Here is a 57671-nt window from a genome sequence, read left to right as displayed (position 1 = left end):
GTTACGAAAATGCCTGAGACTGGTGGTCTGTTTAAAGTGGAAGTAGCTCTACTGAAAGACATGGTTACACTGACATTGGATACATCAGGGGTCGGTCTGCATAAGAGGGGTTATCGGATTGGACAGGGTGAAGCACCACTTAAAGAGACAATGGCCGCTGCGTTAGTATTGCTGACAAATTGGCAACCTGATGAACCATTTATCGATCCATTTTGCGGTTCGGGAACAATCCCTATTGAAGCAGCTTTAATCGGTCAGAATATTGCTCCCGGATTCAACAGGGAGTTTGCTTCAGAGGAATGGCCATGGATCAAGCGAAAACATTGGGATGAAGCATTGAACGAAGCAGAAGACCTGGCTAAATATGATCAGCCTCTTGATATTACAGGTTCCGATATTAGCCATAAACTGATTCAGATTGCTGGAGAAAATGCAATGGAAGCCGGTCTTAGTGATCTAATCACATGGAAACAGATGCAAGTGAGTGATTTAACCATTAAAAGCGAAAATGGTTATCTTGTAAGTAACCCGCCATATGGTGAACGGCTAAGCGAAAGAGAAGAGGTTATCCAAATGTATCAAGACCTCGGCCGTATTATGAACGAACACCCATCATGGAGTGTCTATATTATTACGGCATATGAAACGTTTGAAAAAGAATATGGTAAGCAGGCAACGAAAAAGCGAAAGCTATTTAACGGTTTTATTCAAACCAATTATTATCAATACTTTGGAAACAAAATAAAGTAAAGGGGTTATCGTATTGTCTGCATTAGAAAAAGAATTTTTGGCTTATTTACATGAAATCGATGCTTATCGTGAATTAATCACGTTAGCGCATTGGGATCTTCGTACAAAAGTTCCTAAAAAAGGTGTAGAGACTCGATCGCAAGCCATCGGTATACTTTCAGCAAAGGTTCATGAATTGCAAACCTCTGATAGGATGAAACACTTTATCGATGAGCTGAAAAGTACTGAAACCGATAAGATTACACAAAAGGCAATTGAGGAAAGTGAATTGATTTATGAGCGTAATCATAAAATTCCTCAAGACGAGTATAAGGCCTATGTTACCTTGCAAAGTCAATCCGAAGCTGCTTGGCAGGAAGCAAGGGAAAAGGCAGACTTCCAGTTATTTCAACCGTATTTAGAAAAGCTTGTTGACTATAATAAGAAATTTTCCAATTATTGGGGCTATAAAGATCATATTTATGATGCGTTATTAAACCAGTATGAACCAGGTGTTACAACTAAAATGTTGGATGATGTATTTCCAGCACTACGCAAGTCGCTTACAGATTTATTGCAAAAAGTGACTGAAAAAAGTACAGACACCAATTCTTCCGTAGTCTTAGGACATTTCCCTAAGAACAATCAGCGTGAATTTGCTGTACACGTATTAAAGCAAATGGGTTATGATTTTGAAGCAGGAAGACTGGATGATACGATTCACCCTTTTGAAATCACTCTGAATTTACAGGATGTAAGAATAACAACGAGATATGATGAAAACGACTTTCGTATGGCTGTGTTCGGTATTATCCATGAGGGTGGCCATGCCCTGTATGAACAAAATATTAATCCAGAGCTTGCCCGGACCCCATTAGCGTCTGGAACATCCATGGGAATCCACGAATCACAATCTTTATTTTGGGAAAATATGATTGGCAGGAGTAGGGATTTTTGGAGAACGAATTATGAAACGTTTAAACAATATGCTCCGGATTTCCTTCAAGCTTTAGAAACAGAACAATTTTATAAAGCAATAAACACGGTAAGTCCAAGCTTGATACGAATTGAAGCGGATGAAATGACTTATCCACTGCACATCATGATTCGATATGAATTGGAGAAAGCTTTAATAAGTGATGAGATCAAGGTGAAAGATTTACCAGAATTGTGGAATAAGAAAATGGTTGAGTATTTAGGGGTAGAGCCTGAAAATGATGGGGAAGGGGTGCTGCAAGATATCCATTGGTCAAGCGGGGATTTTGGTTATTTCCCTTCCTATGCATTAGGTTATATGTATGCCGCGCAGTTTAACCATACATTAAGGCAACAGTTAGATGTGGAAGCGATTGTGCAATCAGGAGATTTCACACCTATCACTACATGGTTAAAAGAACATATTCATCAATACGGTAAAATGAAAAAACCATTGGAACTCTTACAGGACATCACAAACGAATCATTAAACCCAGATTATTTAGTGCAATATTTAACAGAGAAATATAGTGAAATATATGGGTTTTAGTTAAATTAATAATACGAAATAAATTGACTTTGCCCAAAAAGTCTTTNAGGCTGATGAGCCTCCGACGCACAGAACGTGCTAGTGCAGACGTTGCTACAGGTCGTGGCGTTCTTAGTATGCCTCGGGCTATGGCCCTGTGGGGTCTCAACGATGCCTTTCTTCCCGCAGGAGTCTTCGGTGATCGGGGCTGCTCCGTGGAAAAACTAATAAATGGAACATTATCAGTAAAAGATCATAACTATTTAATAAATAACAAAAGGACAGAGATCCAATAAGTTCTCTGTCCTTTGAATTTTGTTAGCTTCCTATTGGCCAGTCGAATGGGGCTGATCCTGGGGGTGCATTTTGGATAACGTCCATAATAGGAACTGTATAAGCGAATAAAATTAATACTAAAGTTATCGCAATCCAAAGCTTCCAGTTTTCTGTCCATTTTGGTGTAGGTTCTGCATGATCTTCTTCCTGTGCGATTGGGAATTCCTGTTCACCTTTAGGCGAGAAGAATATCATCTTAATGAAAATAAAAATCATTAAAAGGATTGCAAAAAATAAAATTGTACCTCCAACAGCTTGAGCCATTTGATAAGCTCCCCATTCAGCTGCTTGTTCTGTTCCACCATAATCAGAGAAATTTGAACGTCGAGGTGCACCTGCTAATCCTTGAATATGCATAGCAGTTGACATGATGGTCATACCGACACCCCAAAGTATTGTCTGATAAATCCCTAGCCGGTTCACAGCATCTGTTAATTTACGCCCTGTTAAATGGGGGATAAGCCAGTAAGCAATACCAAAGAATGTTAACACTACAGTTGTAGCCGCTGTTAAATGGAAATGGCCTGGTACCCAGATAGTGTTATGAACCATAGTATTAATCTGGTAAGAAGCATTGATAATTCCTCCAGCTCCACCAGGAATGAATGCAAGCATACCAACAAATGGTGCTAGGAAACGAACATCTTTCCAAGGAAGATGCTTCAACCAACCAAATAGTCCACCATAGCCTTTCTTACGCCCAGTAATCTCAAAAGTTGCAAACATAGAGAATGCAGTCATCAAACTTGGTATAACAACCATGAAAGTTAAAATAACTTGAATAAACTTCCATGTTGAATCCAGTCCAGGTTCAGTCAGTTGGTGATGCAGTCCAACTGGGATAGAGAAGAACAAGAATAAGATAAATGAAAATCGTGCTAAACTGTCACTGAAGATCTTTCCACCGATGACCTTAGGAATAATTGCATACCATGCCATGTAGGCGGGTAATAGCCAGAAATAAACTAATGGGTGACCAAAATACCAGAATAAAGTACGACTTAACAGCACGTTAATTGTATTTTTATAACCTAAAGACCAAGGTATGATTTCAATTAACATAGAAGTTGCAACGCCAATGGTAGCAATACACCACATGAGCATATTGATAATTACCATGAATGCAAGCAATGGTGATTTCTCATTAGGATGAGCTTTCTTCCAGAGATAGAATTGCCGGAAGTTTACTGCAGCAGTTACCCAACTTCCTACCACAACGAGAGTAATACCAATGTAAAATAGCGGATGTGCTTTTAATGGTGCATAAAATGTATAAAGAACATTTGCTTTTCCAATCAAAATGGTAACAGCAGCAATAACTGTTCCAATCAACATGATCCAGAAACCAACCCACGCCCAATTTAATTGTTTTTTTGAAAATCCAATTGTTTTTCCCATAAGGGCATTTTGGAATCCAATGATAAAAAAGCTAGTCATAACAAGTGCTAAAATTACTCCGTGTACCGTAAGGATCGTATAGTAATTAATTCCCCAAGGTAACTCAAATTCACCAGAACGAGCAAGTACCTGTAATAACCCCATCAAACCACCGACGAGCAATGATATCATTGCTACGTACATATAAGACATAATTAGTCTACGTTCTCTCTTTGATAGGCTAAGTTCTACAGTTCCATAGTTATGGAATACTTTCGATGAAAACTTTTCTACTACATTTGCTGGTGTAGCCATTATTCAACCACCTCCAAAGATCCATACATTAAGTGATGTCCAACCCCACAGTATTCATTGCACACTAAGGTGTATTCTCCTGGATTGTTCAACTCTACTTCCATCGTACTCACATAACCAGGTTCAACCATCATATTAATATTTGTTCCTGCAAAATTCAGGCCGTGGATGACATCTGGTGTCGTTGCTTGGACGAGTACTTTTGATCCAGCTGGGATTTCAATATTTTTTATTGGTGCTCCGGATTCATCGGTACCCAAATCATAGTTAAATGCAGAAGCAACGATATTAAGTACATATCTACCTTCATCAACTTTTGTTAAACCCCGGTTCTCAGGTTTAAAAGCGTCATTTGCTTCAATGTTTTCGGGATCAATAATTTCTCCGTGGCTTTGAGGATGTGTGCCTAAATAAAAAGCACCGAATCCTAAAATAATTAAAAATACAATTAGTCCTACAATCCCTGCACCAAGCCAATATTTCTCATATTTGTGTAGATGCATCAATGATCACTCCTTAATTTTCATTATCTTAAAAGGAATAGCATAAGCGCTCCAATCCAAGTCACCAATAAGATTGCTCCCAAGATAGATACAGATATTAATGTACCTTTAAGGTTTGGTTCGCTTTCTGGATTGGTATTTACATGTTTCTGGTTCTTAGTAACCATTGGTTAATCCCTCCTAGAGATTTCTTTACTACTATTTTCATCATACACAAATTGAAAATGGAATTTATGGCTACACATCAGCTTTCACAATTTGTTCAATAGTTCTCAAACTCATTGAAATGATGATTTTACTAACTTTTTAGTTATAAAAGTATGTGAATTTTGTATGACAAACAAATATAAATGCTTACAAAAATCTTAAAGAGATGATAAAATGGAACTTTTTTTTAGAAAAGGGTAAGTATTATGGATTAAGTTATCCTGCTGGTGGAAGAACAGTTGATTAAAGGGTGAGGTAGTTCTTACAGGAGGATCTTATGAATATACAAACACAAAAAAAGCAGTATTCATTTAAGAATACTGCTCAAGTTTTTTTATAGTTTAGTTACGTTAGCCGCTTGTGGTCCTCGTTCGCCTTCAACAATTTCAAAGGAAACTTCTTGACCTTCTTCCAAAGATTTGAATCCTTCTTCTTGGATGGCTGAATAGTGAACGAATACATCGTTACCTTCTTCCAGCTGGATGAATCCAAAGCCTTTTTCTGCATTGAACCATTTTACTACACCGTTTTGCATGTAAACTCCTCCTAAAACCTTTCACGATAAAACGTGGTTATAATACAAAGAGAGGACACAAAAACATTAAAATAGACAGCATCTATTGAGAGTAGGATTACTAACACATCCACTTCAAAGAAGCTGTCTGGTATTTAATGAATCCGTACTTCTGCTTTGTTGAACCTATAATAACTTATTTAATTAGACTAGTCAAGAAATTCACTCAACTTTTTTCTGAAAGTTGTAAAATATGCAACCTAAATTGAATGTAGTATAATATCCATTATGCATATAGAAGCAAATAAAGTATGATAGAAGGAAGGGGGAAGGTCATGGACAGAAATAAACAGCTTGACGCCATTCGTTCGTACGCTCATCAGCTATTTCATAATGATCATACTGGTCATGACTACTACCACATGAAGCGGGTGGCTCACATGGCAAGAGAGCTTGCAATAGATGAGGAGGGCGATCTCTTCATATGTGAAGCTGCAGGATGGTTGCATGATGTAGGGGATCGAAAGCTGTTTAATGACCCTCTGAGAGTTCTAGAAAATATGAATGATTTTTTAAATTCGATTGGTCTCAATGAAGACAGTAAAAGGGAAATTAATCATGTGATATCAACCATTTCCTTCTCGGGAGGGAAAACTCCGACCACTTTAGCTGGGAAAATCGTTCAAGATGCAGACCGTTTGGATGCAATTGGAGCTATTGGAATTGCAAGGACTTTCCATTATGGTGGGGCGAATAACCAACTAATCTACAAGCCAGATGATCCCAACACCTCCATACAGCATTTTTATGATAAACTACTAAAGCTGAAAGAAGGTATCCATACAGCCTCTGCAAGAAAGATCGCAGAAGAACGCCATAACTGGCTGTTGGAGTTTTTGGATCAATTTCATAAAGAGTGGATATAAACTCTACGAAATTCAGATGGCAAACAATTCGTGAATACATAAGAAGAAATAGGAGGACGTCAAATGTTACAAGGAGAACAAGCATATCTAGATTTGTGTAAATTAATTCTAGAAGAAGGACATAAAAAAGAGGACCGGACCGGCACAGGTACATATTCCGTATTTGGTCATCAAATGCGGTTTGATTTAAACGAAGGTTTTCCTTTATTAACTACGAAAAAAGTGAATTTCAGGTTAATTGCTTCCGAGTTGCTTTGGTTTATCAAGGGAGATACGAATATCAAATACCTATTGGAAAACAATAATAATATCTGGAATGAATGGGCTTTTGAAAGATGGGTTGCAAGTGAAGATTATAATGGCCCAGATATGACTGACTTTGGCCTGAGAAGTCTACAAGATGAAGAATTTAACATGGAGTATAAAAAGCAGATGGATATTTTTAAGGAAAGAATCCTACATGATGATGCTTTTGCCAAAAAGTATGGAGATTTAGGATTTGTTTACGGAAAACAATGGAGAAAGTGGGAAACCAAGACAGGAGAGGCAATCGATCAGTTAAAAAATGTTATTGAATCCATTCGTACGAACCCAGACTCAAGAAGACATATTGTTTCTGCATGGAATCCCGAAGATATTCCTTTTATGGCACTTCCGCCTTGTCATACATTATTCCAGTTCTATGTAGCGGATGGCAAGCTTTCCTGCCAATTATATCAGCGGAGTGGAGATGTTTTCTTAGGAGTTCCATTTAATATTGCCAGCTATGCTTTATTAACTCATTTGATTGCACATGAATGTGGACTAGAAGTAGGTGAATTTGTACATACAATCGGAGACGCACATATCTACTCCAACCATGTCGAACAAGTCAAAACTCAGTTGAAGCGAGAAACTCGCCCACTACCGAAACTTAAGTTGAAATCAGACAAGCAGTCTGTATTTGACTTTGAGTTGTCGGACTTTGAACTTGTTGATTACAATCCACATCCAGCAATTAAAGCACCTATCGCCGTTTAAAAGGAGGACCAAGATGATATCATTACTTGTTGCAATGGACCGGAATCACGTGATTGGATCGCAAAATGATCTGCCATGGCATTTGCCGGATGATTTACGTTACTTTAAAGAAAAAACAACAGGAAATACGATGATTATGGGAAGAAAAACTTTTGATTCCATTGGCCGTGTATTACCAAACCGAAGAAATGTAGTAATTACTCGTAGCAACAACCCTGATTTACCGGATGGGGTGGAAGTTATCCATAATTTAGAGACCCTTAAAGAATGGAATGATAACAATTCTGCGGAGGAGTTTTTCGTAATTGGTGGCGGAGAAATTTTTAAGCAAGTTCTTCCTTTTGCCGATCGTATGTACATTACTTGGATTGACGAGGAGTTTGAAGGAGATACTTTCTTCCCAGAGTTTTCACTTCATGAGTGGGAATTAACTTCTAAAACGAAAGGAAAGAAAGACGAAAAAAATCCGTACGATTATTATTACCTGGTATATGATAGAAAAAAAGCGTGAGGAGTAGTACTTGTACACTTTGTTTTGTTGCTATATACTAGAATTAGCATCAAGACATAATAATGGAGTTGATAGATTTGCTTGCAAACATAGGTTTTCCCGGACTGATTCTGATTCTTATCGTTGCTCTTATTGTATTCGGGCCTAGTAAACTTCCTGAAATTGGTAGAGCAGCTGGAGATACATTACGTGAATTCAAGAAGTCAGCTAGAGATTTAACAAGTGATGTTACAAAAGAAGTAGATGAAGTCAAGTCACTCGTTAAGGAAGACAATACCAAATAAAACGGGGTGATGAAAGATGTTAAGTAATATTGGAATTCCAGGGTTGATATTGATTGTTATTGTTGCCCTCATCGTTTTTGGTCCAAATAAACTGCCGGAAATCGGTAAAGCATTTGGCCATTCTTTGAAAGAGTTCAAAAATGCAACTAAAGGCCTCACAAGTAATGAGGAAAAAACAAAATAAAATATTGTTTAAAGACAGGGGAAAATTCCTTGTTCTACCTTTCTTGATTTCGAGAGAAGGACATAATAAATAGAATAGATAAATGAAGATGTAAGTTTTATTTTATCTTACATCTTCTTTTGTGTTTTTTACATTAGAGGAGTGTCACTTATGGTGGAGAAGAATCAAAGTGAAGAAAAAGAGATGAATCTTGTCGATCATCTTGCTGAGCTCCGTAACCGATTGATTGTTACAGCTCTATTCTTTATTGCTTTCTTTATTGTTGGTTTCATTTATATTAAAGATATTTATTGGTTTTTTGTTAACGATATTGATTTGGAGCTGACTGCAATCAGCCCAACAGAAATAATTTGGATTTATTTTTCAATGGCAGGGATTGTAGCAATTGTCGGAACAATTCCCATTCTTACATATCAAATTTGGGCTTTTGTTAAGCCGGGCTTGCTGCCGCATGAGAGAAAAGCTACGATTGGGTACATACCTGCTATTTTCCTACTATTTATAGGTGGTTTAGTATTTGGTTATTATATATTTGTTGAACTGATCATGCCGTTTTTGCTATCTTTAAACGACGGGATGTTCAATATTATGTTCACGGTCGATCGCTACTTTAAGTTTCTATTACGGATTACGGTACCGATTGCTATACTTTTTGAACTTCCGATTATTGTTATGTTTTTAACCAGTCTTGGTATACTTACACCAGACTTTATGATTAAGAATAGGAAGTATGCCTATTTTGGACTTATCGTTGCTGGTGTCCTACTTACACCACCAGACTTTGTCTTGCAGCTTGTTGTCGCAGTACCACTTATTGTTCTATACGAAATCAGTCTGCAATTGGCAAAAATCGTCTATCGCAAGAAACTGAAAAAACATAAAGAGTTTATGGAAGAAGGATCCGCAACGTAAGCTTGAGTATTAACTGAGGTGTTACTATGAAGACGTTTTATCAACATTTAATGACTTTCCGCGGAAAAAGAGTTCCTGATGATAAATCTAGACTTGCTGATTGGGCATTCTTCGATCACGATTTTCCAAAGCATTCAAATGACTATGACGAACTGAGCAATTACTTGGAATGGAATAGCCCCTTTGCAAATGCATTACGGACTTTCGATGAGATCTGGGATTTATATCAAAACAAATAAAAAATAGACTGGGTAGATACTCTATCCCAGTCTATTTTTTATTTTCACATCTGTTATGAGATGTAAGGGGAGGTGGTAAGTATTTATATATTTGTTTCAGAGATGGGCACGCTTAGCGTGTCGTTTAATATTATGACCGTTCCAGTAATTTGCTAAAAATGTGATACATGGTAAATTGTCAGTTAAACTATAGATTGTTGATTAGGTACTTAATAAATTCTTCTTGTAACAGCAAAGAGGAGAGAGGATTAATAATTAAATCAAACGTTTGTTTGAAATTTGTTTGACAAATTTTTATCTGAACTAAAAGAGAATAGTGGGTAATTTGTAGATTTATGCGCTTACCCGGGAAATATTATATTGCCTACACTTTTTCACTAGTTGTAACGTACATTATTAGAGAGATTATTTCCTATATAAAGATTTTAAAGTGGAAGGCAGGGTGAAAAATGTTCCAACCGACTCATAGAAGACCTGAATACGGCATCAGGCAGCGATCAACATCAGGAGTAGATGGTTTTATGTTTGGTAATGCTCAGCCTCCTATACGGCGAAGTTCATTTGCAAAACAACAACTAAATCCATTAAACTTATTAAATAGTCCTCATATTAGTAAAGGAATTGATGGATTTTCGGGTATACTTGATAATGTACAACAGGTGTTGAAGATTGTGGATACAACTACCCCATTAATCAAAGAGTATGGACCAATGATCAAAAATTTGCCTGCGATGTATCGGATGGTCAAAGCTTTTAAAAAGGTAGATTCTATGGATGATGAAACGGAAAAGGATATAGATGTTTCTAAAGATAAGGATTCAGTTGTTCACGAAAATGAGAAAGATTCGATTGAGCAAAGTGAAAACGTGCCGAAAGAGACTGTTGGAGAGACAAGTCGCAAAAGTAATGGCGTATCAACTCCAAAGCTTTATATTTGAAAAATATGCAGTATACTTGCATTATAGGTGAAAAAACGGAAAAATAGATACTATCATGAGAGCAATGGAGGAATGATCATGTCTCAAACCTATGAGAAAGCAACATTTGCTGGCGGCTGCTTCTGGTGTATGGTCGAACCATTTGACAGCCGACCAGGTGTCGAAAGCATCATTTCCGGTTATACAGGTGGGGAATTAGAGAATCCCACTTATGAACAAGTATGTTCCAACACGACAGGTCATGTTGAAGCTGTACAGATAACCTTCGATCCGAATATCATGCCATATGAGCAATTGTTGGAGACTTTTTGGCAGCAAATAGATCCTACCGATCCAGGCGGTCAGTTTAATGATCGAGGGGAATCCTACCAAACAGCAATTTTTTATCATACTGAAGAGCAAAGAAAAACTGCAGAAGAATCCAAACAACAATTAGAAGCAAGTGGGAAATTTTCTAAGCCGATAGCAACGAAGATACTTCCAGCAAAGCCATTCTACCCAGCTGAAGAAGAACATCAGGATTATTATAAAAAACAGTCTTTCCATTATCGTCTATACAAAAAAGGATCGGGGAGAGAAGATTTCATCAACAAACATTGGAAGCAAAAATATGACAAAAAAGAATTAAAGAAAAAATTAACACCTATACAATATCATGTTACCCAAGAAAATGGTACCGAGCGGCCATTCCAAAACGAATATTGGAACCATTTTAAAGATGGAATTTATGTGGATATCATATCTGGAAAGCCATTATTTTCATCTAAAGATCAATATGATGCTGGCTGTGGTTGGCCAAGCTTTACAAGACCAATCGACCATTATGAAATTGATGAGAAAATGGATACAACTCATGGCATGATCCGGACGGAAGTAAGAAGTAAAACAGCAGATTCACACCTTGGCCATGTATTTGAAGATGGACCAGTAGAAGCTGGGGGTTTACGATATTGCATTAATTCAGCTGCTATGCGATTTGTACCTAAAGAGAAAATGAAAGAAGAAGGTTATGAAAAGTATTTATACCTATTTGAAGATTGAAGTTAACTATATCTTAATTATTTAAACTAAGGAGAGCGAAATGATTCATTTAAACTGGAAAAATAGACAAGTTATTAAACAAATAGAATGTGTCCATACAGACGCAAAGAAGTTTATCGTTAACAAAAAATTGACTCCCGGAAAGAAATATAATGTAATTAATGAAACGGATGAATTTTATTTCATCATCGATAACAGTGATCGTGTTGGTGGATTTCTAAAAGAATATTTTAAAGAAATCTAAGCTGTATCACGACAGTTGTTTTTTGTTTGATGCAAAAAATTCATGTATAATATATGAAGTATTTAAAATGGTAAATTTGCAGCAAGGGAGGCGTTTGATTTGGCATTTATTATTACTTCACCATGTAAAACGGAAAAAGCAGGTGAATGTGTAGAAGTTTGTCCGGTGGACTGTATTGAAGAAGGCGAAGATATGTTTTATATCGATCCCGATATTTGTATAGATTGTGGAGCGTGTGAAGCAGTTTGTCCTGTAGAAGCAATATTTATTGAGGATGAAGTTCCTGAATCAGAATATCAATACATTGAAATAAATCGTAAGTTCTTTGAGGACAGATAATTATTTGTAGTCGCATACTGGAATGTATGCGACTTTTTTTGTTTTTTTTGTTTTGTGAGGTATTTATTATTTGGTTAAAACTTCAATTTCATCTCACTATCTAGAGTAAACTTTATTAATGAGACAAAATTAGCTCTCTGGTACATAACTTCCTATAATATATATTATGTCTACTAGAAAATCCGAAAAATAAATTGCATAGTCTGTTAAACAGATTATGCAGTAATAAAGTATTCAAGCCCCTCTTCCTTATAAATACTTCACTAATCACAATTCTTTCTTTCGAGCTTCCGATTTTTAATAGCATTTTTATGAACTTTAATTCCTCTATCCTTTAATTGATCTAAAGGTAAAGTTTCCTTCTGAAAAGCTTCGTATTTTCTTCTGAGGTATAATCCTTTGTTTTGATACATCCAGTCGGAAAACAATTTTATAGTTTTTCGTCCACTTACATAAACACGATAATATGTGTCATGTTCTGTAAAATTAGTTTCAAATCCGTATTCATCAATTACATTTCTTAATGATTGCATAAATAACTTAGATCCTCCAACAAAACTGATAAAGTATTTTTCATACTTAACAAAACCGTCTCCATCAAAATATCCCCGTACAAAGTGACTCATATATTCCTTTGGTACATACGGAAATTTAATATTACTCGTTTTGTTTGGCCCAACACCGTGAATTTCTTTCAAATCTTTCTTCATTTCTTTGCTATTTATATTCAATAGATAAACGTCGGAGTTATTCTTGGTAATTTTGTGGTTGGAATCAAGTTCAGATCTGATATTTTCTAATATATATTTTTCTTTTTGTGAAAAACTAATCATTTGATGATTACTGGAAACCATACCATCCGCGATAAAAAAACCTAATATATATGCCATATTATTTGACCAGGTTTTGAAATAATCTTCATTTACCGTATATATTCTCCTCCAGCTCCCTCTCGGCCGCATCTCCACATTATTTTCTTTCAATAACATGCGAATATACCTCGGTGACACATTCGCAAGTTTTGCAATTGATGTGGTGCTCTTCCCATCTAGATATAATTTTATAATTTCATCAGTCTCCAAAATTCTCTTCCTTAATAGTTTATCCAATTCACTCTCCCCTTCTCATCAGAATATATGTTCGTATTTATGTATATCATAATCCATGAATCAGAAAACATCAACCAGAAGCTAAATTAGACTGTTAAATTCGTATAAATCGTCTAACTTTCAAAAAAATTGACCTTTTCATCTGAATTCTGATATATTCGATAAAACAATCGAATTCATGGATAAGGAGCTGGTTGTAATGCGAAATGAAGTATCCGTTTTTGTCATGTCCATAAGCAATTCATCAGCCGATATCGGTTATGAACTAAGCGAGTATTTAGAACAACTGCAAATCAGCACATCGTACTGGACACAATATATTGTCCCTACAAAAGTAACTCATCGCGGTGAAGAATTGATTGTTCTATGCAGTGGTTATGCAACTGCCTACGTTCTTTCTTTCTATATAAGTCGAATTTGGAATTTCGGTGATCGACCATATTTTGGTCTCAGTTTCGGTAATATAGAAGAAGGTTTTAACACAATAAATATCGAGTCTTGGATTCACCCTTTACTGAAACAAGCAAGAAAAGCAAACGAATCGGCAAAAAACGAAACTGACAAGATGCAGTTTCGATTTCAACTATCCCAGTCAACAGCTAGCCAAGGCTTTGAAGTTTATTACGAACAGTTTGAGACGTTGTTGAATATGAATCTATCCTTGCTGCAAGAACTAATGAATGAACAAACAGAGATACAGTCTCTTGTCACTTCACTTTATTTAATGCTTGGCCAGCAAAATAAAGTGAGTGAACATCTTGGAAGAACGACATCGACCATCTCGACACATATGAAAAATGGTAAAACGCCTATCATCTTATCTACATTTCAAAGTATTATATCTGTACTGAGCTCATTAGAAATGGAAAAAGTTGAGAATCAAACCGATGAACTGCAAAAGAATATTAGACAAAATATTACGCAGCGTCTGCACCACTACCTTCCTCAAAGATAGGAATTCACATATTGCTATCCTGAACTATATCGATTCTCCATTTCAATCTTAATTAACATAAATAGGCTGCAGTTCTTAAGTGAACTGCAGCTTAATGAAAGACTAATTATTGACGTTTTTTTGTCTTCTTATTATTTAACTTTTCGTTTGCAGTTAATGGTTCATTAGCAAACTCGTGATCAAAATTTTTGGTCAGCTTCTTTCTTACAGCTTGCTCATCACTAAAACCGCCATTACTTAACTTTTTCTTAGTCATTTCAACACCTCCATCTATATATTCTTCAATTGATGGAGATTTATGAGCGATTTATTATAATGTCGCTATGAATGATTTGTCTTTAACCTACTTATATTGCTTCAACAATGATTCAAGCTGTAATGCTTTGCCCATATCACCATTTATTTTGAGTTTTCCAGTCATAAAGGCAACTGTCCCTTTTAAATTTCCAGATAAGAATTTTTGAAAGCTTTCAGTATTCATTTTCAAATTGCAATCCGCCTTATTTTTATCGGCATCCTTCGATACTTCAGCAACCCCATTTTGGATACTTAGTAGATAGGTTCCATCGTCGATATCTGTGATATCGAATAGATAAATCGCTTTCATATTTTTAATCGGTTCCGGCCTTTCATTCAACATCATTTCAATGTGACTCATAACCTCATCTATTTCTAGAGTTTGCTTGGTCATTAGATTCTCCCCTTTGTATTAATTTCGATAAGATAGTTTTTCGCTAAACAGAATGCTGTTACAGAAAAAAGTTGCTGTAGTTCTCCTGTTTTGACTAGCTTTTCTACGTTTTCAAATGGTATCTTGAAAATATCGATAACTTCCCCAACATCTAAATCTTGCTCTTTTACCTTTACAGCATGAAGCATCAAGTAACTGATCACTTTATTATTTTGTGTTGCTGGATTGACAAAGAATTCACCTAAGTAAATTGGCGATGTGTTTGTTTGATAACCAGTTTCTTCCAAGACTTCTCGTTGAATTGCTTGCTCATATGATTCTCTATATTCGGTTTTTCCAGCTGGAATTTCATAAAAGAAGCCTTCAGCACCATGTCGGTATTGCTTTATCAGTACCATTTCCTCTTGATCTGTTAATACAACTGCATTTACCCAGTTTTCAAATTCATTCACATGGTAAGCATCGATTATGTGATTTTTATCTTCTATTAAACATTTGTCTTTTCTTAAATTACCATGTGGTGTTTTATAAAGATAAGACCGCTCTAATACTTTCCATTTCTGCACTGTTCTCCCCCATGTCTAACTTTAATTCTAGAAAGAATAATCAGAACTAATATTTTACAATGTACTATGTAATTATTAACCGAAGATGATACAAACATGAAAGATGGAGCGAAAGTTTTCGTAGTGGTGAATTTGAACACTCACCTCCTTTATCTTCATTTATATGTTTTATATATACTTACTCCCTTCTCTGACACTCAACTTAGAAAGCGGATGCTTTTCCATAAACTGTCTAACAGAATCTGGATTAGTTTTGGAATATTCTCTGAGTGCCCAACCTATTGCCTTTTGAATAAAAAATTCCTTGCTCTGTGAATGAGTTATTATATATCGATAGAGTAAATCTTCATTGGTCTGTTCCTTATACTTTAATTGAAAGAGGATGGCACTGCGTTGCAACCAAAGATGATCACTATCATTCCAAAACTCTATGTTCTCTTCTATTACACCAGGAAAGCTCCTTGATATCTTTCCCACTGCTTTTTGTGCAAGCATATCCACGGTATCCCACCATGATTTTGAAGTGATCAATTCTTCCATTAAACTTATATCGCTTTTATCTAACTTCTCCAATGAAACCCCAATATAGTCTAATGCTGCATACTGATATTCTCTTTCTTTTAGATTCCATAAAGAACGGACGAATGTACGTTGAAATTTCTCTTTTCTTATTCCACTTTCTTTTAGAAATTGCTGCATTAATTTTCTACGTAATGGAGTTTTTATGCCGAGAAAAGGAAATTTATTCCGCATATATTTTTCCATGTGGAATGCATTTTCCTTGTCTTCGTGTTCATTAAATAACTGTTGAATATATTCGATATAGTCCATGCCTTTCCCTCCCTATAAAAATAAAAATCCCAAGTATTCCTATTATAGGAACACTTGGGATTGATTTTCAACTTTACTTTTGTAATGCCATTTCACCAGAGTGAATTTTTTCAATGTGGTGACATGCTGCACGGTGGCCTTCCTTCATATGATCAAGATTGCGAAGTTCAGGTACCTTCGTACGACAAATCTCCGTAGCAAATGGACACCTAGTATGGAAACGACATCCTTGTGGCGGATTAATTGGTGAAGGAACGTCTCCTTTTAATACAATCCGCTCTTTCTTCTTCTCCGGATCCGGTATAGGTATAGCAGATAATAATGCTTTTGTATAAGGGTGTTGTGGATTTTCAAATAGTGATTTTTTATCAGCAATCTCCACAATTTTCCCTAAGTACATTACGATAATTCGGTCAGAAATATGACGAACAACACCGAGGTCATGAGCGATGAATAAATAAGTTAAATTAAACTCTCGTTGTAACCTCTTTAGAAGGTTTAGAACTTGAGCTTGGATCGACACATCTAGTGCAGAAACAGCTTCATCAGCAATAATTAATTTCGGGTCAACGGATAATGCTCTTGCGATTCCAATACGTTGACGTTGACCACCAGAGAACTCATGTGGATAGCGGTCAATTTGTTCAGCATTTAGTCCAACGATTTCCATTAATTCAATTGCTCGTTTACGCAATTCACTTCTTGGAGCAATTTTTTGAATTTGCATCGCTTCAGTCAGAATTTGTCCCACCGTATGTCTAGGGTTTAGTGAAGCGTAAGGATCTTGGAAAATAACTTGCAAATCTTTTCGTTTTTCCCTCATTTGGCTCTTGTTCAAAGCGAGAAGATCTTCACCTTCAAAGTAAACTTCTCCATCAGTTGGTTCTTCTAATCGAAGAATTGCACGACCTGTAGTCGATTTTCCGCAACCAGACTCACCAACGACACTTAAAGTTTCACCTTCGTAAATCTCAAAGGAAATATCATCAACAGCTTTTACATGGTTCACTGTTCTACCAAGGAAACCACCTTTTACTGGAAAGTATTGCTTTAAATTATTAACTTTAAGAAGTTCTTTCTTCATTTCTAACTTTCACCTCCGGATCTCCATCCCATTTGTCGCTGTAGATCCAGCAACGTACTTCAGAGCCATCTTCTTTTCTATCTAATTTCGGAAGCTCAGTTACACATAGTTCAGTTGCAAATGGGCATCTTGGTGCAAAACGGCAACCTTTTGGCATGTTCTTAATACTAGGAACATTACCTTTAATCGGTTCTAACTCATCCACGTCGACATCATGACGGGGCATGGAATTTAAAAGTCCAACAGTGTAAGGATGTTTTGGGTTTTTAAAGAGTTCCTTAACTTCCTGATATTCAACTACTTGTCCACCATACATTACCGCTACATAGTCACAAGTCTCTGCAACTACTCCTAAATCGTGGGTAATCATGATTACTGACATTCCTAATTCTTCCTGCAAACTGTTTATCAATTCAAGTATTTGCGCCTGAATCGTAACGTCCAATGCAGTTGTCGGCTCATCAGCAATTAATAGTTTTGGATTACAAGCAAGGGCCATGGCGATCATAACACGTTGACGCATACCACCTGACAGCTCGTGCGGATACTGTTTCATCCTTTGTTCAGGTGATGGAATCCCAACAAGCTCCAACAATTCAATGATACGTTTTTTTCCTTGTTCTTTATCCATTCCTTGGTGAATCTTTAAAGCCTCATAAATTTGTTTCCCTATTGTATATACAGGATTCAATGAAGTCATTGGTTCCTGGAAAATCATTGAAATATCGTTACCACGAATCGAACGGATATCTTTTTCACTTAACTTTGTGAGATCTCTATTATTGAAAAGAATCTCTCCACCAGCTATTTTACCGTTTTTGGCAATTAAGCGGAGTATGGAAAGAGCGGTAATACTTTTACCTGAACCAGACTCTCCAACAATTCCTAGAGTCTTACCTTTTGGCAATTCAAAAGAGACACCATCAACTGCTTTTATTTCAAAGCCTTCATCATCAAAGAATGAGGTTCTTAAATCTCTCACATCCAAAATGATTTCTTCTTTCATGTTTCCACCTCTTTCCTAAATCAATAGCCTAATCCATATCAATACGTTTATTTAAGAATTTATAGGATATATCTACAAGTAGATTGATAAATACAAAGACTACTGCAATAACTAGTATTCCTGCTTGAACAACAGGGAAATCTCTAGCTAGTATTCTATCAACAATCAGCTTACCCATCCCGTTGATTGCAAAAACTGATTCAGTAAGAACCGCACCTGCAAGTAAACCACCAAACTGTAGTCCAATTACGGTTACAATTGGGATCAATGCGTTTTTCAATGCATGTCGATATGTAATCACACGCTCTTTTAATCCTTTAGCACGTGCTGTACGGATATAATCTTGAGAAATGACATCCAACATACTTGAACGTGTCATTCTTGCGATAACTGCAGCACCAGAGGTTCCTAATGTAATAACCGGCAGTATAATTTGTTCAGGTGAACCCCAGCCAGTAGGCGGTAGCCAGCCTAAATTAATCGAAAACCACTGCATTAACATTAGTCCGAGCCAGAAGTTTGGCATGGATAGTCCAAATAGTGCGACAAGCATAACAGTAACGTCGGCCCAAGAGTATTGTCGGACAGCAGATATAATTCCAGCTGCCATACCTACTACGATACTAAAGATCATACTGTAAACCGCTAACTCAAAGGTTACCCAAAATCTCGGCCATAATTCTGTAGTCACTGGTAGACTAGTTCTCCATGAGTTACCAAAATCAAGCATCACAGCATCTTTCACAAAATGATAAAACTGAACCGGTATAGGTTCATCCAATCCTAATCTTTTCTCAATTTGAGCTACAGTTTCCGGTGGCGCATTCTCTCCAGCTATAATATGTGCCGGATTACCTGGCGTTAAATGCATGAGAGAGAACACAATAATGGTTACTCCAAGTAATACAGGTATTAATTGTAATAATCTACGTATTATAAATTTAAGCATTCGTAACTAACCTCCCTTACCTCATTTTCGGATCAAGCGCATCACGTAAACCGTCTCCAAACACGTTGAACGCTAGTACTATTAACATAATCACGAGTCCTGGGAAGAAAGCAATATGACCAGCATCCCAGATGAAATCACGTCCATCACTTAGTAGTGCCCCTAGTTCTGGAGAAGGTGGTTGCTCACCTAAGCCAAGGAAGGATAGCCCACTCGCTGATAGTACAGCACTTGCAATGAAGATACTACCTTGTACAATGATTGGTGATAAGATATTAGGTAGTATATGAAGAAAGATAATTCTAAAATCGGATGCTCCTAAGGCTTTCATTGCATCAATATACTCGAGGTTTCTAACTGAAAGTGTGGAACCTCTTACTATCCTCGCAAACGTTGGCACTGCAAACAGTGCTATAGCAATGATTACGTTTTGTCGGCTTGCACCAAGTATACTGATTAGTGCCAATGCCAAAAGAATACCTGGGAAAGCTAATAAAATATCCATTAGCCTCATAATAACCGTGTCCAGCTTACCGCCGTAATATCCAGAGACAATACCGAGAATAATCCCAACAACTCCACCTAAAATAGTAGAAAGAACCCCGATTGTCATTGTTATTCCTATACCATGGATAACTCTTGTAAAGATGTCCCTACCATGATGGTCAGTACCAAACCAATGTTCCGCTGATGGTCCTGCCAATTTCACGGCATAATCTGGCTCATTTGGATCATGGACAGTAAATAAAGGTCCAAATATGGCAACGAGAATGAGGAAAAGAATAAGATAACCTCCGATTAACGCTGCTTTGTTTCTTGATAATCGTCTGTAGAAATCCTTGAGATTATTTAAAAAGAGGGACCCTTTTTGTGATTGCTCTAAGTTTGGATTTGATAGATTACTAGACATTTGATTAAAAAACCTCCTTTGGTACATGAAATACTTCTTTTTGGTAGTAGATTGCCCCTGTTTTTAAGCATTACTAATATTAGTAAACTTTTTTATATTAGAAGTCCATAAAATAAAAAAGCTTACATATTATGGTAAATGCTAAATAAATCAAAATTTTCTTGTCAGAGGAAAATTTTGAACATTCTACTTCCTTTTTCCACGGTTTTATTCTTTTTTTGGTCTTATCACCATAAAAATAAGTATAAAGTATAATTAATTTTTAGTAAACAATAAGACAGAAAAAGATATATTAACTTGCAATTTACAAAATAATAATTTAATATTAATTAAGAATTATGTGAGTTGCATAATTCGGGAAATTATTTTATTGAGGGGGTTTTACGCATGAAGTCACAGAAACATTGGTTTCTCGTATCTCTATTTTTAGCACTAGCATTAGTACTAGCTGCCTGTGCTGGAGACGGTGAGCCAACAACTGAAGAGCCGGATGATTCTGCAGAAGAAACTGAAAGCGGAACTGAGGGTGAATCAGAAGGCGCAGCAGACGGAGAAGGTGGAAATCTAGTTATTGCAATTCCATCTGATGCAGTATCTCTATCTACACAAGGCTCTAACGACGTTCCATCAAGTAACGTAGCCGAAAACATTTACGAAGGTCTTACTAAACTTGATGCTAACCAAGAAGTACAACCAGCTCTAGCTGAATCTTGGGAAGAAGTAGATGAAACTACTTGGGAATTTAAACTTCGTGAAGGAGTAACATTCCACGACGGTGCAGAACTTACAGCTGAAGTTGTAAAAATGAACTTTGATCGTCTAGTTGATGAGGAAATCGCATCACCACGTGCATTCTTATTTGAAGCAGTGGAAAGTGTTGAAGTCGTTGATGATTTAACATTACGTATCAATCTGCAATACCCATATGCTCCACTTCTTTCTGTATTAGCTCATAGCGGTACAGCGATTATGAGTCCTAACATTATTGAAGAGGATGCTAACGGAGGAGAAGTTGATGCATATATCAACCAAAATCCAATCGGTACAGGTCCTTTCAAATTTGAAAGCCGTAATCCAGGTGCAGATGTAGTGTTGACAAAATATGAAGATTACTGGGGAGAGCCTGCGAAGCTTGACCAAGTTACATTCAAAGTTGTTTCTGAGCAAAGTGCACGTATCGCTGAGCTAGAAACAGGTGTGAGTCATGTTGCTGACAACATTGGACCGAACAACGTATCTCGTGTTGAAGGTACAGACGGAGTACATGTAGTTCAAGAACCAAGTGTTTCCTTAGCTTATGTTGGTTTCAACGTTCAAAAAGAACCATTTGATGATGTAAGAGTTCGTCAAGCCATCTCAATGGCAATTGACAAAGAACAAATCATTCAAGGTGTTTACAATGGTATCGGAATCCCAGCAGTTGGACCTCTTGCTCCTCCTGTTTTCGGATATGACGAAAACGTAAGTGGATTAGAGTATGATCCAGAAGCTGCTAAAGAATTACTGGCAGAAGCTGGTTATGAAGATGGCTTCACAACTACAATTTGGACAAACGATAACGAACAACGTGTAGACACAGCTGTAAATATTCAAGCACAGCTAGCTGAAATCGGAATCGATGTTGAGATTGAAGAACTTGAATGGGGTGCTTACCTCGAAAGAACAGCAAATGGTGACCATGATATGTTCATCCTTGGCTGGTCTGTTGTAACATCTGACGCAGACTATGGAATGTATCCACTATTCCACTCATCTGCTGTAGGTGCAACTGGTAACCGTTCATTCTTAGAGGATGAAGAACTAGACAAATTGCTTGATGATGCTCGTCAAGAAACAGATCCTGAAGTAAGACAAGATCTATATTCTAAAGCACAAGAAAAACTAGTTGAACTTGCGCCAATGATCTACTTGAACCACTCTGAATATATTCTTGGTGTAAATGATAGCGTAAAAGACTTCTATGTTGATGCTCAAGGTATTTACCAAATCAAACAAGCTTATATCGAAGAATAAGAATATAATTAAAACGACCTCGAATTATCGAGGTCGTTTCTTTATTTCTTGTTATGTGGCATTAATCTTTCATCAATTGGAATATCCGGCTTTATATCTAATAGTGCACTTATGAATTTTTCCCTGTCTTGAGGTGAAATCGCTACGACGTCGTATTTACCACAAGATATTTGAATTCGGTTAAACGATAAAGCTGGAGAATTGATTGGCATTTTGGATTTGAGAATTAATTTTATTTCAGGTATATGGATTGTCTGCCGAATTGGTCCATAATATACTTTAATTTTTTCACCTTCGATTTTATAGCCTGTACGAAACCAAAACCACAGAAGGAAGCTGCCTAATATAATCATGATCATCATAGTCGTAAATTGCCCTTTAATAAGAGGAAACAACACACCTGATAGAGTGATTCCCCATATGAGACCTGTTATCCATTTATCTCTTAGCGATGGAAAATACATATGCTTCCTCCCTATTGCACACTTGCTACAAGCATTCTATCTAGATTCTTAAACTCCAATTCCTCTAGTTTCGCTTCTATTTTCCATCGTTGGAAGTTCTTTTTGGCTGATTCTAATTCACAATATACAGGTACATCACTCTTAATTGCTGCCAGCTTTCTGGATATATATAACATTTCTAAGTCGTTTTTAATCTTTGTTCTGATTCCATTTGTAAGTTTATCGAGGTTCTCTAATAATCCTTCAATTGTATGATATTCTTTAATTAATCGGAGAGCAGTCTTCTCACCTATCCCTTTTACGCCAGGATAATTGTCCGCGGTGTCCCCCATTAATGCTTTTACATCAATGACTTGCGAAGGATAGATCCCTCTTTTCTCATAAAAGTTCACAGAAGTAAATAATTCGTAATTCCCCTGCCCTTTTCTCATAATCGCAACAGAGATATTCTCATCAACAAGTTGTAACATATCTTGGTCACCGGTTAAGATGATGACTTCATCTTGGTCACTATATACTTTTGCAAGTGTACCAATACAATCATCAGCCTCATAGTCAACCAAACCGATATTTGGAATATTAAACGAGTCTACAACTTCTTTCATTAAATCAAATTGTGGTATAAGCTCGACGGGTGGTGCTTCACGATTCGCTTTATAGGCTGGAAAAATCTGATTCCGGAAAGTTTTACTTCCCATATCCCAGCAACAAACGACATGAGTAGGATCATATGTTTCTACAGCATCTAAAAAATACCGTAAAAATTGATAGATTCCGTTCGTTGGTACTCCTGTACTGGTTTTCATAAAATTTCCTCTGAAAGCTGTGGCAAAGAAACCTCTAAATAATAGTGCCATTCCGTCTACAATTAAAATCCTATTTTTATCCATTTAATTACTATTCCTACTTTCTCTTTGCAAGCTTTCTAAGCTCTTGTAAATTTTGCTGCATTTTTTCAAGATTTGTCGGGGCCTCCAACATGGTAAAGTAATTTTCCACCTGTTGATTAAGTCCTCCCGAAGCAGAATTTTTCAATTCCACTATTAGTTCCTTCCATTGATCGACATAACTTGTAAGCATCTTCCCCTGATTCGTTTTTATGAATGTTTTAATAGATGGTAATAATGCTTCGTAAAGCTGCTCCTTCATTATTTCCTTTTCATTTTGAACAAAGAATGCCTTTGTTCCTTTATATTTACCAAGAATGAATTGGAAATCTTTTAATTGGATATCAACTAACTCTTTTTCATATTCAGGAGTGTTCAGTTCGTAATCAAATTGCTTCGATAGAGTAAACAAATCATTTATATCTATAATTTTTTCGTTCATCACTTGATAAACCTCATTCGCCAGTTCTAGAGAATAACCTTCTATCCTAAGCGAGATTGCTTGTAGTTCCTGGTTTAATTCAAATCGTATATATTCAATCAAGTTCTCTAAAGCAAGCTTTAACTGTAAATAGGCCTTCCTACCATTTTCTGTGATTGTCGTTGGGTTGAACATTTCTTTAAACATATCGTGGTAACGGATAGCCAAGCGTTCAATAACATAATATAATTGCTTTTCTATGCGCTGAATAATTTGCTTATCGTAAACATCTGTTTCATAGGATTTAATCAAGGTTATAGCCTGCTTCTGCTCTTGTTTGATCTTCTCTATTTGTTTTGCTTTGTCAGATGCATCCAGAGATGCTGTAGAAATATATTGTTCCATCGTCTGTTGAAGACGCTTGATGTCCCATAAGGCACTTTCAATAGTTAGTGCAGCCAAATCACGATGGATGAATGAATAGAAATGGTCCTCAAAATCTTTCATCAACTCATTCAATGGATGACTATTCAGTTTCTCGACTAAAGACTGTTTGCTTGATACAGGGAAGATTCTCGCCTGTCTTATCCCTAATCTCAGCAATTCCTCATTTACATACGATGTGACAAGTTGCAGTTCTTCCTCACTTTCAGCAAGGTCTGCGGCATTGACAATAAAAAACATTTTATCCAACTGAAAAGCTTCTTTCACTCGGCCAAGCTGCATGAGAAAATCGCGATCAGCACGCGACAGGGCGTGATTATAATAGGTGACATATAGAATCGCATCTGCATGTTTAATATAATTGAAGGCAACATTTGTATGCCTAGCGTTAACCGAGTCTGCACCAGGAGTGTCTACTAAGGTGATTCCTTGCCTCGTAATCGAACAATCATAATACAAGTCAATTGCCTCTATATAGCAGGCAATCGTTTCATCTGTCACGTATTTCGCAAAATCATCCAGCGTAATCGTAACCTTTTTCCCTAGATTTTCTTTATTCGCCGGATATCCTTTCAACAATGCATGAATATAGGCTTGATACATATTGTTTAATTGTCTGTCCTCAACAATGCTTTTCTTTTCCATCCAAGAAAGTAATCGATGTAAGTCCTCACCCTTGGGGGATAAGTTCTTTGTCATTGCTATTAATTCTTCACGTAAATCCTCTTCTTTTTTCATTGTGACTACTATCGTTCCATGTGGATGTTCGACCGAAACCGGATGAATCCGATTCACTGTAGCAGTTGTCGGGTTCGGTGAAACCGGTAATACTTTTTCGCCAATTAGCGCATTCGAGAAAGACGACTTTCCAGCACTGAATGCACCAAATAAAGCAATGGTAAAGGTCCGATTGGCTAGACGGTCTTTTTTCACTTGTAATTCATCAATTAAATTGTTGAAACCTGGCAGACTTTCCGTTAAGTTTATTGCTTGTTCAATATACTCAATGACCTGATCTACTGTAAATTCAGTTGAGTCAGATGGATGGCTAGAGTCAATTTCCTGTTCCGCCTCGACTGTCAAATCATTACTCTTGATGACTGGTTGTTCCCCCTTTATGAATTCTTGCCTTTCATGAAGGAGTTCAACTGTTCTTTGCCAATCCTCTTTATTTATAATTGGATCATGCAACATCCGATCAATTGCTTCCTGCTTGGATATCATTTCCTGTTCTATTTTATTATACTTACTCTGGATTTCCTTTACTTCTTGCAGATTATCATAAATCGATTGATTCTCCGATACTGTGGATGCATGTTTGTCTTGGAGCGCCTTTTTCATAGAATGCAATAAATCCAAGGATTTCCGTTTGTATTTAGATTTCACGTCAGCTGCTACATCATTGGTGTAATTTAAAACATATTCTCCATTAATTTGAGCACCTGGTTTTAGCAGATTCAATAATTCGGAACTATCATATTCTATCACGAATTGGTTTACCTTTTCTATTAAAGCTTGATCAGATAAATTGAAATCTCTAAGTAGCTGCAAATATTTATCTCGCAATTTCCAGCGGATTGCAGTTTCCATTGTCTCTTGTAAAGACTGCATAAAATCTTCTAATCGTTTGGATTTTTCTTCCTCGGTCTTTCTTTTGGAACCAAATAAACCAACTTTGAACCCTGGTTGCTGTGACTCTAAGAATTGTTGCGCTTTATCACGTAACGCTTTAGGCATGAGATATGCGTTTTGTAATGTATATTTTAATTCATGCTGGAATGCTTGCTCCAATTCTTCCGGCTCTTTAGAGATTTCCGCTAATCTGTCCTCAATTTTTTCAATTTCATCTAATCTCGCTTCTATATCTTCATCGATTTCTATATCACTCTTCAATGCTTCATATTGTTCTTCTAAAAATAATTTGTGCTTGTTAATCACTTGTTGAACTGAAGCATCTATATTAAAGTATTTCTTCTCCTCATTTTGCAATATAGAAAATAACGTTTCTTTTACTCTATCCAGCTCATTTGTAGGTAAAGATGAGTCAAAGAGAGATGTATAAAAAACTCCTAGGGGATGTATATCCCAGTCGGAAAAAGTTTTTCTTATGCTTTCTTTAAAACTTGCAAACGACAATTCCTCTTCATTATGCTTATCAATCTGATTAATTATTAAATAAAATGGAATATGATTATTTTGTAATGATTGAAGAAAATATAGATTGACTTCGGATTGGACATGATTATAATCCATCACATAGAACAGGACATCAACTAAATGTAATGCACTTTCTGTCATTAATCGATCTGCGTCATCAGCTGCGTCAATACCTGGAGTGTCCATGATAGCTGCCCCATTTGGAATCAGCTTATCTTTAGTGCTGATTTCAATACGCTGTATCGTTTCTTTATCTTTAGAATAAGTTTTAATCATATCCAAATCATAAGGTTCTTGATATTCAACAGGATCTCCATCTGTGAAAAAGACTCTTGCCCAGCCTTCACCAGAATTGATCTTAACAATATTTGCACTTGTCGGTATCGGACTCTTCGGTAAGATATCTTTACCAAGTAGTGTATTGATCATCGAGGATTTACCCGCCGAAAAGTGGCCTGAGAAACTGACAATCAGTTCTTCATTGTATAACTTATCGTATAAATCCAAGACCTTTTTAGCATTTTCTTCATCATTATTTGCTTGCATCATTTGATAAAGAGCTGCGAGCTGCTCTTCATTTGTCTTTACCCCTGTATTTGTCTGAATCATGTCTTCTTTCTCCTGCCCCTCATTTTACCAGTTTGACTCCATTATACGTAAAATTGACGTTAATTTCTACCTTGCCTCGTTACAAGTATCTTTTGTTCTAATCTTGTTTACATAATGTAATTATAGTTAATTAAAAACAAAAAAGCCTTGGCAACTTAGAGTGACCCAATAATATGAGACAGGAAAAAACACCCCTTATGTCGTATATAACAGTATTCGACAATTTAGGAGGTGTTTTTCCTTATGGGTAAAAAACGATTTTATCCTGAAGAAGTGAAACAAGAAGTAATACGGTTAAAGTTGTCTGGTGAATGGACCAATAAGCAAATCATGGAGAAGTTTGGAATCAAGAATAAAACGCAAATTAAAACTTGGATGAAATGGCATCGAAACAATGAACAACACCGATTAGCTCAACCTATCGGTAAGCAATATACCTACGGTAAAGGGCCAGATGACGAAAGTGAAATCAATCAACTACGACGCAAAGTGGCTTATTATGAAATGCGAGATGAATTATCGGGAAAGTACCAAGAAATCGAAAGGAAGTGGTACCAGAAGTTTTTGTAGAAGTGGTTGAAGCTCTTAAAGACCGATATACGGCGTCGGATATCTGTGAATGCTTTGGGATTCCCCGATCAACTTATTACCGATGGAAAAGTCAGGCGGGTCAGGAAATTCCTAAGTTACATCAATGGATTATTAGTATTTGTAAACAGCTTTCGCATCGTATTGGTCATCGGAAAGTGAAAGACATTTTACGAAAGGATTATGATGTAAAGGTTAACCGAAAGACTGTTCAAAAGGTGATGCAAAAATACAAGATTCAGTGTCGCGTTAAAGTAAAGCGACAAAAGTATATTGCAGGAGAAAGCAAGATCGTTGTTCCTAATCTGTTAAACCAAGATTTTAAAGCAGATAAACCGAATCAGAAGTGGGTGACAGATATTACGTACTTACCGTACGGGCCGAAGATGTTGTATTTATCAACCATTATGGACTTGTACAATAACGAAGTGATAGCTTATAAAATTAGCGATACACAAAGCGTTGATTTTGTGTTAGACACATTGCTTGATGCTTGTAACGGTCGAGAGACTCATGATTTGATTTTACACAGCGATCAAGGAGCTCAATACACGTCCTATTCATTTCAAGCATTGGCAAAAGAAAACGGCATTACCACCAGCATGTCCCGCAAAGGCAATTGCTTTGATAATGCCGTCATCGAATCCTTCCACTCCTCGCTAAAGTCGGAAGAATTCGCCGCTCAGTTTAGAGCGACTCTAACAACTACTATTGTAATCGAAAAAGTAGTAAATTACATGTATTATTACAATTATATACGACCTTTTTCTAAATTAAATTGCCACAGTCCTGTAGAATATAGGACCGTGGCAGCATAGGTGTTTTTTCTAGTCTCGTTTCACTGGGTCAGTTCAACTAGTCGCCAAGGCTTTTTCTTAAACCGGATATACTCCGTGCTTCCTTTCTGTAAACGGAAGGCTTTTATCAGCATACACTTCATATCGTTTAATTAACTCATTTCGTAACTGATTCGGATGAATGATATCATCAACCACCATTTCCGAAGCAAGACGGTAAATATCAATTTCTTCTTTGTAGGCATCTTGTTTTTCTTTTATAAATGCACTTCTCTCTTCTTCTGGTAATTGAGCAATCTTGTTGGCATGAACCGCGTTTACGGCCGCTTCAGGACCCATTACTGCAATTTGGGCATTCGGGAATGCTAGGACACAATCTGGTTCAAATGCTGGACCTGCCATTGCATACAAACCAGCTCCATATGCTTTTCTCACAATTACGGAAATCTTTGGAACGGTTGCTTCACTCATACTGGAGAGCATTTTAGCACCATGACGAATAATTCCTTCCCGCTCCACTTTTGTTCCGATCATAAACCCTGGAACATCGGTTAAGAACAATAGAGGAATATTAAAAGCATCACAAAGTTGGATAAATTTCGCAGCCTTATCAGCAGAATCTGTGAATAACACTCCACCTTTTACACGTGGTTGATTTGCGATAATACCTACGCTATGTCCGTCAATCCTTGCTAGTCCCGTGACTAATTCTTTCGCAAATTCTTTTTTAATTTCACAGAAACTATCTTCATCAATTATTTGGTCAATTAAATCAAACATATTAAATGCTGCATTTTGATTTTCCGGCACAATATCGACAATCGTTTTCTCTGATGCTTTTACACTTTTTGGTTCATGAACTGGAGGCTGATTCCTAAAATTTGCTGGAAAATAACTCATATACTTCCTGGCATAATCGATTGCTTCCTCTTCTGTTTTCACTAGTACATCACCGACACCAGAAACAGTGCAATGCATCCTTGCTCCGCCCATTTCTTCCAAAGACACTTTTTCTCCAATAACTTTTTCAGCCATTCTTGGGGACCCTAAATACATCGATGCGTTTCCTTCCACCATGACGACTATATCGCAAAAGGCAGGGATATAAGCTCCACCTGCAGCAGAGGGGCCAAACAATAAACAAATTTGAGGGACTCTACCGGATAATTTAATCTGATTATGAAAAATCCTACCTGCTCCCCTTCTTCCAGGGAACATTTCAATCTGATCTGTAATACGTGCGCCCGCAGAGTCAACAAGATAAATAATTGGTATCTCCAGCTTCAATGCGGTCTCTTGAATCCGGAGTATTTTCTCAACGGTCCGTTTCCCCCAAGAACCGGCCTTAACTGTAGAGTCGTTCGCCATCACACAAACATTTTGTCCGTTGATTTTCCCGATTCCTGTTACGACACCATCAGAAGGCAAATCTCCAGCCATGCAATTTGCAAAAAAAGCATCTTCTATATCAAGATTATCGTCGAATAAAAGCTCTAACCTTTTTCTGACAAATAACTTACCCTTCTCTGCGTTCGCTTCGTGATATTTTGTTTTCCCACCTTGTTTAACCGTTTCAATCCGTTCTTCCAAATCTTTGATAAAAGTCATCTGTCCATCCTCCCTAACTATTCGCCTTTGTAAATTGGTTTACGTTTTTCATTGAATGCTCTCAATCCTTCTTTACGGTCTTCAGTTGGAATTGTTTGTTGGTAGGCAAGATGTTCTATTGCTAATCCAGTATCCAAGTCTGTTTCCAATCCACGATTGATCGCAAGTTTTGCCTGTTCTAAAGCAATTGGTCCATTTGCTGAAATTTTTTCTGCTAAGCCCATGGCTTCATCCATCAATCTATCAGAAGGAACAACACTTTCTAAAATACCTAATTTTCCAGCTTTCTCTGCAGTAATCCGCTGAGCAGAATAGATTAGCTGCTTCGCTTTACCAATTCCAATTAAGCGTGGTAAGCGCTGCGTTCCACCTGCACCAGGTATAATTGCTAATGAAGTTTCCGTTAGACCTAACTTCACATGCTCTGCAGCAATCCGTACATCACAAGCTAGAGCCAATTCAAGACCACCACCGAATGCGACACCATTGATCGCTGCTATAACAGGCATTCGCATTGCTTCAACTCGATTAATTGTATGGCCAATATATCGGACCGTATTCACTACTTGACGGTCGTTCATACCTATACGTTCTTTCAAGTCTGCCCCTGCACAAAAAGCTTTTTCGCCTTTTCCGGTTATAATTGTACAAAAGCTGTCACGATTTTCATCAATTAAATCAAGCGTTTGATTTAATTGTTCTAATAGCTCGATAGACAAGGCATTTGACGCATTCGGTCGATTCAGCGTTACAATCGACACGTTATTCTCTACATGGAGATCAATCATCCCTATTCCCCCTTACGTAATTCATTCAATAACAGCTATCTCGTCTCCTTCATTAACAAAATCCCCTTCTGCCACTTTTAATTCTTTAATAACACCGTCCGTTTCGGCAGAAATAGGAATCTCCATCTTCATCGATTCAAGGATCACTACGTCCTCTCCTGCACCAACTGAATCACCTTCATGCTTCACTATTTTCCAAACATTTCCGGCCATACTTGCTACTAATTTTTCCATTTTCATATCCTCCTTAAGACTTTTTAGTTTGTGGTATATAATGCGTCTCTACGAAACTCGTAGTCGTGTTTCCTTCACGGAATGCTTGCAAACCTACTGTTGTTTCCAGCATTGGCAGATTCGTTTTAATTCCATCAATTACATATTCTTTCAACGCGTTCTCTAGACGTTTTACTGCCTCTTCTCTCGTATTGCCCCTTACGACTAATTTTCCTATCATCGGATCATAAAATGGCGTCACTTTGTAATTTTCTGTGAAACTGATTTCATTGCGGATACCTTCACCCGAAGGGAATTTTACATTCGTGATTGTACCTGGTGATGGGAAAAATCGAATCGGATCCTCTGCATAGATCCTCGCTTCAATCGCATGACCATTCCGCTCAATTTCATGTTGATTGAAAGGCAGTGCTTCCTGATTTGCAATTTTAATTTGGAGTTCGACAATATCCAGACCAGTAATTTCTTCTGTAACTGGATGTTCCACTTGAATTCTGGTATTCATTTCGAGAAAGTAGTAATTTTCTTCTTCATCGACAAGAAATTCAATTGTGCCCGCATTTGTATAATTAATGGCCATCGCTGCCCGTACAGCATCTGCTCCCATTGCTTCTCTCGTTTTATCAGAAATGAACGGAGATGGAGCTTCTTCGATCACTTTTTGATTACGGCGTTGAATCGAGCATTCACGATCAAATAGATGGACAACATTCCCAAATTCATCTGCAAGTATTTGAATTTCGATATGATGAGCATTCTCTATTTTCTTCTCCAAGAACATGGAACCGTTCCCAAAGAAATTTAAAGCTCTTTCCGAATTATTTTTAAATGCTTTCCTCAATTCTTCTTCATCGTTGACGACCTGCATCCCAATACCTCCACCACCAGCAGCAGCTTTCAGCATAATCGGATAACCGATTCTTCTCGCCAATTCTATCGCATGATTTACATTATCAACGGCTGCATCCGTACCGGGAACAACTGGTACACCAGCAGACATCATTGCATTCCTGGCATTCACTTTATCTCCCATCTGCTCGATTACAGAGCTGGTAGGTCCAATAAAACGAATTCCCTCCTGTTCACAACGTTCGGTGAACAAAGCATTTTCACTAAAAAATCCATATCCTGGGTGGATTGCATCCACTTGGGCTTCTTTAGCAATCTCAAATATTTTGTCCATGTTCATATAACTTTCGTTTACGTGAGAACCTCCTAGCAAATACGACTCATCCGCTGCGTTCACAAATGGTGCATTCTGATCAGCCTCTGAATAGACAGCTACAGAAGTGATACCAAGGCGTTTACATGTCCGGATGATTCGAGATGCAATTTCCCCTCTATTCGCTATTAAGATTTTCTTTATCATAGACTGCCTCCTCATTCTACATCTATAATCCTAACAACCTAAATATCTAGCAATTACTAAACGTTGAACTTCTGACGTACCTTCTCCAATTTCCAGTAACTTTGCATCCCGTAAATAACGCTCGACTTCATACTCCCGCATATATCCATAGCCACCATGAATTTGAATGGCTTGATCAGCAGCTCGTACAGCAGCTTCAGATGCAAATAATTTCGCAAAGGCTGCTTCCTTTCCGAATGGTTTTCCTTTATCCTTTAACCAGGCCGCTTTTAGTACCATATTTCTTGCTAATTCCACTTCCATTGCCATATCTGCCAATTTAAATTGAATAGCCTGGAATTTGGATATCGATTGTCCGAACTGCTTTCTTTCTTTAGCATACTCCAACGCTTTATCTAAAGACGCTTGAGCAATTCCCACACCTAATGCTGCAATAGATATCCTTCCTCCATCCAACGTCGATAAAAATTGCTTGAATCCCTTATTAACTTCCCCTAACACATTTTCTTTTGGAACTCTCACATTATCAAGAACAATCTCAGCTGTATCTGAGCCTCGTACTCCCATTTTATCGTAGTCGCTTTTTATCTTAACGCCTTCTGTATCTGTCGGCACGATGATGGACGAGATAAGATTCTTTCCATCGTCGCTTTTATCGGTTACTGCTGTGACAATTATCACTTTGGCAAAACTGGCATTTGTTATAAAACATTTCTCACCATTAATTACATAGTAGTCTCCATCTGAAACTGCCGTAGTTTTCGTCCCACCAGCATCTGAGCCTGCATTTGGCTCCGTCAAGCCGAAGGAACCCAATGCTCTTCCTTCAGCCAATGGCTTTAGGAATTCTTCTTTTTGCTTTTCTGTTCCAAAATAATATAAAGGGCTTGCACCCAATGAAACAGCTGCAGCATAACTTAACCCAGTACTCCCGCAGACTCGACCAACTTCTTCAACAGCAAGAGCATAAGATAACGTATCTCCTCCTGCTCCGCCGACTTCTTCTGGGAATGGTAATCCAAGTAGCCCTAATTCTCCCATTTGCTTGAAGATATCCTCAGGAAATTCCGCTTTTTTATCAATTTCAATTGCACGTGGCCGTATGACACCTTCAGCAAAGTCACGGACCATTTTCTTAATCATTGATTGTTCCTTAGTCAATTCAAAATTCATCGCCATCTATACCCCCTATTCATTTATGACCGACTGGTTGGTCGGTATTGAGCCTAAAAAATACCTCTGAAAAGAAGTGTGACTCTGTCTCCACTATTTAGTTGAATCGGATAATACAGCGTGTAATATTAAGTCAATATAATAATCAGCAATTTCCTCTATACTTTTTTCACCACTTCTTTGATACCATTTATATGTCCAGTTCACCATTCCGAGAATCGCCATTGTTGTAATCTCAATAGAAAGATCTTTGCGGAACTCTCCAGTATCCACACCTTCTCGAATAACGGATTGAATTATCCCTTTAAATTGTTGCCGCTTACGTTTTACAATTTCTTCATGTTCGGGTTTAAGATAAATACTTTCCTGGTAGAATACCGTCAAATGGGCTTTATATATGTCGAAAACGCTTACAAAATCTTTGATGATTGAACGCAATCGAGTAGCAGGTGGAAGACTTTGTTGGTTAGAACTGGCAGCCCGTTCGAGCACATACGTTATAAAAATGTCATGGATAACAAACAATAGTTCATCTTTTGAGGAAAAATGGTGGTAAAATCCGCCTTTAGAAATGCCGGCAGTTTCTACAATTTGATTCACAGTAACGCCATGAAATCCGTGTCGTTCAAACAATACCAACGATGCATTGATAATACGCTCCCTAAGTTCCGTCTCCATGCAACCCCCTTTCTCATACTTTTACTAATACTTTATCATACAATTTTACATAGATAAAGAATAATCTGTTTCTTTCATGATGTTAAAATTCTTTTTCTCGTATCATAAACACCTCCTGTTAAAACCAAGTTCCGAAATGAATCAAGGCAAAAAAATAAGACAGAGCCGTGAAGCCCTGTCCAATTTTATGGTTGATATAGTAATGGACCACCTGGTCCGAGTGGAATACCTAGCACCATCCAGACGATCAGCATCAAAGTCCAGCCAATCAAGAAGAAAATGGAGTAAGGTATCATTGTAGAAACCAATGTTCCAATCCCTATTTTCTTATCATATTTCTGTGCAAATGCAATAATGATTGCAAAATATGTCATTAATGGTGAAATGATATTTGTAGATGAATCCGCAATACGATATGCCATTTGTGTCAGTTCTGGAGAATATCCAAGCTGCATCATAATCGGCACAAATACTGGAGCCATCATTGCCCATTTCGCAGTAGCACTACCAATAAAGATATTGATTACAGACGTTATCAAAATGAACAATAAGATGAGCGGAATTCCTGTTAAATTAACACTATCTAAAAATTCTGCACCGTATACACCTAAGACAAGCCCCATATTCGTTTCGTTGAAAAATGCAACGAACTGTCCAGCCGTGAATGCAAGCACGATGAATGTACCCATAGAAGCCATCGTGTCCGACATTTGGTTTGCAACATCTTTATCATTCTTGATGGATTTCGTAACAATTCCATAAGCTATTCCAGGAATGAAAAAGATAATCGCAATAATTGGAACTAACGAACTCATAAAGGGGGATTGCACAATCTGAGCCATGGTATCTCCTTCTGTACCGCGTAAAGGAGCGTTTGGCGGCAATACAAGCAATAATGCAAGCACGACACCAACTACAGCAGCGATTACAGCCCAAACAAGCCCTTTTTTCTCTAATGGTTCCAAGCCTTTCAGCTCTTCTTTTTGATCACCATTATATGAACCAAGTCGAGGTTCTACGATTTTTTCCGTTACCCATGCGCCAATGAAAGTCAATAGGAATACAGAAACAGCAATAAATAGCCAGTTCATCGCTATGTTCATTGTTTCTGCATATGCAGGATCAATGATTGCTGCTGCTGCGATAGTCATTTCTCCAAGCATCGCATCTGTACCTGACAACAAGAGGTTCGCACTAAACCCACCAGAAACACCTGCAAATGCTGCAGCAAGTCCTGCAAGTGGATGTCTTCCGAGAGCTGCAAAGATTAATGCTCCAAGCGGAGGTAGTACTACATATCCAGCGTCCGAAGCAACACTTGACATGATCCCTGCAAAAACTAAACCTAAAGTAATAAATCGATTAGGTACTGATAATACAAATCCTCTAAGTACAGCACTTATCAAACCAGTTCTTTCGGCAATTCCAATTCCCAGCATTGTCAATAGTACAACGCCTAACGGTGCAAATCCAATGAAATTTGCAGTCATATTAGTAAAGATATATTGGATGCCTTCTGCACTCAGCAGGTTTTTAATTTCGACCATTGTGCCTTCTTCACCAGGATGCTCTACACTGATACCTAATGGCTGCAGAGCTGCTGAGAGCAAAATAACTAACAGCGCCAACAAGGCAAACAATGTAGCCGGATGTGGCAGCTTGTTCCCAACGACTTCTACACTATCTAAGGACCGTTGAAAAAATCCTTTTTTTCGTTTTACCATCTTCTTCCCCTCCAGCAATACAAAAAATAATATTGCGAAAATTCATGTTAATCAGGGTTAATTAGCCCAATAAAATTAAACACAAATGCTATACTAACAATTTTTACAAATTAATTCAACAGTAAAATTGGGACAAGAGGTAAAACCTCCTGTCCCAAATCATTTTTCTTAGCGTCAAAGTAAGATTTTTGATTACTTGATTTTTATTTTTTTAGAAAAAGAAACCTACGATAGTAGCTGTTGCCATCGATGTTAACGTAGAAGCAAGCAGCATCTTCATTCCAAACCGAGCAACTTGATTTGCCTTTTCACCGTTTACGGCCTGAATGGAACCACTAATGATCCCGATGGAAGAAAAGTTTGCGAACGAAACCGTGAATGTGGATACAATCGCTACCGTTTTAGCGGAAAGTTCAGGAATAAGCGGTTGAAATTGTAGCATAGCAACAAACTCATTCGTCACTAATTTCGTCGCCATGACAGCACCTGCCGATACGATTTCATGAGATGGAATTCCCATCAGCCACGCAGCCGGTGCAAAGATATATCCTAGAATTGTAGTAAAATCAATCCCGAGAATATTCATAAAAAGACCATTGACAAGTGCGATTAACCCATTATAAGCAACCAGCATCGCAGCTACAATCAAGGCAACCTTCCCACCGTCTAGTGCACCTTGAGAAATTGATTGGAATATCGATCCAGAGTCTGATATATCTTTTATATCAATTTGTTCATCTTCCTCATCTTTAATTGGTGTCATGAAGGAAGTAATCACCAAAGCAGACATGGAGTTCAACACCATTGCAACAAGAACATATTGCGGTGGAATCAGCAACATATAAGCTCCCATAATAGATGATGATACAGAAGCCATTGCTGAAGTGGAAATAATAAATAGCTTGTTCTTGCTCATATTGTCCAAGTGTGACTTAATCGCAAGTACCGCTTCACTCTGACCAAAGAAAATACTGTTAATGGCATTAAATGTCGTAACCTTGGACAACCCTGTTACCTTTGCTAAAAGTCCACCAATGTACTTAATGGCAAGAGGAAGTACTCTAATATGTGTTAAAATGGCAAGAAGTGTGGACGTGAATATAATCAACATCAACACATTGATGAAAAATACAGAGGCCCCTTCTTCGATCAAAAGTCCACCCACAACAAAATCTACACCTTCATAGCCATAACTAAGAACAGCAGTTACTCCATTGGAGATCACTTCAACAATCCTAAGTCCAAATGAAGTCCGAAATGCAATAATCGTCACAATAAATTGAAGTACGATTAAAATACCTATTGCTTTATAGTTAATCCCTTTCTTATCATTGCTCAGTAAATATGACAGGCCAAATACAAAGATTAGCCCTAAAACTCCAACTAGAATTCCCATTACTCCACCTTCTTTGGTTAAATTAAACGTAGTAAGGTACAATCACCTTATAAATCTAAGCTACAGAAAATTAATTTCCTCAAAATTTACCCCATTATTACATAATACTTTTCTATTAATAACCTTCCCTTTCTTCCATGGCATATTCGATATAAATCATTGATTCGCCAATTTCATTTAATTTTCCCTAAGTTTCTATAGCTTAAACGATGAATTGCAACCGTAAAAAATGATACATTTCTAAGATACAGCTGTCCAGTTATTTGATGAAAAAATCGCATTTACAATATATATCAAATTCTCGCACATTTTTCACAACAAAAAATGCAGAGAGTTTAAAATTCTCTGCTTTAATAAATATCTCACCTCTATTTTTTGGATAAAATAAGCAAGCAAATTTGCATGAAAATTTGCTTGCTTATCAATTATTGAACGATTATGTTGTAGTTTTCTTCACTTTTCGGTGATTATTCTTCTTTGTTTTCTTGGAAAGGTCGTTCATAAGTGGGTTCCTTCCAAACCTGGATTACTTCTCCGTCATGGTCCGTGTCAATGACGAATGATCCATTGCTTACTCGATCGCTGACCGATAGTTCCAATGGATAGATCGAATGGACCTCTCCATTTGATGTCTGTATGCTGATGCTATCCTCTTCATCTGCCGTAAAGAATCCCACTAAGCGGTGTGGTTTACTTTTTAATTCTCTAAGCATGAGAAGGCCACGTTTTGCTCTTGTTGACTTTTGAAAATCGTTGAGATTCATCCGTTTGACGGCACCTCTTTGTGTAATGATTACAAGGGATGGATCAGCTAAATCATCAAAGATTTGACCGCTAACAACATACTCTCCATCTTTCAATTGGATTGCTTTAACTCCAGCAGTTCTCTGACCAGTCGGTTTTACCTCTGACTCATGATACCAAAGACCATATCCAGTATTGGATGCAATAAATATATCAGAATAACCCTTCGTTTCATATACATTAAGTAATTCATCATCACCTTTAAGGTTAATTCCGATCATTGCTCTACCATGTCTTTGAGTTTCATACTTGTCCAATTCTGTTCGTTTAATCATCCCGTTCTTAGTGATGAAGAGAAGATATTTATTATTCGTATATTCTCTAATAGGTAAAGCTTGAATTAACTTTTCGTCCTTTTCGAGACTGGTAAAATGAGAAATGTGAGCTCCGAGTTCCTTCCAGCGTATGTCTGGCAGTTCATGGACAGGGAAATAGATGAACCTGCCTTTATCAGTAAATAAAAGGAGATGGTCAGTAGTATTTATTTCAAATAGCCCTAACAAGTAATCTAAGTCTTTCATCGTAATATCATCATTGTTGGAAGCTCCATAAGAACGTAAGCTCGTGCGTTTGATATAACCATCTTTCGTTACAGATACGACTACATCTTCACTTGGAATCAATACTTCAATATTGATTTTTATTTCTTCAATTTTTTCTTCTATTTGGGTCCCGCGACGTGATTTAAATCTTTTCTTAATGTCTCTTAAATCTTTTTTGATTGTTTTCATTAGCATAGCTTCACTAGCTAATATTGCTTCGTATGTTTTAATGCTTTCTTCTAGCTCTTTCGCCTCTTTTTGCAGTTGAGTGATATCGGTGTTTGTTAGGCGATATAGTTGAAGATTCACAATGGCTTCTGATTGCTCTTCTGTAAATCCATAAGCCTTTATTAGTTGCCTTTTTGCATCCGCCTTATCTTTTGAAGCCCTTATCGTTGCAATGACATCATCTAAAATGGAGATGGCTTTGATTAGTCCTTCTATGATATGTGCTCTTTTATTTGCTTTATTCAAATCATAGGTTACTTGCCTTGTAACAACCTCTTTTTGATGATTGATGAATGCATCCAACATTTGAGGTAAAGTCATGAGCTTAGGTGTTTTATCTTCAATCGCTACCATATTAAAATTATAAGAAACTTGCAGATCCGTATTCTTAAAAAAGTAGTTTAGAATTCCTTCAGCATCTGCATCCTTCTTTAACTCAACTACAACGCGCAAACCTGTACGGTCAGATTCATCTCTAACTTCCGCTATCCCATCCACTTTACGATCAACTCGTAACTCGTCCATCTTTTTAACCATATTAGCTTTATTCACTTCATATGGAATCTCTTCAATGACAATTTGTTGTCGACTGCCGCGCAGATTTTCGATTCTTGTTTTACCCCGGACGATTATCCGGCCGCGACCCGTTTCGTAAGCCTTCTTTATTCCGTCGACCCCTTGAATGATTCCACCGGTAGGAAAATCTGGTCCCTGGAGGACTGACATCAATTGTTCTACTGTAGCCTGGGGTTTATCTATTTTCATAATTACTGCATCAATGACTTCCTCAAGGTTATGAGGCGGTATATCTGTTGCATAACCAGCTGAAATTCCCGTTGAACCGTTCACTAATAAATTCGGAAATTTTGCAGGCAGCACAACAGGCTCGAGAGTCGTTTCGTCGAAGTTGTAAATGAAGTCAACCGTTTCCTTGTCGATATCACGCAATAGTTCAGAAGCAATTGGTGATAACCTCGCCTCTGTATAACGCATTGCCGCAGGAGGGTCCCCATCAATACTCCCATTATTACCATGCATTTCAATCAGCTCTTCTTGTAATTTCCAGTCCTGGCTTAATCGGACCATCGCATCATAAACAGAAGTATCTCCATGTGGGTGGTAATTACCGATAACGGTACCAACTGTTTTAGCCGATTTCCTGAAACCTTTATCAGCTGTATTTTTTTCTTCATGCATTGCATACAGGATTCTTCTTTGAACAGGTTTTAAACCGTCTCGAGCATCTGGAAGTGCCCGGTCTTGTATTATATATTTACTATATCTGCCGAAGCGATCACCGATCACTTCTTCTAAGGATAAATCAAGAAATTTTTCTTTTTGCATTACCTAATATCCCCTTCTACTATCGTCATAGCCGTGCTATATCTAAACTTGCAATCTTCATCATGATTCCTTGCGAATCTTTTCATTATCAATGATATTTGTGTCTTCATCTAGCCCGAATTTCACGTTTGATTCAATCCAATTGCGTCGCGGTTCCACTTTATCTCCCATCAGGGTGGTTATTCTCCGTTCTGCACGAGGGAAATCTTCAATAGTCACACGTATTAATGTCCGAGTCTCAGGATTCATCGTCGTCTCCCATAATTGGTCTGCATTCATTTCACCTAAACCTTTATAACGTTGGACGATATAACCAGTTTTAAATTTTTCTATCGCTTCTTTCATCTCTGACTCATCCCAAGCATACACTACCTGTTCATTCTTGCCTTTTCCTTTTGATATTTTAAACAGAGGAGGAAGTGCGATAAACACCTTACCTGCTTCGATGAGTTTTCTCATATATCGATAAAAGAAAGTGAGAAGCAGCACTTGTATATGTGCACCGTCTGTATCGGCATCCGTCATAATGATGATTTTATCATATTGAACATCATCCAGATCAAAATCTCCACCAACACCGGCGCCTATAGTGTGGATCATAGTAGCTATCTCTTCATTTTTAAAGATATCTTCAATTTTTGCTTTTTCTGTATTGATTACTTTTCCTCTGAGAGGTAGTATAGCTTGGAATTTCCGGTCTCTTCCTTGCTTTGCCGAGCCGCCTGCTGAGTCTCCCTCTACTAGATAAAGTTCATTTCTCTTTGGATTTCTTGATTGTGCAGGTGTTAATTTACCACTTAACAGCGTGTCTCTTCTTTTTCGTTGCTTTCCTGTTCTTGCTTCTTCTCTAGCTTTTCTAGCAGCTTCTCTCGCTTCTTTTGCCTTAATAGCCTTATTGATCAGAAGTCTGGACGTATCGGCATTTTCCTCAAGGAAATATGCTATCTGTTCGGAAATAACTTGATCCACTGCCGAACGGGCTTCTGGGGTTCCTAATTTCCCTTTCGTTTGCCCTTCAAATTGCAATAAATTTTCAGGGATCCGCACAGAAACAATGGCAGTTAGCCCTTCACGGACATCCGCTCCCTCAAGATTTTTGTCTTTATCTTTTAAAATGGAAGTTCTTCTTGCGTACTCATTAAAAGTTCTCGTAATGGCTGTACGAGTCCCAACCTCATGCGTGCCTCCGTCCCTTGTCCTTACATGGTTCACAAACGAAAGCATGCTCTCTGCATACCCATCATTGAATTGGAAAGCAAACTCCACTTCTATGCCATTACTCATCCCTTCGAAAAATGCCACAGGATGAAGTACATCTTTATCTTCATTTAGATATTCCACAAAAGATTTCAATCCATCTGGATATTGAAATACTTCTTTTTCATCGGAGCGTTTATCCTCCAACTCAATATGAAGGTTTTTCAATAAAAATGCAGATTCACGGAGTCTTTCTGAAATGACTTCATAATCGTAGACAGTTGTAGAGAAAATCGATTCATCCGGCTTGAAATGGATAAGTGTTCCTGTTTTTCTAGTTGGTTTTCTTTTTTCCAAGTTACCTACTGGTTTTCCGCCGTTTTCAAACCTTTGAAAATACGTAAAACCATCCCGGAAAACAGTTACTTCCATCCATTCTGATAAAGCATTCACTACAGACGCTCCGACTCCATGAAGACCACCACTTGTTTTATAGCCTCCTTGGCCAAATTTCCCCCCTGCATGAAGTACAGTAAAAATAACTTCTACCGTAGAAGTACCCGTTGCATGCATACCTGTAGGGATTCCTCTTCCATTATCTAAAACAGAAATACTATTATCTTTATGTATCGTAACTTTAATTTCATTTCCATGTCCAGACAATGCTTCATCAACTGCATTGTCCACGATTTCAAATACTAAATGATGGAGTCCACGTTCGTCAGTGCTGCCTATATACATTCCCGGTCTCTTTCTTACTGCATCAAGACCTTCCAGCACCTGAATGGAATCATCAGAATATTTATTCGCTTGATTAGCCAAAGTTAATTTTCCCCTTTCAATACGTTAAATAAAGCAAAACAATTTTATACCTATTCTCGTTTCTCTATATCAATCTTAGAACAAATGTTTGTAAATGTAAATGAAAACATTGTAACGACAAGCTTTTACTAAACTATCTTAACCTAAAAAAGGAAAAAAATATACTATTTCTTAGAAATTCAGGATAGGAGCATATTGAAAAAAATAACAGGATGAACATAGCCACCCTGTTGATATTGTTATTTTACGAGAACTGCATGGACTACTTTAATACATAAATCCATAATAACAGTAAAGTCTCTTTCTTTTAAATAATGATAGGCTTCTTCATTGACAATACCCTGTTGTGCCCAAAATACGCGACAATTTGTTTTTGCTGCATCTGCGGCCACCTCTGGTAAATACTCGGGACGGCGAAACACATTGATGATATCAATTTCATCAGGAACAGCTTCTAGAGTTGGATAAGCTTTTTCTCCAAGAACTTCGTCGACGGTTGGGTTAACGGGAATAATTCGATAGCCTTGTGCCTGCATAATTTTTGAAATCTGATACGCTGTTTTCTCTTCATTGTTTGAAAGTCCAACTACCGCAATTGTTTTTGCATCTTCCAAGATCTTTTTTAATGATTCTTTTGATGGGTTTTCCCAGCTCATACATACCCTTCCTTTCCTTCTATGGTTTATACACTTACTTTAGTCACATCATAAGTAGATTAGGCAGGATAGTCAACTAGATGGTATTTCAATAACAAGCATTCACTACCCGAAAAAATAATACTCTTTACATACAATTCATGCTAGAATAAGCTTAACATACTGTTGACTAAATATAGAAATAATATTATTATTTTGCTACGGCAGTGTGGTTATACTATTGATGAAGGAAGTAGGATGATGTATGGAAATTGTTGTGTTGGCCTTAGTTGCTTACCTACTGGGCTCTATTCCTTCTGCATTATGGGTTGGAAAATTAGGTTATAACAAAGATATCCGTGAACATGGAAGTGGTAACTTAGGCGCTACCAATGCATTTCGTGTACTTGGGATCAAAGCTGGTATTATTGTTACATTATCGGATATATTGAAAGGAACTTTGGCTACAGTTTTACCACTATTATTTGATGTATCGGTTCATCCTCTGATAATTGGATTATTTGCAGTTGTTGGTCATACTTATCCCGTATTCGCTCGATTTAAAGGTGGAAAAGCTGTGGCAACATCTGGTGGCATTATTCTTGGCAGTTTTCCAATTTTATTCGTAATTATGATTTCAACCTTTTTATTGACTTTATATCTATCGAAGTATGTTTCACTATCGTCCATGATAACAGGTGTTGTTAGTATCCTTTTATCATTATTCTACCAAGATCTTGTATTGATCATCGTTATTTCTTGTTTAACGGCATTTGTTATTTATCGCCATAAAGATAATTTGAAACGAATCAAAAATGGAACTGAACCAAAAATTAAATGGATGTAAAAAATGAAGTGCAGCTAAAAAGCTCACTTCATTTTTATTATAATTTATTGCTTTATATAATTGCTTCCTTCTGTGGCTCCGCAGCCCAGAGAGGCAGACTAAGAGGTCACGACCTGTGCCGTCGGAGGCTAACGGGCCGCCTGTGGAAAGCAAGAGTATTTGGACTGTGGACCTTGGGTAGAAGTATTTTATTCAATTTAGTATGTATGCAAATTGTCTGCTACTGTTGATTAAATACTAGAGATCAATTGCTCTATTCAAAACGAATATATTGAATTAGCTCAGACGATTCAGTATACTATAATCTAGTCAATAATAGAAAGAAGGCAAGTTCATGACCAAAACTTATTCTATCAAAAAACTACCGAATAAATCGGACAGGCATAAACTTTTTGGTTCTGTAGAACCTACTCTAAAGACGAAACCTACAGAAAAAGAAGACATGGCAGACCTTCAGAATCAGAAGAAAGATTTCTTATTTGCTTTGGATGCTGTCGGTATTGCAAACGTTAAACATCCAATTATTGTAGAAAGTCATATAAAACCATATAAACAAACAACGATTGGTAATTTTAAATTTACCTCATCTCTTTCGCAAACAAGTAAAGGTACAAATATGAGTCGCTTCACAGAACAGTTAAATACGTATTATCAAGAAGGATTCGTTGTAAACTTTGAATCTCTCAAAAAATTTACAAAAGAACTAAGTGAACGACTTGATCAAAAAGATGCGACTATTGAAGTCAGTTTCCCTTGGTTTTTTGAAAGAAAAGCTCCTCAAACCGGTCAATCTGGTTTAAACCATGCGGATGTTAGTATGTCTGTAACATATGACAGGGAATCAGGATTTCATATTAATGCAAGTCTAGGCGGTAAAATCACTACCCTATGCCCTTGCTCAAAAGAAATCAGTGAATACAGCGCCCATAATCAGAGGGGCACAATCACAATGGAAATCGGATTTACGGAGGACTTTAATGACAAAGAAACCGACTGGAAGCTCCATTTATTAGAAGCAGCGGAAAGTAATGCATCGAGCCGACTTTATCCTGTTCTAAAACGGCCGGATGAAAAGATGGTTACAGAGCATGCATATGAAAATCCTCGTTTTGTCGAAGATATGGTGAGACTAGTAGCTGCTGACCTATATGAGTTGGACTTTGTATCCAAGTTTAAGGTCACTTGCAGAAATGAAGAATCAATTCATTTACATGATGCAATAGCTTCTGTCACCTTTGATAAATTTACTGAAGTGATGTAAAATGAAATATATTTTCATTGGAATGATACGATTCTATCAGCTTGCAATAAGTCCCTATACACCTGCATCTTGCAGATTTTATCCAACTTGTTCCAGTTACAGCTTAGAAGCTTTCAAACGGTTTGGCGTTTTTAAAGGCTTTTATCTCAGTGTTAAACGAATCAGTAAATGCCATCCTTTCCATCCTGGAGGGGTAGACTATGTACCTGAAAAAATAGATAAAAAGAAAAAGACCAAATGATTGCAGATATCGCAATCGTTTGGTCTTTTTTATAGATTAAAGCGTTCTATTTGTTCCCTGACGCCTTCACGTTCTAGTATTTTCCGCTGTTGTTCTCCAAAAAGGTCATAATGCGGATAGCTAGCTTTATAGTCAATCCATTCTTCTCTAAGTCCATGTTGCCTTCCCCAGGCTTTAAGTCGTTCTACATCATTACATCCAACTTTAGTCACGGTATTACAACCAGGAAAGCGATCATCTAGCCAATAATGAGTAAGGAAGGCTATTTGTCCATTACGGACTTTCGCTTTCCACTGCTTTAATTCTGCACGATTTATTCCAAACGCCATCTTTATTCCCCTTCAATCAACTTACTATAAATTTCATGCCAATCCGGAAATTTTCTTCTCAATGAAAGAGGACGAAATGTTTCTTTATCAACAATTACATGCTTCGTTGTTCCTCGAACTGCAACCTCATTATCTTCCCCAATAACCTCATAACTGTATTCCGAACGTATCCCATTGTAACTCGACAACCATGTGTCAATGGATACAGCATCTCCATACCGTACAGGTTTTATAAATGAAACCTGAGCATCAATAACTGGTGAAACGACACCTTTCCTCTCCATTTCTGGATAGGATAAACCTAGGGCATTAATCAACTTAGTCCTTCCAATTTCAAACCAGATTAAATAATTAGCATGATATACAACACCCATTTGGTCTGTTTCCTGGTAGCGTACTTCAATTGGTGTCCTTACTTTATTCAATATGTAATCCCCCATAACTAAAAGTTTAATCTTATCTATGTCATTATCCTATCATATTTCAAACCAAACGTTGTACAACGAAGTTCAAACAAAGAAGTGGACCTTAAATCATTGATGATTTAAGGTCCCTTTATTAGTTAATGTCGATCGTGATACTCATCCTTAATTTCAGATCTGAATCCTTCAATCGCTTCTCTACGTCGCTTATTCTTGGCGGCTATTTGTTCTTTATCCAATCCATCGGAGAACTCCATCGTCTCTTCGGCTTTCTCGATATTTTCTAAAGTTTCATGAATCATATCTTGTAATTTATCGGCATTGTCACTTCTGTCATCAGGTTTTGGTTTATTTTTATGTGGCATACAAATACTCCTTTCAATCATAGTATTTGTATGTTGTGTTGAATCGATGAAAATATGCTCATCAATTTAAAGTGTGGAGCATTTCTTCCATGAGCTCATATGTCATTGGACCAACATGCCGAGGTTCTTGAATGACACCATCTGAATTAATAAAATATGTTGTCGGCAATGTGAGAACTCCATATTCATGACCTACCAATCCTTCACTGTCTAAAGGTGAAGGGAAAGTATAACCATATTCGTTGAGGAATTCAGCAACTTTATCATTTTTTTCCTTGAAGTTTACTGCGATTACATTAATGTCGTCCCCATATTTATCATAAAACTCTTGCATTTCTGGCATTTCTTCCTTGCAAGGAGGACACCAAGTGGCCCAAAAGTTTAGAATAACTTTTTCACCCTTTAATTCTGAAAGCTTTACAACTTCACCATCTAAAGTTTCTAATTCAAAATCAGGTGCAATTTCACCTGGTTGTATACCGACACTCTCAGCCGGGGCAATCATTCCTCCTGATACCGATGTATCTCCTGTCACGTCATATAAATTCGATCCTGTATCTTCCACTTCATTTGTTTCAGCAAAAGTGTTATAAATCATTATACCGACGAGTATGATAATAAAACTGATTCCAAAAACAATTTTTTTCACAAGATCTCCTCCGACATCTTTTACTATGTTAGTTATTTCGCTGCATTTTTAGGTAAATGCCACTAAATTATTAATAGTCATTAACGACAATTAACTTTACTTTAATAGTAAATACTATGTAAATAGAAGTAAAGGTATTCGCATCATTGTTCGGAATTTAGTCATTAAAAAAGAAAAAACCGCTAAGTCATTTCAATGACTTAACGGTTTTTAAATATCATTATTTATGCAAGTTTCTCACGTAATACCATTTGTAAAATACCACCATGGCGGTAGTAATCAATTTCCACTGGACTGTCAAATCGAGCAATCGCAGTAAACTCAGTTACTTTTCCATCTTCCGCTACAGCAGTAACTTTTACCGGACTATTTGGTTGAATGTTTTCATCAATATCAACTGAGAATGTTTCTGTACCAGTTAATCCAAGCTTTTCAGCACTATCACCTTTTGCAAATTGAAGTGGTAAAACACCCATCATTACAAGGTTGGAACGGTGGATACGCTCATAGCTTTCTGTAATAACTGTTTTGATGCCGAGTAAGTTAGTACCCTTCGCAGCCCAGTCACGGGAAGATCCCATACCGTAGTCCTTACCACCAATAACAACCAAGCCAGTGTTGTTTTCTTTATATTTCATTGCGGCATCATAAATTGGCATGACCTCTCCAGTTGGCCAGTAAGTTGTATATCCGCCTTCTGTGCCTGGAGCCAATTTATTGCGAATACGGATATTTGCAAATGTACCACGCATCATAACTTCATGGTTTCCACGTCTTGATCCGTAAGAGTTAAAGTTTCTAGGTGATACACCTTTATCTTGTAAATATTTTCCGGCTGGCATATCTTTAGCGATTGCTCCAGCAGGTGAAATATGGTCAGTTGTTACAGAGTCGCCGAAGTAACCAATAGCACGTAAGTTTTTAAGTGGTTCTACCTTACCTGCATCTTTGGATAGACCTTCAAAGAATGGAGGGTTTTGGATGTACGTTGAATCTTCATCCCACTCAAATAATGGCTCATCTGTAGTTTCGATTTCATTCCATTTTTCATTAGAATCAAATACGTTTTCATACTCTTTACGGAAAATCTCAGGAGTAACTACTTTAGCCACTTCTTCCTTGATTTCTTGAGCAGATGGCCAGATATCATCCATGTAAACTGGGTTTCCATCTTTATCTGTTCCTAATGGATCTTTTCTTAGATTGATATCAACTGTTCCAGCAAGAGCATAAGCAACTACTAGTGGAGGTGAAGCAAGATAGTTAGCCTTCACTAACGGGTGAATTCTTCCTTCAAAGTTACGGTTACCAGATAATACAGATGAAGCGATAAGATCTGATTCCATAATAGCTTGCTCAATCTCTTCCAATAATGGCCCTGAGTTACCGATACAAGTTGTACATCCATAACCAACTAGGTTAAATCCTAATTTATCAAGGTATGTCTGTAGACCAGCATCCTCCAGGTAACGTGTAACCACTTTAGAACCAGGAGCTAGTGAAGTTTTTACATGCTCTGGCACAGATAGACCTTTTTCAACCGCATTTTTTGCCAGCAACCCTGCACCTAACATAACATACGGGTTTGAAGTATTCGTACAAGATGTAATTGCAGCGATAGCAAGAGATCCTGTTCGCATTACTGATGTTTTTCCATTTTTATGGGTAACGATCACTTCTTTATCAAACTCGGATTTATCTTTACCGAATCCTTGGTTACCCTCTTTAGCAGTAATTGCTTTCTTGAATTCCTTCTGCATGTCGGATAAAGCAATCAGGTCTTGCGGACGTTTTGGACCAGACAGATTAGGTTCAAGTTTTGATAAATCAATGATTACAACATCGGAATACTCTGGATCGCCTTCTTCTGGATCATACCAAAGATTATTTTCTTTACTGTATTTCTCAACAAGATCAATCTGCTCTTGGCTACGTCCAGTTAAATATAAATAGTTCAACGTTTCTTCATCCACAGGGAAGAATCCACAAGTTGCACCATATTCTGGAGCCATGTTGGAAATTGTTGCACGGTCTGCAAGAGGCAAGTCTTTCAAACCTGGTCCGAAATATTCAACAAATTTCCCAACGACATTCTTTTCACGCAATACTTGAGTGACTTTCAACGCAAGGTCTGTTGCAGTTGTTCCATTCGGGAAGCTGCCTACAAACTTAACTCCAATTACTTCAGGAGATGGGAAGTAAGATGGCTTTCCTAACATTCCGGCTTCTGCCTCAATTCCACCAACACCCCAACCAAGAACACCTAGACCGTTGATCATTGTCGTATGAGAGTCTGTTCCTACAAGTGTATCTGGGAAAGCTTCGTAATTTCCTTCATCGTTCTCAAGTGCATGAACTACATTCGCGAGGTACTCCAAGTTCACTTGGTGTACGATCCCCGTTGCAGGAGGAACTGCACGATAGTTATCAAATGCTTTTTGCGCCCAGTTAAGAAACTCATAACGCTCCGCATTTCTTTCAAATTCAATATCCATGTTTGCTTGAAGTGCATTTGGTGTTCCATATTGGTCAACTTGTACCGAGTGGTCAATTACTAGATCAACTGGTACTTCTGGATTGATTTCATTAGGTTCTCCACCTAGATCTACCATTGCTTTTCTTAAAGATGCCAAGTCCACGACAGCCGGCACTCCAGTAAAGTCCTGAAGGATGACACGGGAAACCTTGAAAGGTACGTCCACACCTTTGGATTCTTTACTGCCCCATTTTGCAAGGGCTTCTACATGCTCATCTTTAATTTGATGATTATCATGCTGACGCAGTACGGATTCTAGAAGAACACGTACGGAGAATGGTAGACGGTCAATCTTACCTAACCCCTGTTCTTCAAGTGTTTTTAAATGGTAATAGTTATAAGTCTTACCGTTTAAATCGAATTGCTTTCTCGCTTTAAATGCATCATTTGACATAATTTTACCCCTTTCTTAGTTGCTGCCAATCTTTGTTTCTAACAAATTGGTGTTTAACCATCCCATCACAAAAAAAAGAAAGATTAATAGACCTTTACTTACTATATTATCGGATTGTAAGCGATAAAACAAATCATTAGTCAATAATCTCCTATATAATATTGTTATGGTTTGCGATAAGTTCTACTTATCATTCTGATAATAAGAATGGACTATATTGATTTATAGTCCATTCTCAGCTCGTCGTTACTTTTGGAAAATATAATTGAAAAGTACTGCCTTTAATATCGTTTTTCATAACTTTTAAAAAACCGCCATGTCCTTCAAGAATCTGCTTTGTTATATTCAATCCCAATCCTGTGCCATTCTCTTTTGTCGTAAAGAAAGCCACCCCAATTTGATCGATAACTTCTTGTGATATGCCAACACCTTCATCTTGTACATTAATTACTGTATGTTCATCGATGGTTTCCACGAATAAGTTGATATTACCAGGTTCATTCATCGCTTCTATTGCATTTTTAATTAAATTTATCAATACCTGCTTAATTTGTGAGCTGTCGCAGTATATCTTCTCATTTATTGGCTCATCAACTTGTAATGTCACATTCTTCAATCTTGCTTGCGATTGTAATAATAAAACTACGTCACGAATTAAATTTCCTACGTTTTCATTTTTTCTTGTATGTGTTGATGGTTTGGATAAAGACAAAAGCTCGGATGTAATTACTTCAATCTTTTCAATTTCATCCTGCATAATTCTATAGTATTCATCTTTATGATTTACTCCAGCTTGAAGAAGTTGTAGAAAACCTTTAATTGCAGTTAAAGGGTTCCGTATCTCATGAGCAATACCTGCCGTAAGCTGACCCAGTACAGACATTTTCTCCGCTTGGATCATCAATTCTTTCTCTCTTTTTATTGAACTTAAGTCCATAATTTTGCTTACAACAAATTTTTGTTCAGAAAATTCATCTGTTATCCTTGCCGCATGAATTTCTACATAAATCTCTTCCTGCTTATTTTTGTGCTGTAGCTCCGTTCGCAATCCAGCATCGCTTTCCTCTGTCAAATATTGCTCTATTTTTTCCTTTTCAATGGGTTGAAAACGCTCATACCAAGGTTTGCCTATCAACTCATCCTGCCCATACCCAAGTATTTTTTTTACTGACTCACTGACAAAACGGATCTGATCTTGCTCATCCCAAACAACAAACGACTCATTCGAATACTTACCCATCCAATCCAACACTTTCGTTGGCAATCTTGAAAAGTCAGCTATTGCAGATAGTTGATCATTTAAACCTAATGAATAAACCTCTCCAATCTTCATCCGATTCTCCCCTTAGTCAATAATAACTATAGCTTTCACGTATTCACTCAAATTCTATATATAAATTCCCTGTTAATTCGACTAATTTCTCTCTCATTCAATCATATGCCAGTAACCATGAAATTATTAAACTTGTTACTTAGACATTTTATCCATATAATATGGTTAGATATATTTTTATCTTACTATAAAAATAAATAAAAATAAATTATCTCTAAGATAAATTTATCAATTAGTGATAATTTTAAGTGTAAATTAAAGAATAGGTGATTTAAATTGAGTATTATCATCGTATTATGGGGGTTTCTACTGATCTCGTTAATGGCTATCGGTGGTTACTTCATGTTCCGTAAATTCCTTAAAAGCTTACCGAAGGAAGATGGTAAATCCATACTGGATTGGGAAGCACATTATGTAGAAGAAACAAAACATTTGTGGTCGGAAAATGAAAAAGCCCTGCTGGAAGAGCTTGTTTCACCTGTACCTGAACTGTTTCGGGATGTCGCTAGACAAAAGATAGCCAGTAAAATAGGTGAAGTTGCATTAGAAAAACAAGAAAATTCCATATCACAAGAAACGGTTATTGAAGGATATATCTTGGCGACTCCTAAGCGAGATCATAAGTTCCTTCGAAAAAAGTTAAAACAGAAAGGTATAGCAGTTACTCCTTACGAACATCTATTTTCCTTGTCCATGAGTGACTATCGAGAGAATTGGCAGGAAAGTTATAAAAAATGACTGTTATTGTTTAATCGTATTGCTTTTTTGAAAAAAGAGCCCACACAGAAAAGCACCGCAATTGTTAGTCGTTTTCTAACAATCGCGGTGCTTTTCAAATGGGATGCTTTTTTAGTTCCATTGATTTCTTTAATTGTAAAAATTGATAAAGCATGACAATCCGCCATGTTAATATCATACCGAAAGCTAGCATAAAAAATAATCCGGCTGTTTCCCCAAGTGAGATATACCCACCGATAATAATCTTAAGTATGAGCCGCACAACCAATAACCCGAACAAGATGTATGGAAAGGCTTTTGATGGATTTAGATAGATTGCCTCTCCCCGGATTTCAAATTTAGATGATTTAATCAAAATAATAGAGAAAATCATCCCAACGAGAAACGACTCCATTACTTGGTACCAACTAATTTGGAAATAAGGGAAAATGAACATCAATGCACCTGTACTCATAAATAAAGGTGGTAAAATAATCTTTTTTACTGTTGCTGGCTTTTTTACCATCTTCATACGTACAAATATCATTGCAATAGCCATCATCATTGCACCGATGGTACTAGCAACTGCCCAAAACATGCTTAATCACTCTTTTCAAAATAGCATTATTCTCTCATTTAATTTCAATCCATACTTTCCATTCACAGCATCAACAATGTTTTTTCTTCCTTTGACAGTTCAGCAATCTTAGAATCCATAAAATCCGAACCAGTCAGCTAAGAATGCAGTTACACCTGTCATCCAGTCGAAAAACAGAGCGACACCAAAGAATATCATAACATATCCACCAAATTTCACAATTTTCATGCTGTGTTTTTTGATCCAATTCATTCTACCGATGAAGAAGGCCATCACTAGGAATGGAATGGCAAAACCTAATATATAAGCAATCATCATCACCATCCCTGTTTCAGGATTGGTTGCGGCAAGTGAAAATACGATTGCCAAAATCGGTCCTGTACAAGGTGTCCAACCTAATGAGAATGCAACCCCAATCAACAATGTTCCTAAATAACCGCTCGGACGATTTTTAAATTGAATTTGTCTATTTTTCATTAAAAATTTAAAATTCAATATACCGACAATTACTAACCCGAAGAAGATGATAAGTATTGCTCCGACCTGTCTAATAATATCTTGGTACATCAATAAAAATCCAGAAATGGCGGATGTTGAGAATCCAATCGCAATAAATATGCTTGAAAATCCGATTAAGAAGAAGATAGTATGCATTAAAGCTTTACGGTTCAGCTTTTTATTCTCTTCATTCAAATCATTAATACTCATTCCAGTGATATAAGATAGAAAAACAGGGTAAATGGGTAACACACAAGGTGAAACAAATGATAGAAATCCGGCGCCAAAAGCCAGAAATACGTTAATTTCAGACATACTAATCCCCCTACATATGCATGTGTACATATCATAGTATCAGATATAATACAGACAAACTCACCTGATTTTGACAATTAGCCAACATTTGGTTTCTATTCACTTTCCTATTACTAGTATATAGAAATGCTATTGTCTTGTCGTTTAATCAGCTTATTCTATTAATCATTTTAATAAGTGGGTCAGTATTTTAATCCTAAGATTTTGGGGATTAAAATCACCTGGAGATGAATGGGTTATTTTTGATCCAAAATCGATAAGGATAATCTCGGGCTTCACCTGTATTAGGAATCCCTATCCTTGGGCCTGTCAGTATATTATTTACTTCCCGCCCTTCTGCAATATATAGAGGATGCTCATATATCGGTTCTCCATATGAATTCATTGTTATTCCCATTGCTTTCGTTAATTTTCCAGGTCCGCTCGTCAATTGCTTTAATTGACGAACCGGTCTTCTTTCGAGCATATAATCGATTCCGGCTAAAGGTTCAATCGCCCGGATTAGTACCGCTTCCGGGGAATCAGCCTTCCCACTGACAATATTAAGAAGACAATGTGTATGCATTTGATAGGTATAGATAAGTCCAGCTTCGTGGAACATTATTTCAGTACGTTTGGTCCGTCTATTTCCATAGCTATGCGCTGCCTTATCTTCCGCTCCAAGATATGCTTCTGTTTCAACAATGTAACCAGAAGAAGTACCCTCTGAATGTTCATGGACAAGAATTTTTCCTAGAAGCTCCTTTGCAAGTTGAAGAGTTGGTTGTTGATAAAATGATTTAGGCAATCTGTTATACTTGGGCTCAATATTCACAGTATTCCCTCCTGTCATAATCATTGATGAAAGTAAAAATACGAAAACCACTTCATTCTGCTTAGTATTTAACAGAAAAAGTGGTTTTTAACATTACATTATTAATAGGCTCAATTTTTCATCACTTATTGTTTATCCATTTGATTGCCCATTGCACGCATCATTTGATTGATTTTTTTCTGTGATGGTTTTTGGCCCATTTGCATCATTAATGTACGAAGCATTTGCTCATTGATTGGCGGATTCTTCTTCAAGTAGTTCATCATATATTTTCTAGCAATAAAAAATCCAAGAGCAACACCTGCTATTAAAGTACCTATAGCAATTAGTACTACCCAAATTATATCCATGTGTGTCTTTCCTCCTCTGCGACTATCTTCATCCAGTATATAAAATTAATGGAAGGAATACAATATTGGATTGTCCAACATCCGATTATTTTTAACGGATAACCAGCCATAATCTTTCAAAGAATTACTGATTACGAAATAAAAATGTGGAGATTTACGCAAAGCCGGGAAAAAAAACTCTTCTACGTCTTCTATCGATGAACAAGTGACTTCTAAATGACGATCATCTTCGTAGATAGTCATCGTTTTTCCTTCCCAATAAATCTTCAAGTACGTATTCCGTTTATCAATAATCAATCTTGCATCCTTCTCTTGTATGTAATTAGCAATATCATCTAAGTTGAGCGGTTCTATAACATAGTTATATTGTAACTGGATATATTTAAAGTTTGGTCTTTCTTTGAATTCATTTAAAAAACGATAAAGGATACCTGTCTTGTAAAAATAATGTTTTGCTATTTTCGACTTAATAGAAAAAATAGAATACGTATACATGGAAAGCACCCCTTTTCGTTCCATTATACGTATTCTCTTTTACGATTGCTGTCAATTTCTGTAGGAAGACAACCACTAGTTTTGTCGAATACATAAATCATTCCCAAAGCTAGTCTATTACATACTAGCTTTGGGAATATTAGTTTCACAACCAAAGAACGTTATGTCTTAGTTGTCCAACAACTTTTCAGTTAATTGTACTACATTTTCTACAGTAAAGCCATATTCCGCAACCACTTTGTCGCCAGGAGCAGATGCACCAAAACGGTCAATAGCAAGGATTTCTCCTTCATCCCCTGCATATCGTTCCCAACCTAAGGAAGCTCCCATTTCAATTGCAAGGCGTTTCTTCACAGTTTTAGGAATTACACTGTCTTTATACGCTTCATCTTGTTTATTGAAACGATCCCAAGATGGCATGCTGACAACGGAGACATCGATACCTTTAGTTCTTAACTCTTTTTGAGCTTCTACCGCTAAATGAACTTCAGATCCAGTTGCAAGTAGGATAGCATCCGGAGCTTCCTTTTCAGCTTTGCTGACTACATATGCACCTTTCTTAACACCTTCGTACGCATTCTCATCTGTACCAGGAAGTGTAGGTAGATTTTGACGAGTGAGTACAAGTGCAGTTGGCTGATCTGTTGATTCTATAGCTAATCTCCAAGCTGCAGCTGTTTCATTCGCATCTGCAGGACGGATCAGAGATAGACCCGGCATCGCTCTTAATGCTGCCAAATGCTCAATTGGCTCGTGTGTCGGACCGTCTTCACCAACTGCTATGGAATCATGAGTAAATACGTAAGTCACTGGCGTTTGCATGATGGAAGCAAGACGGATGGATGGACGTAAGTAATCACTAAATACGAAGAATGTACCACCATATACTTTCAGTCCACCGTGAAGTGCCATACCATTCAGTGCGGCACCCATTGCGTGTTCACGAACACCGAACCAAATATTACGTCCAGAGTAATCTGCTTTTGTGAAGTCTCCTTCATCTTCCATCATAGTTTTGTTGGAACCTGCTAAGTCTGCACTACCACCAAAGAATGTCGGTACTGCGTTTGCAATAGCGTTCAACACTTTTCCAGACGAAGCCCGAGTTGCCATGGAGCTGCCTTCTTCAAAGACTGGCAATACTTCTTCCCAATTCACGTCAAGTTCGCCTTTTATTGCAAGCTCTAATTGAGCAGCCTCTTCAGGATACTTTTCCTTATAAGAAGAAAAAGTATTGTTCCATGCATCTTCTTTCTCTTGTCCATTCACTTGGATTTTTTCTTTGAAATCTCCATATACTTCTTCCGGTACTTTGAATTCTTCATGAGACCATTTATAATATTCTTTTGTAAGACTAACTTCATCTTTACCAAGTGGTGCACCATGAGAAGCTGCTGAATTTGATTTATTCGGAGAACCATATCCAATAATCGTTTTCACTTCAATCAATGTTGGTTGTTCCGTGTTTTGTTGTGCTTCTTTAATTGCTTCACGGATTTCTTCTAAATCATTTCCATCCTCTACACGAAGAACTTGCCAACCGTAAGCTTTAAATCGTTGTTCTGTATTTTCTGAGAAGGAACGGTCTAACTCACCATCTAAGGAGATGTCGTTTGAGTCATATAAAGCAATCAGCTTTCCTAAACCAAGATGGCCTGCTAATGATGCTGCTTCATGTGAAATACCTTCCATCAAATCACCGTCACTTACTAGCGCATAAGTGTAGTGATCAATAATTGCTATATCCTCTTTATTGAATTTAGCTGCGAGATGCGCCTCTGCCATAGCCATACCTACAGACATTGCAATTCCTTGTCCTAATGGACCAGTAGTTGCTTCAACTCCATCTGTATAATGTACTTCCGGATGTCCTGGTGTACGCGAATCCCATTGACGGAAGTTTTTGAGGTCATCAATCGTTACATCATAGCCTGATAAATGTAATAAACTATATAATAGCATTGAACCATGACCTGCAGAAAGCACAAAACGATCGCGATTAAACCATTTTGAGTTTTTTGGATTGTGATTCATGAAATCCGTCCAGAGAGCATATGCCATAGGTGCTGCACCCATAGGTAATCCTGGGTGTCCAGAATTAGCTTTTTCAATTGCATCAATGGATAAAGTACGGATTGTGTTTACCGATAATTGTTCGATTGTAGACATGTAATTCTCCTTTCAATCTTCTTCATAGTATGTATCTGTATCTATTCTATAATGAATGTTTAAACTTCACAAGTTAATTAAGATGAGTGATTGAGTCAAGTACTTGTGGGAGTTTTTTAAGTCCCTTATTTTATACTGTTTTCGTCCAGTGTTTTGTTAGCGTTATCAACCCTATATTGCTCTAAAATGTTT

General features: G+C 37.3%; 60 protein-coding genes (1 of these 60 running past the window's edge). 21 read left to right on the top strand and 39 right to left on the bottom strand.

The genetic code is table 11. The features are described from left to right. From ACFSBH_RS11655 to ACFSBH_RS11645, 3 genes are all read left to right on the top strand, one after another. Window positions 1-750: the 3' portion of a THUMP domain-containing class I SAM-dependent RNA methyltransferase gene (locus ACFSBH_RS11655; protein ID WP_251510403.1), read on the top strand. The gene continues 381 nt to the left of window position 1, outside the view; 750 of the gene's 1131 nt are visible here — the last part of the coding sequence; its start codon lies off the left edge, out of view; it ends in the stop codon at window positions 748-750. Between the two features lie 13 nt (window positions 751-763). Continuing rightward, window positions 764-2254, top strand: coding sequence for a carboxypeptidase M32 (locus ACFSBH_RS11650; RefSeq protein WP_379597623.1), 1491 nt, complete (start codon window positions 764-766; stop codon window positions 2252-2254). Between the two features lie 53 nt (window positions 2255-2307). After that, window positions 2308-2529: a hypothetical protein gene (locus ACFSBH_RS11645; RefSeq protein ID WP_251510405.1), complete on the top strand. Its 222-nt coding sequence runs from the start codon at window positions 2308-2310 to the stop codon at window positions 2527-2529. A 22-nt stretch (window positions 2530-2551) separates the two neighbouring features. On the opposite strand, the gene ACFSBH_RS11640 is transcribed toward ACFSBH_RS11645, so the two are convergent. From ACFSBH_RS11640 to ACFSBH_RS11625, 4 genes are all read right to left on the bottom strand, one after another. Next, window positions 2552-4159: a b(o/a)3-type cytochrome-c oxidase subunit 1 gene (locus ACFSBH_RS11640; RefSeq protein ID WP_251511092.1), complete on the bottom strand. Its 1608-nt coding sequence runs from the start codon at window positions 4157-4159 to the stop codon at window positions 2552-2554. Window positions 4160-4260: 101 nt separating this feature from the next. Continuing rightward, window positions 4261-4764, bottom strand: coding sequence for a cupredoxin domain-containing protein (locus tag ACFSBH_RS11635; protein WP_251510406.1), 504 nt, complete (start codon window positions 4762-4764; stop codon window positions 4261-4263). Between the two features lie 23 nt (window positions 4765-4787). Continuing rightward, window positions 4788-4931: a cytochrome c oxidase subunit 2A gene (locus tag ACFSBH_RS11630; protein ID WP_251510407.1), complete on the bottom strand. Its 144-nt coding sequence runs from the start codon at window positions 4929-4931 to the stop codon at window positions 4788-4790. A 374-nt stretch (window positions 4932-5305) separates the two neighbouring features. Then, a complete protein-coding gene (locus tag ACFSBH_RS11625; RefSeq protein ID WP_251510409.1) occupies window positions 5306-5506 on the bottom strand; it encodes a cold-shock protein in 201 nt (66 codons plus the stop codon). A gap of 314 nt (window positions 5507-5820) precedes the next feature. Between ACFSBH_RS11625 and ACFSBH_RS11620 the strand changes: the two genes are divergently transcribed. The 11 genes from ACFSBH_RS11620 to ACFSBH_RS11570 all read left to right on the top strand — a co-directional run bounded on the left by ACFSBH_RS11620 (window position 5821) and on the right by ACFSBH_RS11570 (window position 12123). Next, window positions 5821-6411, top strand: coding sequence for an HD domain-containing protein (locus tag ACFSBH_RS11620; protein ID WP_251510410.1), 591 nt, complete (start codon window positions 5821-5823; stop codon window positions 6409-6411). Window positions 6412-6474: 63 nt separating this feature from the next. Beyond that, window positions 6475-7431, top strand: coding sequence for a thymidylate synthase (locus tag ACFSBH_RS11615; RefSeq protein ID WP_251510411.1), 957 nt, complete (start codon window positions 6475-6477; stop codon window positions 7429-7431). Between the two features lie 13 nt (window positions 7432-7444). Continuing rightward, a complete protein-coding gene (locus tag ACFSBH_RS11610; RefSeq protein WP_251510412.1) occupies window positions 7445-7942 on the top strand; it encodes a dihydrofolate reductase in 498 nt (165 codons plus the stop codon). 77 nt (window positions 7943-8019) lie between these two features. Further along, window positions 8020-8226 (top strand): twin-arginine translocase TatA/TatE family subunit, encoded by a 207-nt coding sequence (tatA, locus tag ACFSBH_RS11605; protein WP_285853504.1) that lies wholly within the window; start codon window positions 8020-8022, stop codon window positions 8224-8226. 16 nt (window positions 8227-8242) lie between these two features. Next, the gene (locus ACFSBH_RS11600; protein WP_251510414.1) at window positions 8243-8410 is read left to right on the top strand and encodes a twin-arginine translocase TatA/TatE family subunit; all 168 of its coding nucleotides are present in this window, start codon (window positions 8243-8245) and stop codon (window positions 8408-8410) included. 150 nt (window positions 8411-8560) lie between these two features. Next, entirely contained in the window at window positions 8561-9322 is a 762-nt protein-coding gene (gene tatC, locus ACFSBH_RS11595) for a twin-arginine translocase subunit TatC (RefSeq protein WP_251510415.1), read from the top strand. A 26-nt stretch (window positions 9323-9348) separates the two neighbouring features. Next, complete coding sequence (locus tag ACFSBH_RS11590) at window positions 9349-9561, top strand: YozE family protein (RefSeq protein ID WP_251510416.1); 213 nt, start codon at window positions 9349-9351, stop codon at window positions 9559-9561. A 449-nt stretch (window positions 9562-10010) separates the two neighbouring features. Next, window positions 10011-10499 carry a YqfQ family protein gene (locus ACFSBH_RS11585; protein WP_251510418.1) on the top strand — a complete coding sequence of 163 codons (489 nt, stop codon included), beginning with the start codon at window positions 10011-10013 and terminating at the stop codon, window positions 10497-10499. Between the two features lie 78 nt (window positions 10500-10577). Then, on the top strand, window positions 10578-11540 hold the full coding sequence (msrB, locus tag ACFSBH_RS11580; RefSeq protein ID WP_251510419.1) for a peptide-methionine (R)-S-oxide reductase MsrB: 963 nt from the start codon (window positions 10578-10580) through the stop codon (window positions 11538-11540). Window positions 11541-11580: 40 nt separating this feature from the next. Further along, a complete protein-coding gene (locus tag ACFSBH_RS11575) occupies window positions 11581-11784 on the top strand; it encodes a DUF6501 family protein (protein ID WP_251510420.1) in 204 nt (67 codons plus the stop codon). Between the two features lie 99 nt (window positions 11785-11883). After that, window positions 11884-12123 carry an indolepyruvate ferredoxin oxidoreductase subunit alpha gene (locus tag ACFSBH_RS11570; RefSeq protein WP_251510421.1) on the top strand — a complete coding sequence of 80 codons (240 nt, stop codon included), beginning with the start codon at window positions 11884-11886 and terminating at the stop codon, window positions 12121-12123. Window positions 12124-12386: 263 nt separating this feature from the next. Here the strand turns inward: ACFSBH_RS11570 and ACFSBH_RS11565 are convergent, their stop codons facing one another. Continuing rightward, window positions 12387-13232 (bottom strand): LAGLIDADG family homing endonuclease, encoded by an 846-nt coding sequence (locus ACFSBH_RS11565; protein ID WP_251510422.1) that lies wholly within the window; start codon window positions 13230-13232, stop codon window positions 12387-12389. 199 nt (window positions 13233-13431) lie between these two features. Here ACFSBH_RS11565 and ACFSBH_RS11560 point away from each other — a divergent pair, with 199 nt between their 5' ends. Further along, window positions 13432-14187, top strand: a complete 756-nt coding sequence (locus ACFSBH_RS11560) for a hypothetical protein (RefSeq protein WP_251510423.1) — start codon at window positions 13432-13434, stop codon at window positions 14185-14187. 106 nt (window positions 14188-14293) lie between these two features. On the opposite strand, the gene sspO is transcribed toward ACFSBH_RS11560, so the two are convergent. The 8 genes from sspO to ACFSBH_RS11520 all read right to left on the bottom strand — a co-directional run bounded on the left by sspO (window position 14294) and on the right by ACFSBH_RS11520 (window position 20224). Next, a complete protein-coding gene (sspO, locus tag ACFSBH_RS11555) occupies window positions 14294-14443 on the bottom strand; it encodes a small acid-soluble spore protein O (protein ID WP_251510424.1) in 150 nt (49 codons plus the stop codon). A gap of 87 nt (window positions 14444-14530) precedes the next feature. Continuing rightward, on the bottom strand, window positions 14531-14878 hold the full coding sequence (locus tag ACFSBH_RS11550; protein ID WP_251510425.1) for an SCP2 sterol-binding domain-containing protein: 348 nt from the start codon (window positions 14876-14878) through the stop codon (window positions 14531-14533). Beyond that, the gene (locus tag ACFSBH_RS11545; protein WP_251510426.1) at window positions 14878-15444 is read right to left on the bottom strand and encodes an NUDIX hydrolase; all 567 of its coding nucleotides are present in this window, start codon (window positions 15442-15444) and stop codon (window positions 14878-14880) included. Before ACFSBH_RS11545 ends, ACFSBH_RS11550 begins: the two co-directional genes overlap by 1 nt. Window positions 15445-15612: 168 nt before the next feature. Then, on the bottom strand, window positions 15613-16275 hold the full coding sequence (locus ACFSBH_RS11540; protein ID WP_251510427.1) for a DNA alkylation repair protein: 663 nt from the start codon (window positions 16273-16275) through the stop codon (window positions 15613-15615). A gap of 73 nt (window positions 16276-16348) precedes the next feature. Next, entirely contained in the window at window positions 16349-17359 is a 1011-nt protein-coding gene (locus ACFSBH_RS11535) for an ABC transporter ATP-binding protein (protein ID WP_251510428.1), read from the bottom strand. After that, window positions 17340-18365 (bottom strand): ABC transporter ATP-binding protein, encoded by a 1026-nt coding sequence (locus ACFSBH_RS11530; protein WP_251510429.1) that lies wholly within the window; start codon window positions 18363-18365, stop codon window positions 17340-17342. The genes ACFSBH_RS11535 and ACFSBH_RS11530 overlap by 20 nt, the downstream gene beginning before the upstream one ends. 28 nt (window positions 18366-18393) lie before the next feature. After that, window positions 18394-19314, bottom strand: coding sequence for an ABC transporter permease (locus tag ACFSBH_RS11525; RefSeq protein ID WP_251510430.1), 921 nt, complete (start codon window positions 19312-19314; stop codon window positions 18394-18396). A 16-nt stretch (window positions 19315-19330) separates the two neighbouring features. Beyond that, window positions 19331-20224, bottom strand: coding sequence for an ABC transporter permease (locus ACFSBH_RS11520; RefSeq protein WP_251510431.1), 894 nt, complete (start codon window positions 20222-20224; stop codon window positions 19331-19333). A 387-nt stretch (window positions 20225-20611) separates the two neighbouring features. On the opposite strand from ACFSBH_RS11520, the gene ACFSBH_RS11515 reads away from it, so the two are divergent. Next, window positions 20612-22237, top strand: coding sequence for a glutathione ABC transporter substrate-binding protein (locus tag ACFSBH_RS11515; RefSeq protein WP_251510432.1), 1626 nt, complete (start codon window positions 20612-20614; stop codon window positions 22235-22237). Between the two features lie 41 nt (window positions 22238-22278). Here the strand turns inward: ACFSBH_RS11515 and ACFSBH_RS11510 are convergent, their stop codons facing one another. Genes ACFSBH_RS11510 through ACFSBH_RS11500 form a run of 3 tightly spaced genes read right to left on the bottom strand, consistent with a single transcriptional unit; the run spans window position 22279 to window position 27219 of the window. Beyond that, on the bottom strand, window positions 22279-22701 hold the full coding sequence (locus ACFSBH_RS11510) for a PH domain-containing protein (protein WP_251510433.1): 423 nt from the start codon (window positions 22699-22701) through the stop codon (window positions 22279-22281). An 11-nt stretch (window positions 22702-22712) separates the two neighbouring features. After that, window positions 22713-23591, bottom strand: coding sequence for a 5'-3' exonuclease (locus ACFSBH_RS11505; protein ID WP_251510434.1), 879 nt, complete (start codon window positions 23589-23591; stop codon window positions 22713-22715). Between the two features lie 13 nt (window positions 23592-23604). Then, window positions 23605-27219, bottom strand: a complete 3615-nt coding sequence (locus ACFSBH_RS11500) for a dynamin family protein (RefSeq protein WP_251510435.1) — start codon at window positions 27217-27219, stop codon at window positions 23605-23607. A gap of 243 nt (window positions 27220-27462) precedes the next feature. Between ACFSBH_RS11500 and ACFSBH_RS11495 the strand changes: the two genes are divergently transcribed. Then, a protein-coding gene (locus tag ACFSBH_RS11495) for an IS3 family transposase (protein ID WP_251510436.1) occupies window positions 27463-28625 on the top strand; the annotation gives its coding sequence in 2 pieces (ribosomal slippage) (window positions 27463-27739 and window positions 27739-28625; 1164 coding nt in all). Between the two features lie 57 nt (window positions 28626-28682). On the opposite strand, the gene ACFSBH_RS11490 is transcribed toward ACFSBH_RS11495, so the two are convergent. The 11 genes from ACFSBH_RS11490 to ACFSBH_RS11440 form a co-directional block, all read right to left on the bottom strand. Next, window positions 28683-30212, bottom strand: coding sequence for an acyl-CoA carboxylase subunit beta (locus ACFSBH_RS11490; protein ID WP_251510437.1), 1530 nt, complete (start codon window positions 30210-30212; stop codon window positions 28683-28685). Between the two features lie 17 nt (window positions 30213-30229). Continuing rightward, on the bottom strand, window positions 30230-31000 hold the full coding sequence (locus ACFSBH_RS11485; RefSeq protein ID WP_251510438.1) for an enoyl-CoA hydratase: 771 nt from the start codon (window positions 30998-31000) through the stop codon (window positions 30230-30232). A gap of 21 nt (window positions 31001-31021) precedes the next feature. Then, window positions 31022-31234 carry an acetyl-CoA carboxylase biotin carboxyl carrier protein subunit gene (locus tag ACFSBH_RS11480; protein ID WP_251510439.1) on the bottom strand — a complete coding sequence of 71 codons (213 nt, stop codon included), beginning with the start codon at window positions 31232-31234 and terminating at the stop codon, window positions 31022-31024. Window positions 31235-31247: 13 nt separating this feature from the next. Continuing rightward, window positions 31248-32603 (bottom strand): acetyl-CoA carboxylase biotin carboxylase subunit, encoded by a 1356-nt coding sequence (locus ACFSBH_RS11475; RefSeq protein WP_251510440.1) that lies wholly within the window; start codon window positions 32601-32603, stop codon window positions 31248-31250. Between the two features lie 30 nt (window positions 32604-32633). Beyond that, a complete protein-coding gene (locus tag ACFSBH_RS11470; RefSeq protein WP_251511094.1) occupies window positions 32634-33776 on the bottom strand; it encodes an acyl-CoA dehydrogenase family protein in 1143 nt (380 codons plus the stop codon). 93 nt (window positions 33777-33869) lie between these two features. After that, complete coding sequence (locus ACFSBH_RS11465; protein WP_251510441.1) at window positions 33870-34454, bottom strand: TetR/AcrR family transcriptional regulator; 585 nt, start codon at window positions 34452-34454, stop codon at window positions 33870-33872. A gap of 185 nt (window positions 34455-34639) precedes the next feature. After that, complete coding sequence (locus tag ACFSBH_RS11460; RefSeq protein WP_251510442.1) at window positions 34640-36178, bottom strand: AbgT family transporter; 1539 nt, start codon at window positions 36176-36178, stop codon at window positions 34640-34642. A gap of 211 nt (window positions 36179-36389) precedes the next feature. Further along, window positions 36390-37574, bottom strand: coding sequence for a NupC/NupG family nucleoside CNT transporter (locus ACFSBH_RS11455; protein WP_251510443.1), 1185 nt, complete (start codon window positions 37572-37574; stop codon window positions 36390-36392). Between the two features lie 467 nt (window positions 37575-38041). After that, a complete protein-coding gene (gene parC, locus ACFSBH_RS11450) occupies window positions 38042-40492 on the bottom strand; it encodes a DNA topoisomerase IV subunit A (RefSeq protein WP_251510452.1) in 2451 nt (816 codons plus the stop codon). A gap of 60 nt (window positions 40493-40552) precedes the next feature. Beyond that, window positions 40553-42511 (bottom strand): DNA topoisomerase IV subunit B, encoded by a 1959-nt coding sequence (parE, locus tag ACFSBH_RS11445; RefSeq protein WP_251510464.1) that lies wholly within the window; start codon window positions 42509-42511, stop codon window positions 40553-40555. A 239-nt stretch (window positions 42512-42750) separates the two neighbouring features. Next, complete coding sequence (locus ACFSBH_RS11440) at window positions 42751-43167, bottom strand: CoA-binding protein (RefSeq protein ID WP_251510466.1); 417 nt, start codon at window positions 43165-43167, stop codon at window positions 42751-42753. A gap of 244 nt (window positions 43168-43411) precedes the next feature. On the opposite strand from ACFSBH_RS11440, the gene plsY reads away from it, so the two are divergent. The 3 genes from plsY to yidD all read left to right on the top strand — a co-directional run bounded on the left by plsY (window position 43412) and on the right by yidD (window position 45495). Then, window positions 43412-43993, top strand: coding sequence for a glycerol-3-phosphate 1-O-acyltransferase PlsY (gene plsY / locus ACFSBH_RS11435; protein WP_251510475.1), 582 nt, complete (start codon window positions 43412-43414; stop codon window positions 43991-43993). Between the two features lie 334 nt (window positions 43994-44327). Beyond that, window positions 44328-45254 (top strand): GTP cyclohydrolase FolE2, encoded by a 927-nt coding sequence (gene folE2, locus ACFSBH_RS11430; protein WP_251510486.1) that lies wholly within the window; start codon window positions 44328-44330, stop codon window positions 45252-45254. Window position 45255: 1 nt separating this feature from the next. Then, on the top strand, window positions 45256-45495 hold the full coding sequence (yidD, locus tag ACFSBH_RS11425) for a membrane protein insertion efficiency factor YidD (RefSeq protein ID WP_251510488.1): 240 nt from the start codon (window positions 45256-45258) through the stop codon (window positions 45493-45495). Between the two features lie 29 nt (window positions 45496-45524). Here yidD and ACFSBH_RS11420 read toward each other — a convergent pair whose 3' ends face one another. The 6 genes from ACFSBH_RS11420 to ACFSBH_RS11395 all read right to left on the bottom strand — a co-directional run bounded on the left by ACFSBH_RS11420 (window position 45525) and on the right by ACFSBH_RS11395 (window position 51523). Next, window positions 45525-45824 carry a hypothetical protein gene (locus ACFSBH_RS11420; protein WP_251510490.1) on the bottom strand — a complete coding sequence of 100 codons (300 nt, stop codon included), beginning with the start codon at window positions 45822-45824 and terminating at the stop codon, window positions 45525-45527. Between the two features lie 2 nt (window positions 45825-45826). Next, window positions 45827-46249, bottom strand: coding sequence for an acyl-CoA thioesterase (locus ACFSBH_RS11415; protein ID WP_379597606.1), 423 nt, complete (start codon window positions 46247-46249; stop codon window positions 45827-45829). A gap of 137 nt (window positions 46250-46386) precedes the next feature. Continuing rightward, window positions 46387-46611, bottom strand: a complete 225-nt coding sequence (tlp, locus tag ACFSBH_RS11410; protein ID WP_251510496.1) for a small acid-soluble spore protein Tlp — start codon at window positions 46609-46611, stop codon at window positions 46387-46389. A 61-nt stretch (window positions 46612-46672) separates the two neighbouring features. Further along, on the bottom strand, window positions 46673-47260 hold the full coding sequence (locus ACFSBH_RS11405) for a TlpA family protein disulfide reductase (RefSeq protein ID WP_379597603.1): 588 nt from the start codon (window positions 47258-47260) through the stop codon (window positions 46673-46675). 224 nt (window positions 47261-47484) lie between these two features. Further along, window positions 47485-50190 (bottom strand): aconitate hydratase AcnA, encoded by a 2706-nt coding sequence (acnA, locus tag ACFSBH_RS11400; protein WP_251510503.1) that lies wholly within the window; start codon window positions 50188-50190, stop codon window positions 47485-47487. A gap of 235 nt (window positions 50191-50425) precedes the next feature. Further along, entirely contained in the window at window positions 50426-51523 is a 1098-nt protein-coding gene (locus ACFSBH_RS11395) for an ATP-binding protein (RefSeq protein ID WP_379597601.1), read from the bottom strand. A gap of 276 nt (window positions 51524-51799) precedes the next feature. Between ACFSBH_RS11395 and ACFSBH_RS11390 the strand changes: the two genes are divergently transcribed. Continuing rightward, window positions 51800-52261 carry a DUF2621 domain-containing protein gene (locus ACFSBH_RS11390; protein ID WP_285853508.1) on the top strand — a complete coding sequence of 154 codons (462 nt, stop codon included), beginning with the start codon at window positions 51800-51802 and terminating at the stop codon, window positions 52259-52261. Window positions 52262-52355: 94 nt separating this feature from the next. Here the strand turns inward: ACFSBH_RS11390 and ACFSBH_RS11385 are convergent, their stop codons facing one another. From ACFSBH_RS11385 to tkt, 6 genes are all read right to left on the bottom strand, one after another. After that, window positions 52356-52838, bottom strand: a complete 483-nt coding sequence (locus ACFSBH_RS11385; protein WP_379597599.1) for a CcdC family protein — start codon at window positions 52836-52838, stop codon at window positions 52356-52358. 108 nt (window positions 52839-52946) lie between these two features. After that, a complete protein-coding gene (locus ACFSBH_RS11380) occupies window positions 52947-53651 on the bottom strand; it encodes a cytochrome c biogenesis CcdA family protein (RefSeq protein WP_251510511.1) in 705 nt (234 codons plus the stop codon). Window positions 53652-53868: 217 nt separating this feature from the next. Beyond that, window positions 53869-54459 carry a DNA-3-methyladenine glycosylase gene (locus ACFSBH_RS11375; RefSeq protein ID WP_379597709.1) on the bottom strand — a complete coding sequence of 197 codons (591 nt, stop codon included), beginning with the start codon at window positions 54457-54459 and terminating at the stop codon, window positions 53869-53871. Window positions 54460-54590: 131 nt separating this feature from the next. Then, window positions 54591-54815, bottom strand: coding sequence for a YneF family protein (locus ACFSBH_RS11370; protein WP_251510514.1), 225 nt, complete (start codon window positions 54813-54815; stop codon window positions 54591-54593). A 45-nt stretch (window positions 54816-54860) separates the two neighbouring features. Then, window positions 54861-55334, bottom strand: coding sequence for a sporulation inhibitor of replication protein SirA (sirA, locus tag ACFSBH_RS11365; protein WP_251510517.1), 474 nt, complete (start codon window positions 55332-55334; stop codon window positions 54861-54863). A 144-nt stretch (window positions 55335-55478) separates the two neighbouring features. Next, on the bottom strand, window positions 55479-57479 hold the full coding sequence (tkt, locus tag ACFSBH_RS11360) for a transketolase (RefSeq protein ID WP_379597596.1): 2001 nt from the start codon (window positions 57477-57479) through the stop codon (window positions 55479-55481). Window positions 57480-57671 lie beyond the last annotated feature (192 nt).

Origin of the sequence: Oceanobacillus luteolus (assembly GCF_042678205.1) — a bacterium.
Classification (GTDB): Bacteria; Bacillota; Bacilli; order Bacillales; family Amphibacillaceae; genus Oceanobacillus; species Oceanobacillus luteolus.
Note: the sequence above shows the minus strand (reverse complement) of the source record. Positions and strands in the feature narration are given on the sequence as shown.

Excerpts from the sequence above, each read along its gene's own strand:
- ACFSBH_RS11645 (WP_251510405.1), top strand. The coding sequence starts at position 2,308 with ATGAGCCTCCGACGCACAGAACGTGCTAGTGCAGACGTTGCTACAGGT.
- ACFSBH_RS11560 (WP_251510423.1), top strand. The coding sequence starts at position 13,432 with ATGCGAAATGAAGTATCCGTTTTTGTCATGTCCATAAGCAATTCATCA.
- ACFSBH_RS11630 (WP_251510407.1), bottom strand. The coding sequence starts at position 4,931 with ATGGTTACTAAGAACCAGAAACATGTAAATACCAATCCAGAAAGCGAA.
- tlp (WP_251510496.1), bottom strand. The coding sequence starts at position 46,611 with ATGCCACATAAAAATAAACCAAAACCTGATGACAGAAGTGACAATGCC.
- ACFSBH_RS11475 (WP_251510440.1), bottom strand. The coding sequence starts at position 32,603 with ATGATAAAGAAAATCTTAATAGCGAATAGAGGGGAAATTGCATCTCGA.
- ACFSBH_RS11505 (WP_251510434.1), bottom strand. The coding sequence starts at position 23,591 with ATGGATAAAAATAGGATTTTAATTGTAGACGGAATGGCACTATTATTT.
- ACFSBH_RS11490 (WP_251510437.1), bottom strand. The coding sequence starts at position 30,212 with ATGACTTTTATCAAAGATTTGGAAGAACGGATTGAAACGGTTAAACAA.
- ACFSBH_RS11525 (WP_251510430.1), bottom strand. The coding sequence starts at position 19,314 with ATGCTTAAATTTATAATACGTAGATTATTACAATTAATACCTGTATTA.
- ACFSBH_RS11615 (WP_251510411.1), top strand. The coding sequence starts at position 6,475 with ATGTTACAAGGAGAACAAGCATATCTAGATTTGTGTAAATTAATTCTA.
- ACFSBH_RS11380 (WP_251510511.1), bottom strand. The coding sequence starts at position 53,651 with ATGTCTGAAATTAACGTATTTCTGGCTTTTGGCGCCGGATTTCTATCA.
- ACFSBH_RS11455 (WP_251510443.1), bottom strand. The coding sequence starts at position 37,574 with ATGGGAATTCTAGTTGGAGTTTTAGGGCTAATCTTTGTATTTGGCCTG.
- tkt (WP_379597596.1), bottom strand. The coding sequence starts at position 57,479 with ATGTCTACAATCGAACAATTATCGGTAAACACAATCCGTACTTTATCC.
- folE2 (WP_251510486.1), top strand. The coding sequence starts at position 44,328 with ATGACCAAAACTTATTCTATCAAAAAACTACCGAATAAATCGGACAGG.
- ACFSBH_RS11485 (WP_251510438.1), bottom strand. The coding sequence starts at position 31,000 with ATGATTGATCTCCATGTAGAGAATAACGTGTCGATTGTAACGCTGAAT.
- ACFSBH_RS11620 (WP_251510410.1), top strand. The coding sequence starts at position 5,821 with ATGGACAGAAATAAACAGCTTGACGCCATTCGTTCGTACGCTCATCAG.
- ACFSBH_RS11535 (WP_251510428.1), bottom strand. The coding sequence starts at position 17,359 with ATGAAGAAAGAACTTCTTAAAGTTAATAATTTAAAGCAATACTTTCCA.
- sirA (WP_251510517.1), bottom strand. The coding sequence starts at position 55,334 with ATGGAACGAAAAGGGGTGCTTTCCATGTATACGTATTCTATTTTTTCT.
- ACFSBH_RS11460 (WP_251510442.1), bottom strand. The coding sequence starts at position 36,178 with ATGGTAAAACGAAAAAAAGGATTTTTTCAACGGTCCTTAGATAGTGTA.
- ACFSBH_RS11385 (WP_379597599.1), bottom strand. The coding sequence starts at position 52,838 with ATGTTTTGGGCAGTTGCTAGTACCATCGGTGCAATGATGATGGCTATT.
- ACFSBH_RS11590 (WP_251510416.1), top strand. The coding sequence starts at position 9,349 with ATGAAGACGTTTTATCAACATTTAATGACTTTCCGCGGAAAAAGAGTT.
- ACFSBH_RS11510 (WP_251510433.1), bottom strand. The coding sequence starts at position 22,701 with ATGTATTTTCCATCGCTAAGAGATAAATGGATAACAGGTCTCATATGG.
- ACFSBH_RS11480 (WP_251510439.1), bottom strand. The coding sequence starts at position 31,234 with ATGGAAAAATTAGTAGCAAGTATGGCCGGAAATGTTTGGAAAATAGTG.
- ACFSBH_RS11520 (WP_251510431.1), bottom strand. The coding sequence starts at position 20,224 with ATGTCTAGTAATCTATCAAATCCAAACTTAGAGCAATCACAAAAAGGG.
- ACFSBH_RS11500 (WP_251510435.1), bottom strand. The coding sequence starts at position 27,219 with ATGATTCAGACAAATACAGGGGTAAAGACAAATGAAGAGCAGCTCGCA.
- ACFSBH_RS11530 (WP_251510429.1), bottom strand. The coding sequence starts at position 18,365 with ATGAAAGAAGAAATCATTTTGGATGTGAGAGATTTAAGAACCTCATTC.
- ACFSBH_RS11625 (WP_251510409.1), bottom strand. The coding sequence starts at position 5,506 with ATGCAAAACGGTGTAGTAAAATGGTTCAATGCAGAAAAAGGCTTTGGA.
- acnA (WP_251510503.1), bottom strand. The coding sequence starts at position 50,190 with ATGTCAAATGATGCATTTAAAGCGAGAAAGCAATTCGATTTAAACGGT.
- ACFSBH_RS11635 (WP_251510406.1), bottom strand. The coding sequence starts at position 4,764 with ATGCATCTACACAAATATGAGAAATATTGGCTTGGTGCAGGGATTGTA.
- ACFSBH_RS11370 (WP_251510514.1), bottom strand. The coding sequence starts at position 54,815 with ATGGATATAATTTGGGTAGTACTAATTGCTATAGGTACTTTAATAGCA.
- ACFSBH_RS11515 (WP_251510432.1), top strand. The coding sequence starts at position 20,612 with ATGAAGTCACAGAAACATTGGTTTCTCGTATCTCTATTTTTAGCACTA.
- ACFSBH_RS11600 (WP_251510414.1), top strand. The coding sequence starts at position 8,243 with ATGTTAAGTAATATTGGAATTCCAGGGTTGATATTGATTGTTATTGTT.
- ACFSBH_RS11585 (WP_251510418.1), top strand. The coding sequence starts at position 10,011 with ATGTTCCAACCGACTCATAGAAGACCTGAATACGGCATCAGGCAGCGA.
- sspO (WP_251510424.1), bottom strand. The coding sequence starts at position 14,443 with ATGACTAAGAAAAAGTTAAGTAATGGCGGTTTTAGTGATGAGCAAGCT.
- ACFSBH_RS11440 (WP_251510466.1), bottom strand. The coding sequence starts at position 43,167 with ATGAGCTGGGAAAACCCATCAAAAGAATCATTAAAAAAGATCTTGGAA.
- ACFSBH_RS11640 (WP_251511092.1), bottom strand. The coding sequence starts at position 4,159 with ATGTCTTATATGTACGTAGCAATGATATCATTGCTCGTCGGTGGTTTG.
- parC (WP_251510452.1), bottom strand. The coding sequence starts at position 40,492 with ATGCAAAAAGAAAAATTTCTTGATTTATCCTTAGAAGAAGTGATCGGT.
- plsY (WP_251510475.1), top strand. The coding sequence starts at position 43,412 with ATGGAAATTGTTGTGTTGGCCTTAGTTGCTTACCTACTGGGCTCTATT.
- ACFSBH_RS11395 (WP_379597601.1), bottom strand. The coding sequence starts at position 51,523 with ATGAAGATTGGAGAGGTTTATTCATTAGGTTTAAATGATCAACTATCT.
- ACFSBH_RS11465 (WP_251510441.1), bottom strand. The coding sequence starts at position 34,454 with ATGGAGACGGAACTTAGGGAGCGTATTATCAATGCATCGTTGGTATTG.
- ACFSBH_RS11420 (WP_251510490.1), bottom strand. The coding sequence starts at position 45,824 with ATGGCGTTTGGAATAAATCGTGCAGAATTAAAGCAGTGGAAAGCGAAA.
- ACFSBH_RS11575 (WP_251510420.1), top strand. The coding sequence starts at position 11,581 with ATGATTCATTTAAACTGGAAAAATAGACAAGTTATTAAACAAATAGAA.
- msrB (WP_251510419.1), top strand. The coding sequence starts at position 10,578 with ATGTCTCAAACCTATGAGAAAGCAACATTTGCTGGCGGCTGCTTCTGG.
- ACFSBH_RS11540 (WP_251510427.1), bottom strand. The coding sequence starts at position 16,275 with ATGGACTATATCGAATATATTCAACAGTTATTTAATGAACACGAAGAC.
- yidD (WP_251510488.1), top strand. The coding sequence starts at position 45,256 with ATGAAATATATTTTCATTGGAATGATACGATTCTATCAGCTTGCAATA.
- ACFSBH_RS11470 (WP_251511094.1), bottom strand. The coding sequence starts at position 33,776 with ATGAATTTTGAATTGACTAAGGAACAATCAATGATTAAGAAAATGGTC.
- ACFSBH_RS11550 (WP_251510425.1), bottom strand. The coding sequence starts at position 14,878 with ATGACCAAGCAAACTCTAGAAATAGATGAGGTTATGAGTCACATTGAA.
- ACFSBH_RS11610 (WP_251510412.1), top strand. The coding sequence starts at position 7,445 with ATGATATCATTACTTGTTGCAATGGACCGGAATCACGTGATTGGATCG.
- tatC (WP_251510415.1), top strand. The coding sequence starts at position 8,561 with ATGGTGGAGAAGAATCAAAGTGAAGAAAAAGAGATGAATCTTGTCGAT.